This window comes from Rhodoblastus acidophilus, assembly GCF_900187365.1.
Classification (GTDB): domain Bacteria; phylum Pseudomonadota; class Alphaproteobacteria; order Rhizobiales; family Beijerinckiaceae; genus Rhodoblastus; species Rhodoblastus acidophilus.
The window spans coordinates 57,311-112,390 of record NZ_FYDG01000010.1; the positions used below are offsets into that span (position 1 = coordinate 57,311).

Below are 55,080 nucleotides of genomic sequence, written 5' to 3' on the forward strand. Positions count from 1 at the left end.
GATAGGGCGTCGAAACATCGACCGGCTTCATGCCAAGTTCGCGCGCCAGGAAGCGCGCCAGCGGCACTTCGAGCTGCGAGTCCGGGAAGAAGAAGATTTTCTTTCCGGCGAGCTGCTCCCGATGCCGCGCCAGCGACATCTCCGCCCTGGCGCGCCCCGGCGCCGTGGCGGCGTCAAGCGTCGCCGCCTGAACGTTGAAGGCGTCAGCGACGGCCTTGAGCCAAAGCGACGTGCCTTCCGAACCAAGCGGAAAGACTGCCGGAATCCGCTTGGCTCCACGCAACTCGAGCGCCCGCGCCGTTTCGGCGAGGAAGGGCTGCGCCAGAATAAACTTCGTATTCGGCCCGACCGCCGGCATCGAATCAGCCCGACGCGCCGGCAAGAAGCGAGCCTCGACTCCAATTTCACGGAAAGTCGTCGCGAACTGGTCCTCGACAACATCAGCCAGCGCGCCGACGACCAGAAGCGAAGGCGCCGACGCAGCGTCCAGAGGCAGATCGGGAACAAGCGCCGCCAGACAGGCGTCCTCACCCTCTGTAAACGTCTTTTCGATGCCGCTGCCCGAATAGCTCACGACTTTCGCACGCGGCGAATGGATGCGGTTGAGACGCTGCGCCGCGCGGACGAGGTCGATCTTGATGACCTCGGAAGGGCAGGACCCTACCAGGAACAGCATCTTGATGTCGGGACGGCGCTCCAGCAGGCGCGCCACCACATTGTCGAGCTCGTCATTGACGTCGGCAAGGCCGGCAAGATCGCGTTCTTCAAGAATCGCGGTGGCGAAGCGCGGCTCGGCGAAAATCATCACACCCGCCGCCGACTGCAGCAGATGCGCGCAGGTGCGCGAACCAACGACCAGGAAGAAGGCGTCCTGAATCTTGCGATGCAGCCAGACGATCCCGGCAAGACCACAAAAGACCGAGCGCTGACCGCGCTCGTGATGAACAACCGGCGCATCAGGCGCAGGCGAGCGGAGCGTCTCGTTCATGGCGCGACTTCCGGAACAGCGGCGACATTCACGCCCTGCAGGCGCGCCATACGCAATTTCCACAAGAACTGGCCGGCGTTGATCACATAAGTCGCATAAGCGGCCAGCGCGATCATCATCTGAGCGCGCGTATCGACGACATGCGTCAGGAGCGCGACGATATAGGCCGTATGCAACGCGATGACCAACATGCTGAACACGTCTTCCCAGAAGAAAGGCTCGGCGAAAAGATAAACGCCAAACACGACCTTTTCCCAGATCGCGCCCGTGACCATGATGGTGTAAAGCGTAATGGCCTTGACGACAATCGACGCCGTCGCGACATCTTGTCCCTGGCCCGTCAGCAAATAGCGGACGACGAGCACAAGGGAGATGAGAAAGACAAGAAACTGAAAGGGCGCCAGCACCCCCTGGACAAGCGTCCAGACGGTCGCATCACGGCGCGCCCTCTGCTCGGGACTATAGAGCGCCTTCGGTGCAGCGCCGGTCGTCCTTTCAACCATCATACTGTTTTCCCTGTGCAAACAGGCGTTACTCAAGCAGCGTAGAGGTCATCGCTGGAGGGCAATGGTACGGCCCAGCTGCAAAAAATGTCAAGATAAATTGACGTAAAGCAAAAAATACATTTAAGTAGGCCATGGCGCGTGGACGTCGCGCGCTGGGCTGGCGATTACGCCGGCCGCCTGTTGCACGACGCTGGCGCGGTCTCGGAGATTGGGGGCGGCATGTACCAGTCGGGCGCGTTCCCGCGGCGGCTTACAAAAGACGGATCCGCCTCGAAAAAGGCAGGCGCCCTCCAGGCCCTGCGGACGCTGGCGAAACGGGACGCGGAGCGCCCCGGCGCGACGCGCAACGACATCCCGCCGAACGCGGCGCGGGTCTCGCGCGCGCAATGCGTCCAGCTTGCGCGCTGGCTCATCGCGGGCGATGACGCCTTTCGCTACGAGATAGAGGCGCGCCTCGCCTCCAGCGCCTCGCCGGTTGGCGTGATGGTCGACGTGCTCGCGCCAGTGGCCCGCGAGTTGGGCCGCCTGTGGGATCGCGACGAATGCGATTTGATCGACGTGCAGCGCGCATGCGGCGCCCTGCAACGCGTCATGGGACGGATCGCGCCGGAAGGCCCCGCGCGCATGCCGTTGAAACAGCCCTCCATTCTCCTTCAAGTCGCGCCTGGCGAACGGCATACGCTCGGCGCCGACGTGGCCGAGGCCATTTTTCGCGACATCGGTTGGCGCGTCACGCGCGGCGAGGGCCGCGGCCTTCGCGCCGACCTGTCACGGGAATGGCGGGATTTCGTTGGTTTTTCACTGAGTTGCGATCGAAATGTTGAATCGTTGTCGCAGGCGGTGGCCGAGGCGCGCGCCGCCTCACGCAACCCAAACCTGCTTGTTGTCGTCGGAGGCGCAATCTTCGCCAGACGCCCGGATATTGCTCGGAAAATTGGGGCGGATTTCTGTGTGTGCGCCGCCAAACTTCCTGTTAAACATCAGAAGGCTTTGGTAAACGGGTCCGCCATGTCACACGTATTTCACACGCGCGGCTGAGATCGCGTTCGGTCATCTTGAACAGGAACGCATACGTGAGCGAAGGCTCGTCGGCATCCCCAGCCAAGGGGCGATTCTCCGACGCGAAGGAGCATCTCGGCGCCATCGACGCAGCGACGGCAGGCGTGCTTGTCGCCGCCTCCGCCGACGTCTCTCTTGTCATGGACAAGGAGGGCGCGATTCTCGACGTCGCCTTTTCGAACGTGGACCTCGCCAAGGAGTTGGGCGGCCGCTGGCTCGGACGGCGCTGGGCCGATCTGGTGACCAGCGAGACGCGGCCGAAAGTGGACGACCTGCTCCGAGAGGCCAATCCTCGGCAGCCGACGCGCTGGCGACAGGTCAATCATCCCTCGGCGTCGGGCGGCTCCGACGTCCCCGTGCGCTATTGCGCCGTGCGGCTTGAGACCGAATCGCGCGTGGTGGCGGTGGGACGCGATTTGCGCGCGCTGGCGGCGCTGCAACAGCGCCTCGCCGACGCGCAGCAGGATATGGAGCGCGAATATGCGCGCATCCGGGACGCTGAAAAGCGCTATCGCCTGCTTTTTCAGCTTTCGAACGAACCGGTCGCCATCGTGGACGCCAGCACGCAACGCATCGTTGAAGTGAATCCCGCGGCGGCCACATTGTTCGGCGTCGACCCCAGACGCATTCCCGGCGCCTCGTTCAACGATCTTTTCGATGCGCGCAGCCGGCAGGCCATTCAGTCGTTTGTCGCCGCCGCGCGGCTCGCCCCGCGCGTCGACAACGTCATGGTCGAGATCGCTTCGAACGGCGTGCGGGTGCTGATCTCGGGCTCGCTGTTCCGGCAGGACAGCGCCGCGCATCTGCTGGTGCTGTTTTCGCGGGTCGAGGGCGGCGCCGGCCCCCGCACCGAGCAGGACGCCAATGTGCTCCAGATGGTGGTCGCCATGCCGGAGGCCTTCGTGGTCGTCAGCTCCGACCTCCGCGTGATCGGCGCCAACGCCGCTTTTCTCGATCTCGCCCAGGTCGGCGTCGAGGCGCAGGCCCGGAACGAAAAGATCGAACGCTGGCTTGGCCGCCCGTCGATCGACGTCGGCATTCTCTTCGCCAATCTGCGCGCTCACGGCGCCGTCCGGCATTTTTCGACCATTGTGCGTGGAGAACTCGGCTCCACCGAGGATGTCGAGGTGGCCGGCGTGCTGCTGCCGGGCGCAGGCGACCCTTGCTATGGGCTGACCATCCGCGCGGTGGGCTGGCGTCCCGGCAGCGAGCGGCTGGGCGGCCGCGAATTGCCCCGCACCGTCGAGCATTTCATCGACCTCGTCGGGCGCGTTCCGTTGAAAAACCTTGTGCGCGAGACGACCGACCTGATCGAACGCCTGTGCATCGAAGCCGCGCTGGAGCTCACCCACGACAATCGCGCGGCCGCGGCGGAAATGCTCGGCCTCAGCCGGCAAGGGTTTTACGCCAAATTACGGCGCTACGGTCTCGGCGACCTGGGCGAGGACGAACCCAACCTGGATGACGATGGGGCGTGACCCAACCGTAAATCCCACTTGACACTTTGGGCTGTCAAGTTTAGCGTTTTTACATGCAAAAGCCTCAATTGTTCGCCGTCCTTGAACTACTTAAGCCCATCACCTGGTTCGCGCCGATGTGGGCCTATATGTGCGGCGTGGTGTCGAGCGGCGTCCCGATCAAGTGGGGCGCGGCGCTTCTGGGCGCGGTGCTCGCCGGGCCGCTGGTCTGCGCCACCAGCCAGGCGGTCAACGATTGGTATGATCGCGAGGTTGACGCCATCAACCAACCGGAACGCCCGATCCCATCAGGCCGCATTCCGGGAAACTGGGGCTTTTACATTGGCTGCGTCTGGAGCGTGCTGTCGCTGATCGTGGCCGCGACCCTGGGTTCCGCGGTGCTGGCGGCGGCCGTGCTTGGCCTGGCGCTCGCCTGGGCCTACAGCGCCCCTCCCTATCGCCTGAAGCTGAACGGCTGGTACGGCAATTCGGCTGTCGCGCTTTGCTATGAGGGTTTGCCCTGGTTTACCGGCGCGGCGGCGATGACCGGCGCCTTTCCGAGCGGCGCTGTGGTGCTGTTCGCTTTCCTTTACAGCTTTGGCGCCCACGGCATCATGACCCTGAACGATTTCAAAGCGATCGAAGGCGACAAGGTCATGGGCGTGCGCTCGCTGCCGGTGCAGCTCGGCGTGGACAAGGCCGTGCGTCTGGCTTGCGTCGTCATGGCGGCGCCGCAAGTGGTGGCGATCTTCCTGCTCGCCAAATGGGGGCATCCTTTCTACGCCGTGCTCGTCGTCGGTCTGTTTGTCGGCCAACTCGTGCTGATGGCGCGACTGCTGCGCGACCCTCGTGGGCAGGCGGCTTATTACAATGCGACCGGCACGACGCTTTATGTGTTGGGCATGCTGGTCAGCGCCTTCGCGCTGCGTGCGGGGTGAGGCCGTCATGAGCGTCGCCTCCGAGCCCTCTTTGGATCCCGGGATGCGCGACGCTTCGTCGTTGCTGACCTGGACGGGAATTATCCGCCTTGGTCTGGTGCAGGCTTCGCTTGGCGCGATCGTCGTGTTGATGACGGCGACGATCAACCGGGTGATGGTGGTCGAGCTTGCCTTCCCCGCTGTCATTCCCGGCCTGCTCGTGGCCCTGTTTCACGGCGTACAGGTGATGCGTCCCGCCTGGGGCCATCAATCCGACGTCAACGGCCGCCGCACGCCCTGGATCATCGGCGGCATGGCCGCGCTGGCGGTCGGCGGCGTGCTCGCGGCTGCAGGCGCAGCCCTCGCCAACGCGTCGAAACTGGAAGGCCTCGCCGTCGCCGCATTGGGCTTTTTGCTGGTCGGCTGCGGCGCGGGCGCGGCGGGCACCAATGTGCTGGCGACTTTGGCTGCGCGTGTGGCGCCGCAACGTCGCGCCGCCGCCGCCACGCTTGTTTGGGTCATGATGATCGTCGGTTTCGCGGTGACGGCGCCGCTCGCCGGACATTACCTTGACCCCTATTCCGGCTCGCGATTGATCGAAGTGACTGGCGTCGTCTGTCTGGCGGCCTTTGCCGTGGCGTCGCTGGCGGTGATCGGCGTTGAAACACATTCGCGGCCGCGCGCGGCGGCCCAACGCCGGACCAATTCGTTCCGCGAGGCCTTTCACGAGGTTTGGTCGGAACCCGCGGCGCGGCGCTTTACGGTTTTCATCTTTGTCTCCATGCTCGCCTACAGCGCCCAGGAATTGCTGGTGGAGCCGTTCGCCGGGCTCGCCTTCGGGCTGACGCCGGGGGTTACGACAAAGCTCGCCGGTCTGCAGCATGGCGGCGTTCTGCTCGGCATGATCACGGTGGCGATCGGCGCCTCCGCCATCGGCGGGCGGCGGCTGGGCGACCTGAAATTGTGGATCGTCGGGGGTTGTCTCGCCGCTTCCGCGGCGCTGGTCGCGGTCGCCGCCACGGGTCTGGTCGCCGCCGATCCCGGCCCGCTGCGTATCGCAGTCTTCGCATTGGGCGTGGGCAATGGGATCTACGCCGCCTCGGCGATTGGCGCGATGATGGGGCTAGCCGGCCATGGCGCGGAAGCGCGCGAGGGCGTGCGCATGGGCCTCTGGGGCGCCGCGCAAGCCTTGGCGCTCGGCGCCGGCGGCTTGATCGGCGCCGGCCTTGTCGATATCGCGCGTTGGGCGCTGGGTTCGGCGTTGGGCGCTTACGGCGCCGTCTTCGTCATAGAGGCCGTCGCCTTCGTGGCCGCGGCGATGCTCGCGGTCCGCATCGGTCGCGAGGCGCCCCGGGCCGAAGCCGGGGCCGTGGAATTCGAGAGCGCGCCGACCGGCGCGTGAGGACAGTTTCAACAGTCAGTGTGAAAAGGAGAACTCCATGCCGGATCAGGATCGCTTCGACGCGGTTGTGGTCGGTGGCGGACCGGCCGGCGCGACCGCCGCGCATGATCTGGCCCGGGCCGGACGCAAGGTTGCGCTGCTCGACAAGGCTGGCCGCATCAAGCCTTGCGGCGGCGCCATTCCGCCGCGCGCCATTCGCGACTTCGACATCCCGCAGCATTTGTTGAAATGCCGCGTCAGCATGGCGACGATGATCTCGCCAACCGACGTGCGCGTCGACATGCCCATCGAGGGCGGCTATGTCGGCATGGTCGACCGGCTCGAATTCGATGAGTTCCTGCGTGTCCGCGCCGCGGAATCCGGCGCCACGCGGCTGACCGGGACCTATGTGAAGCTGACGCGTGAAAATGGCGATGTGCTCGTGCACTATCGACCCAAAGACTCCGTCACCGAAGAAATTCTGCGCGCCAAATATGTCATCGGCGCCGATGGCGCTTTGAGCCAGGTCGGACGTCAGGAAATTCCCGGGGCCGAACGCATTCCGATGGTGTTCGCCTACCACGAGATCGTCGAAACGCCTGCCGAGCGCCCTGACCGCTGTGAAATCTACTATCGCGGCAACCTCTCGCCGGATTTTTACGCCTGGGTGTTTCCACACGGCCCGACCATGAGCGTCGGCGTCGGCTCGGCGCATAAGGGATTCTCTCTGCGTGGCGCGGTGGCCGCGCTGCGCGGCGAAACCGATCTCGGTCCGCTCAAGACGATTCGCGGCGAGGGCGCGCCCATTCCGCTGAAGCCGCTGAAGCGTTGGGACAATGGCCGCGACGTGCTGCTGGCCGGCGACGCCGCCGGTACGGTCGCGCCGGCTTCGGGCGAGGGCATCTATTACGCGCTGCTCGGCGGCCGGCTCGCCGCCGAGGCGGTCGGCGAGTGCTTGGAAACCGGCAACGCGCGCGCGCTGGCCAATGCGCGCAAACGCTTCATGAAGGATCATGGCCGCGTGTTCTGGGTGCTCGGCTTGCTGCAGCGTTTCTTCTATTCGACGGATCGCGGTCGCGAAAGCTTCGTCAAGATCTGCCGAGATCCCGATGTGCAGCGCCTGACTTGGGAATCCTATATGAACAAGGAATACCCCAAGCGGAACTTTTTGGCGCAGGCGCGCATTTTCTTCAAGGATGTCGCGCATCTGCTGAGACTTGCCTGATCATGATCGAGACGTTCTGGTCCCATCTTGTCGAAATCGCCGTCGCAACCAGCGCAGTGCTGGTTGTCGCGGTTTTCGGTGGCGTGACCACGGACACCGGCCCTTGGTATAAGGCATTGCGTTTCCCGGCGCTCAAACCGCCAGATTGGGCCTTCGGGCCGGGCTGGTCGATCATTTTCGCGTTGATCGCCACTGCGGGCGTTGTGGCGTGGAACGATGCGCCGGACTCGGTCACGCGTTGGCGTTTGATTGCGCTTTTCGTCGTGAACGCCCTGCTGAATCTTGCTTGGACCCCTTTGTATTTCAAGCTTCGGCGTCCCGATTGGGCCTTGATCGAACTCGTGCCCTTCTGGATTTCAATCCTTGCGCTGATTCTGTTCTGCATCAGTTTTTCGCCGCGTTCGGCCGCTCTGCTTGCTCCCTATCTCGCGTGGGTCACGTTCGCTGGCTGGCTCAATTGGCAGGTGGTGCGACTGAACGCCCCGTTTTCGACGCGTGACGAGGCGGCGGAATAAAGATAGTCGCCGCCGGCGCTGCGCCTCCGAAAGGCACCCGGATGGCGCACGTGATCTGCGCTTGTAAACTGCTTGCGCATGCTGCTGATCTTGTGGGCTGTTTAACGTCGTCGAGTGGCGTCGACACCGATGAATCAAGTGTCGGCTTGAGGCGTAATGTCGCAGCGTCACTCCGTCCGTCACGCCGCGGCACCGAAAACGCCGCGAAATAAAATGATTTATGTCAAGGATCTAAAATTGGGCCGTCCCTAGATTGCCGCTCGGCAATCCGTAGGGAAGGCGCTCGAAGGCGTCGGCGGGGCTTTACTCGGGAGGGTATTTTGGGTTTTATACGCCCGCTGGCCCTCAACGACTGGCTCGACGGAATTTCCCATCGGTGCTTTTGACCGGGAGGGGTTGATGGGTTTTGTTGGCTTTGCCTTTGATGCTCGCGACCATCATGCGGGTATTTTGCAACTTCAAGAAGCAAGCAAATTTTCCTTGGGGCGCGCGCCGCAAGGCGGTGAGAGTGAGAGACTGGAGAGGGTCGTCCATGAGCATGTTGGACCCAAACTCGCCAGCCTGCATCGCCAACTGAGAGTTCCGGCTTTTCCTTTTGAAGCCGATAGGGAAATTGTGACCGAGTTCGCCCGACTGGTGAGACAACCAGACGGCGCAGATGCGGAGAAGTTTTTCTTTCGTATGCGCGACGCCGGCATGGGCATGGCTGCGCTGTTCGAGACGCTGCTGGCGCCGACCGCCCGCGAATTGGGCGAATCCTGGTTCCAGGATGACTGCGATTTCGTCGATGTGACCCTCGGCGTAACCAGGCTTCGCGCGCTTCTCGAAACCTGCGTGCGGGTTTCGGGCGGCCCCGGGGCGCCCGGCCGCAATGCGCTGCTGATATCCGCTCCCAAGGAACGGCACCTTTTCGGCGTAGAAATCGTTTCGGCTTTTCTGGTGTCTTCGGGTTGGGATACGACCATGTCGCTTGGCGCTTCGGCGGCCGAAAATGCTCGGCTTGCGGAATCGCAATGGTTTTCCGTTCTCGGCGTCACCGTCAGCGACGAGGCGCATCTGGACAGCGCCGCACGCACGATTGAGGCCATTCGGCGTCGTTCCGCGAACCGTTCGATTTCCGTTATGGTAGGCGGTTGCGCTTTGCGCGGTCGGCCGGAACTTGCGGCGCGGATCGGCGGAGACGCCATGGCGGAAGACGGAGCGGGCGCTCTGCTTCTGGCCAATCGCTTCTATTTCGATCAGGCGGCCGCCGCCTGATCGCACACACCGACCTGCATCCCCGCAATTGCGCGAATCGGATGGATAGGGATGTTGTCGGTCGACCTGGACACCCCGGGGACGCACGTTCAGAGCGCCTTCCCGCCCAACGATCTGAAAAGAATAGCGTTGAGTTAGGTTAGGGACAGGCGACGCCTTGGAAAATCTCGTCCGGGTGATGTTCCAGATAGTGCCGGAACCAGTAGGTGTAGGCCTGAGGTCGCATCGCGACGTCAGTCTCCAACTCGGCGCGAGAAAGCCACGCGTAATCCATGACTTCGGCTGGATCGGGACGGGGCTCGCCGTCGAAACGGGCGTGGAAGATATGAACGACCTCGTCTTCGACGAAGCCTCCGCCGACGTCGGCGCGGTAGTGCGTGACACGCAGAAAGCGCAGATCACAGGCAACGCCGAGTTCTTCGTTAAGCCGACGCGCCGCAGCGTCCGCGACATCCTCGCCGACCCGCGGGTGGGTGCAGCAGGTATTGGTCCATAGACCGCCCGAATGATATTTGGAGAGGGCGCGGCGTTGCAGCAGCATTTCGCCACGCTCATTGGTGACGCAGACCGAGATGGCGCGGTGCCGCAATCCCAAACGATGGGCCTCAATCTTCCCAAGCGCGCCAACCTGCCTGTCCTCGTCGTCGACGAGAATGACAGTCTCGAGATCGTCGATCATTTTGCATCCCATTTCGCCTTTACGGGCTAAACGATTTTTAGTTCCAACGCAATTGAAAGCGGCAGCAATCATCGCCGTTGGCGCAACAGGTCGTTTCAGTCGCGCGCGTTTTCGGCGACACCAGCGCCTGGAACAGCCCCTCGAAGACAGCGGCGTGCCAGACGCAGGCGGGCGCGTCGGCTTGCAGACCTTCGCACAGCGGATTGTCGCGAATGCGAGCCTCCACGCCGGCGCCCAGCGCGTAACTGAACCCCGCAGATCCCGCGAAAGTCCAGGCGTTGGCGGAAATTGCGCGCATCAGCACGCGGGCCGCGAGCGGCGCCGGCAGGATTTTCAGGATGAATTGCGCGGGACGCGGGATGCGGTTCGCCAGCAGGTAATCCGCCGTCAAGCGCCCGGCCAGCGCGAGGGCGGCTTCCGCACGTTCCTTGGGAAGAACGCCGCGCAACCCGATATGCAGCCTAGCGGCTTCATCGGCGGGAATCATTGCGCTGGGAGGGGATTCAATCCAGGCGAGGCGATCGGCCTCGGTGAAGAGGCGGGTCATGGCCTCGGTTTCACCGAGCGCCTTCAAAGCCGCGATCAACTGGATGACAGCGTTCGGGCCAATATGGCCCGAACGCTCGGTTTCAGTCGGATGCGCCATCACACGTGCATGCGATGGCTCTGGTCGGCGCCCAACGCGGCCTGCTCGGCGGCGCGCGCCGCCTTGACGGTCTCGTCAATGCCTTCCATGTCCTCTTCGCTCATCTGCTCGTCGCCGCCGCCGCAATTCTTGATGTCGGCGGGATTCATCTGCGCCTGCATCTTGCGCGAACGCTCGGCGGCGGCCTTCCAGTCGCCGGTGGTGGCGGCGTCCATCTTGCGCGACTCGTCGAAGTGGAAGTCGACCTTGTTCTTCGACTGCGGACCCCAATAGCCGACCTTGCCGAGATCGTAGAACTTGCGCTGGAAGCCGGCCTTGAGGAAGGCCTTGAGGCAGCCGAGCAAGTACCGGCGACGCATGCCCGAACCCGCCCAGGGGTAGGAGAACAGCGCCTTCTTGAAGTAGAAGCGGCGATAGTTGTTCATCACGCGGTCGAGCAGTTCGCCACGATCCATGGCGGCGGGCTTCATGATCGGCGTGACGAAATTGTACTTTTCGAAGTCGAAAACTTCGACCTTGTCCTTCAATTCCTCGAACAGAGGCGTGAAGGGCCAGGGGGTGTACATCGACCAGTTCGCGAGATCGGGCTTCCAATCCTGCGTCATCTTGTAGGTTTCTTCCAGCGTCTCGGCCGTCTCGTTCTCGAGACCGACGATGAACTGTGCTTCCACCACAATGCCGTTCTTGCGCAGCAGTTCGATCGCGCGCTTGTTGTCGTTGACCTTGGTCTCCTTGTTGAAGAGATCAAGTTTCAACTGCGCGGCGGCTTCGGTGCCGAGCGAGACGTGGAGCAAGCCGGCCTTGCGATAGAGCGGCAGCAACTCTTCGTCGCGGAGAATGTCGGTCACGCGGGTGTTGATGCCCCACTGAACGTTATCTGGCAGGCCGCGCGCGATCAATTCCTCGCAGAAGGCGACGAATTTCTTGCGGTTGATGGTCGGCTCCTCGTCCGCGAGGATGAAGAAGCGCACATCGTGCTTTTTGTAGAGATTTTCGATTTCATCGACGACCTTCTTGGGGTCGCGGATGCGGTAGTCGCGCCAGAACTTCCACTGCGAGCAGAACGAACAGGTGAACGGGCAACCGCGCGCCATGTTCGGGATCGCGACTTTGCAGTCGAGCGGAATGTACTGATACTTGTTCCACTCAAGGATGTCCCAGTCGGGATCGATCGCGTCGAGGTCCTTGACGGTGGGCGCCGCTTCGGTGGCGACGATCTGCGTGGCGCCGTCGACCGTTTCGAGAAAAGCCAGACCCTTGACGGTCTTGCGGGCCTCGAGCCAGTTGCCGGACTCATAGGCGCGGATCAGCTCGACGATGATCTCCTCGCCCTCGCCGCGCACGATGGCGTCGACCCACGGCGCTTCGGTCAGCACCTGCTTGAACATGAAGGTGGCGTGGACGCCGCCGAGAATGGTCAGCACGCCAGGGCATTGCTCCTTGGCGATCTGCAGCGTGCGCTCGGCCTTGTAGATCGAGGGCGTGATCGACGTCGTGCCGACGATGTCGGGTTTGAACTCGCGAATGCGGCGGGCGAGCTCGTCGTCGTCGATGTGATCGGTCATCGCGTCGATGAAGGAGACGTCTTCATAACCGGCTTTGCGGATGGCGCCAGCCAGATAGGCGGCCCAGGCCGGCGGCCAGTTGCCGGCGATTTCGGCGCCGCCGGAGTGGTAGGCGGGGTGAATCAGCAGGAGGCGCATAGGACACCCCATCTTTGTGTGTACGGGATTGTTGACACTTGGATTGTAAAGCCCAATTTACATTTGTCAATCGACCCGTAGCGTTTTCCGATGTCGCGACAGCGCTATCGTCAATTCGGCGCGGCGCTCGGGTTCGGGCGCCGCCGGGGCTGACGGTACATAGAAAACGCGTTCCAGACCGCTTGATCAGACTGCATGAGGTTACGCCGGGCAGGAATAGCGCAGCTGTTGCGCCGCGCCAAGCGTCATTGCGTCGCGGATTTGATTTCAGGCCGTTTCAGGCGCGCGCGGCGCGCGGCCGGCGGCGGGTCCTCCCCTTCGGCGAGCGGTCCGAGATTCAACAGGGCTTCCGGCGGTTGCGGGCGCCCGAGCAGATAGCCTTGCGCGAGATCGGCCCCGATCTCGCGCAGCAGGGCCAGCTGCTCCGGGGTCTCCACCCCTTCGGCGACGGTGCGCATGCCGAGGGAATGGGCGAGTTCGACCACCGTCCGCACCACGGCGCGGTCCTTGCGGCTGTCGGGCATGCCCGCGACAAAGCGCTGGTCGATCTTGAGTTCCGCCGCCGGCAGATCGCGCACATAGGCGAGCGAGGAGAAGCCGACGCCGAAATCGTCGATGGCGATGAACACGCCGGCCTCGCTCAGACGCTTCAGCGCGGCGAGCGACAAATCCGGCGCCTCCATCACCTGGGTCTCGGTGATCTCAAGGCACAGGCGCGCCGGCTCGACGCCAAGTTCGACCAGATCCGCCAGCACCTCCTCCGCGAACCCTTCCGCGACGAGTTGACGCACGGAGACATTGACGGACATGGACAGCCGGCGATTGCGCCAGCCGCGCAGGTGACGCATGGCCTGCCGAAAGATCGAGCGGCCGAGGGCGCCGATCAGGCCATCCGCTTCCGCGCGCTCGATGAATTGCGACGGAGGGATCAGCGCGCCATCGGCCCGCCGCCAGCGCGCCAGGGCCTCATAGCCGTGCAGGACGGGCGCGCCCTCCCGGCCGATTTCCCAGACCGGCTGATAGAAGGGCGTGATCTCCTCGGCGTCGATCGCCTGGCGCAATTCCTCGGTCGCGAGCCTTCGGGTGTCGACCGACGTTCGGGCCGGGCTGTCATAGTGCGCCACCTGGTCGCGCCCGGACCGCTTGGCGTGATACATGGCGGCGTCGGACCGCCGCAGCGCCTCGCTCGGCGACATGTCCGGCGACATGCTGGCGGAGCCGATGCTGGCGGTCACTTCGGCGCGCGTATGGTTTTGCAGGATGAACGGCGCGCGGAAAACGTCATGGACGCGATGCGCGATGGCCTTGGCGTCCTGCTCGCTGGAGTTGGCGACCACGGCGACGAATTCGTCGCCGCCGATCCGCGCCACGAAATCCTGCGAGCGCAACACCCCGGAGATGCGCCGCGCCACCTGTCTCAGCAGCTCATCGCCGACGTCGTGGCCATGGGTGTCGTTGACGGTCTTGAAATTGTCGAGGTCGATGAAAAGAAGACTGAGTTCGGGCCGCCGCGCGCCGGTTTTGCCGGGATCGAGCGCGACATTGAGCCGGTCGAGCAGATAAATGCGATTGGGCAGGCCGGTCAGCGGATCGTGCAGGGCGAGCCGGGCCAGACGATTCTGCGACCTGTGCATGAGCACTTCCGGCATGGCCTGGGCGAGCTCCGTCGCCGCCGCCGCCTCCTCCGGGCGCCAGGGCAGGCTGCGCCCGCGCACCTGCTGCAGCCATTCGGCGAAGGAGGCGCGCGGCTGCAACGGTTCGAGCGACGCGTCCTTGGCCTGATCGACCCGTCCGGCCCAGCGGACGGTTTGCGCGCGCTCGCCGCGGAACCACAACACGAAATTACGCCCGCGGCCCGGCAAAGGCAGATACATCGCCCCGGCCGCCGTCTCGGGCCATGCGTCGGGAAAATTCGGCAATCGGGCTGCGGCCAGTTCATCGGTGAACCATGGCTCCGGCCCCGCCCCCGCCCGCTCCGCCAGCGCGGGAAGCACCGCCTCCAGGCTCTCGGTCGGAGGCGTCGCGCCGACGGCGACGCGCTCGCCCTCGATTTCCAGAACCACGCCGTCGGCGTCGACCATGGCGAGCAGCGGCTCGCGCGCGCTGGCCGCGCCCTGCGCGGTGTGGTCGGCGGAGGCCATGGCGGTGACGACCTGCGCCGAAATGCGCGCCAGGCGGTGCGCGCGGCTCTGCGCGCCAGCCAGCTCCGCCGCCCGCAACCGCACCGCCAACTGCTGTCCGAGCGCCTCATAGGCGAGCCGTTGCAGATGGCTGACGCTCCGGGGCGAAGAATGATGGCAGGCGATCAGCCCCCAGAGCTGGTTGTCGATGACGAGCGAGATCGTCAGCGTCGCCTTCACCCCCATGTTCTTGAGATATTGCACGTGATAGGGCGAGACGCTGCGCAGCACCGACATGCTCAGGTCGATCCGGTCGGCGCCGCCGGTCTCGGGGATCGCCAGCAGCGGGACCGCCGCGTAATCGACATCCGGGATCACCCGAATCCAGTTGCGCAAATAGAGCGCCCGCGCCTGGCGCGGGATGTCGGAGGCGGGATAGCGCAGGCCGAGAAACGGTTCCGCCCCCTCGCCGCAGGCCTCGGCGACGACGCAGCCATGGGCGTCGGCGTCGAAACGGTAGATCATGACGCGATCGAACCCGCTGAGCCGCCGGATCTCCCGAACCGCCACCTCGCACAGGCGCTCGACGCTGTCGGCGTCGTACAGCGCCTTGGCGACGGCGTATTGATTCAACAGAAATTCGGCCTGCGCGCCGCCGCCGGTCGATGGCTCGAATTCGACAATGTGATAGGCGCCGCGGCGGTGCGAGAGCGCGTCATAATCCGCCGCGCCGGCCGGTCCCGCCGGCAGCGGAACCGTCTGAGGCAGCGTCGCATAGGGCGAGATCGAATCGTTGAGGCCCCGCAGGACTTCGACAACGCCGGCTTCGAACGCCCGATCGAGCGGCGCGCCGAGCAGGCCCGGCCCCCAATGCGGCTGCCGCACCATATTGGCGCTGGCGGCGGCGATGCGCGCGGTGGCGGCGTCGACGACGATCAGCAGGCCATGCGGCTGGATGGTGCCCGACAGATGGATCGGTTCGCGGTCGCAGGCCGTCAGCCCGCCCAGATCCGTCAGCCTGCCAAGTTCCGGCAGCCCCTCGGCCGACAGTTCCGCGTGGCGGGGAATCGACGGACTCACCATGATCTCTATCCTTCATCGGCGCCGCGGCCGGCCCGCCAAAACCCTGGATTGCATCGACAACGCCGCGCGCCGGCGTCAGCCGGACTTGCCCGAACCCTCGCGCAAGCTGGAGCCGCCAGACCTTGAATGTCTCATCGCTATCTCGGCAGGATCTCGGTTAAAATCACCTTTAAGATTCCGGCCCAGGCGCATTCCCATAACTTTTTGACAAATAAGCGTTAATAGCGCGTCGATCCGGCTCCGGCCAAGACTTTCCCTAAGGATAGGACCTTGACGCAAATGCTTTGGGGAGCTTGATTTCGCCTTGTATAACCGCCTGTTCGTCAATGGTGCCTTCTTCGACCGCAGCGCCGCGCAGTCTCAACGATTGGTTGTTGTTTCTGTGCGAGGCCATGCACAGGATCTCACAATGGACAAAATATATGACTAGGAGCCCGCCCCCAGCCCTCCATTCCGGGCGCCCGGATGGACGGACGCGGTTGCGTGAGGCCACGCGCGCGGATCATGAGCGGCTGCACCGGCAACCCGCCTTCGCCGCGCTCGCCGACGCCACCCTCGACCTGCCGGCCTACCGGGCGCTGCTGGCGCGGCTTTATGGCTTTCACGCGACGCTGGAGCGGCTGCTGGGCGAACGGATCGACGCGGACCGGGCGGACTGGGCCGACCTCCGGGCGCCGCGCGCGATATGGCTGTGGCGGGATCTGCGCGATCTCGACGTCAGCGAGGACGAACTGGCGCGCCTGCCGCTGGCCGAGCCGGGCCAGCTGCCCGATCTTGTCGACGAGGGGCGGCTGGTGGGCTGCCTCTATGTGCGGGCGGGATCGACGCTCGGCGGGCGCCTGATGGCGAAGGGCCTCGATCCGCTGCTCGGCCCCGGCGGCGAGAACGGCCGGCGCTTTCTTTCGGGCTGCGGCGGCGCCGACGCGCAATGGCGGCAATGTTGCGCCGCCATCGAGCGGGCGACCGACGCCGGGCGCTGGGACGCCATGCGCGAGGGCGCCGCCGTCACATTCACGGCCCTGGAGAGCTGGATGAACGGCGGCGCCTGAGGCTCAGAACGACGCCGCCAGTTCGAGCCGCGAGGTCTCCGTGCGCATCACTTCGCCGGCGATCGCGCCGCCGAACACGAAATCGGCGGCGCGGCGCGCCAGCGAGGGCGCCAGCAGGAAGCCGTGCCGGAACAGACCATTGATGAAAATGGTCCGGCCCTCGACGATGATGCGCGGCAGGTTGTCGTGGAACGCCGGCCGGAGATCCGCGCCCATTTCCGTGATTTCGGCTTCCGCCAGCGCCGGGTGAATGGCGTGGGCGGCGTTGACCAGATCGACGAGGGACCGGGCGGTGACGCGGGCCCGCTCCTCGTTCTCGATCTGGGTGGCGCCGATCATGTAGCGTTGATCCTGCCGCGGCACGACATAGACGGGATGGCGCGGGTGCAGCAGGCGGATCGGGCGCGACAGCGCGATGTCGCCGGTGTTCAGCACCATCATTTCGCCCTTGACGCCGCGCAGGCCGGCAAGCTTGTCGCGGGCGGAATAGCCGCGGCAATCGATGGTCCAGTCGGCCTCGCCCTCGACGTCGTTGGCGTCGACGCCGAAGCGGAAGCGGACGTTGGACATGGCCGCGAGGCGCCGGGAGACGGTTTCGAGCGCGACGCGCGGATCGAGATGCGCCTCCTTGGGGAAGAACAGGGCGCGGGCGAAACGGCCGGCGAGATCGGGTTCGAGCTCGGCCAGGCGATTGCCGCCGACTTCCTCGAATTCCGAGGTGCGGCGGGCGAACATGCGCAGCTCCATCTGGTCGCGCGGGGTGGCCACCACCAGGCTGCCGCGCGTTTCCGCCACCGGCACTGTGGTCGTCCAGTAAACCAGAGCCTCCATGCCGAGGCGCGCGACCAGCGGCTCCGCCGAATCCAGCTCGCACCAGGGCGCGACCATGCCGCCGGCGTACCAGGAGCAGCCGCGTCCCGGCCCCTCCTCGCGCTCGACGATTTCGACCTCGGCGCCGCGCCGCGCCAATTCATAGGCCGCCGTCAAACCCGCGACGCCCGCTCCAATCACCCTAATGCGCATCCGCGCCTCCATCATCGCCCCGGGCGGGGACGGCGGACGGATTCCGGGCGCAGAATAGAGATGCGACCGCCATCCCTCCGCCGGCATGACCCGGATCAGGTTGTGGGGATCGCCGCGCCGCGCGAATGCGGACATTCGCGCCAGCGGCCTCTCAGCTTCTTGCCGAAGCTCTCCCTGGCGATTCCAGACTTCCGCCGCGCGGCCCGCCGCGTCAAGCGCGCGGCGCGTCGGAGGCCGCGACAAAAAGCCGCGATCAGCCGCAGGGCGCATCCTTGCGGCAGTTCGCGCAATCGGACGATTCGATCACGGGAATGCGCAGGCCGCCCGACGGGCTTTTCCGCGCGGTCGCGCAGGAGGCGTCGTCCTCGAAGCTGCAGATCTGTCCGCGTCCGAGCGTTTTGGCGCGATAGAGGGCGATATCCGCGTAGCAGACGATCTTTTCGATATGATCCTGCTCGGTGGGAACGAGCGTCGCCGCGCCGATGGCCGCCACCACCGAGGCCTGCGCGGCGAGGCGGCTGGCGTCGGCTTCGAGCTGGCCCGCCAGCCGCGCGGCCAGGCGCATGGCGTCGCCGTCGTCGGTTTTCGGCGCGGCCAGCGCGAAGATATCGTCGTCGTAATGCACCATGAAGCGGCCGTGGCGGTCGGCCTCGCGGGCGATATTGTCGCCGACGGCGGCGAGCAGGCCGCGATCGTTGGGATTGGACCGGGTCTGGCCGACGTCGATCAGCAACAGGGAAATCGGCGCGCCGTCGCTTTGCGCCTTGCGCCAGGACCGCACCAGGCCATCGTTGAATTTCTGGCGCTTGCCCATCGAGGCGAACCGGCTGAGGATCGGGCGCCGATCGTGCGGCTTGTCGCCGGCGGCCCCGTCGACGAACCGGGCGAGACGCTCGATATCGGCGATCGTCACCCGGTCGTTGGCGATCTCGACGCCCTGCTCCGCCAAGGGCGCGAGCGCGCGCGAAAAACTCTCCAGCTTCGCGCCGACGAAGCGGGCGATCAGCGTCTTGCTGAACGGCAGCGTGAAGGCGGAGGCGTCGCCGGCGCGCTCCGCCTGCCCCAGCAGGAACGCGCCGATGCGTTGCGGCACGGAGCGGGTTTTCAGCTGCTCGATCTGCTCGACCAGCCGCTGGTTGGCGAGCGAGGACAGCCGCATCAGTTCAAAGGCCAAGCCCGGCCGTTCGACGATGGCCGCGCGTAAAACCGCCGCGTCGAGCCGGATGACGCGCGCGGTGGACACCGCTTCCGCGATCACGTGATGGCGCCCGCGGCTGAACATCGAGGATTCAAAATAGATCTGACCGGGGGTGAGGACGCCGATGACCTCGTGCTCATGGCCGCCGGTCTCGCGGCACAGCTTGATGCAGCCCGAAACCACGGCCAGCAGCGACTCCGCGGGCTCGCCCTGCCAGAACACCATCTCGCCGCGCCGGTAGTCGCGGGCGTCGCCGCGTTCGGCCAGCAGGTCGTTCAGGCCGGCCCCGACCATTTGAAACATCGGAGAGCGCAATAAGGCGCCCGTCTCTTTCTGGCCCATTTTAACGCCATTCCCTATATATCTTGATGGAAATTATCACGTTTCAGCCGGTATTCTATTTGACTATGGTCAAATAAGGGCGTAGGCGCCGAAATCCCGGCCGACGCGAACGCGCATGGGGCGTTTCCAGCCTCGCACAAGCCAGAACCGCGACAGTTCGAGCGCCGATTCAGGCCTGCCGGGGGATCCCATGGCGCTCGCCAAAAAATTCGTTAATTCGTCCATCGGTGATCACGACGACGCCGAAGCGGGCGGCCGCAACAACCGTCTGACCGCCGACGCGCAGAAGCGTAAGGCGCGAACCTTCGCCCGCCAGCAGATGGCCGCCGAGCGCATCGCCGCCGCCACGACCGAATTGTCCTCGGGCATAACCGAGGCGACCTCCGCCGTCGAAGAATTGCGGGCGGCCGCCGAAGAGATCGCTGTCGGCGCGGAGCAGGCCGCCGCCGCCGCCCAGCGTTCGCTGAAGGCGGTGACCCACGGCGCCGGCCTGATCGCAAAGGCCAAGGAAAGCGCCGACCGCGCCATCGCCCGCACCGAAACGCTCGCGACCACCATCGTCGACGTCTCCGGCCAGATCACCTTGTCGATCGACGCCATCGGCCGCGCCTCGGAACGCCAGGACGCCTCCGTCCAGATCGTGCAGGAGCTGGATCGCCAGGCCGCCGCCATCGGCGAAGTGGTCAAGGCCGTCGCCCGGATCGCCGACCAGACCAATCTGCTGGCGTTGAACGCGGCCATCGAGGCCGCCCGCGCCGGCCAGCACGGCAAAGGCTTCGCCGTGGTCGCCGACGAGGTGCGCACGCTGGCCGAGACCAGCGAAAAATCGGCGCGCGACATCCAGGATCTGATCGCCCAGATCCAGAAAGACGTCGCCTCCATCGCCAACGGCATCGGCAGTTCCGCCGCCGCCGTGCGCGAGGAAGGGCGCAAGGGCAAGGACGTGATCGAAGGGCTGGAAAAGATCCGCGTTGACGCCATGGCCGTGGTCGCCTCCTGCCGCGACATCGCCCGCGCCAACGAGGAATCCAATCTCGCCGCCGTCGAGGCGCAGAAGGGCTCGGAAGTGATCGCCGCCGCCGCCGAGGAACAGGGCGCGGCCTGCGAGGAAGCGACCAAGACCATCGTGCAGCAGAGCCAGGCGCTCAACCAGAGCGAACAGGCCGCCTCCGAACTGGCGGAACTGTCCGAGGAGCTGAAGAACAGCACCAATATCGGCAAGAGCGCCGAGGAGGTCGCCTCCGCCGCCGAGGAGCTGTCGAGCGCCGTGGAGGAGATCAACCGCGCTTCGTCGCAGATCATGACCGCGCTGGAGCAGATCAGCCGCGGCGCCGCCCAGCAGGCCGCGGCCTCGCAGGAATCGGCCGCCGCCATGGCGCAGATCGAGAAGGGCGTGCTGATCGCCCAGAACAATGCGCAGAATTCGGTCGAACGCAGCCGCGCCATCGCCGATCTGCTGGCGTCCAACAAGGCCGCCGTGGACGCGCTGATCGAGGGCGTGCGCGCTTCGGTCGAGTCCGCCCGCGCCAGCCGCGACCAGATCGCCGCGCTGGAGCAGGTCAGCCGCCGCATCGACAAGATCGTCGACGCCATCACCACCGTCTCGATCCAGACCAGCATGCTCGCGGTCAACGGCTCGGTGGAAGCGGCGCGCGCCGGCGAATTCGGCAAGGGATTCGCGGTGGTCTCCACCGACATCCGCAACCTCGCCCGCGACTCCGCCGAAAACGCCGACCGCATCAAGGATACGGTCAAGGCCATTCAGGACACGATCGCAGCCGTGCGCCTTGATCTCGGCGAGATCACCGAGACCGCCGGGATCGAAATGGAGAAGAACCGCCGCATCTCCGTCGCTCTCGATGGCATCGCCCGCGACATGAAGGAAGTGCTGGGCGACAACGAGGAAATCCTGAAGGGCTCGGGCGATATCGCCCAGATGGTCAAGCAGGTGCAGTCCGGCGTCGAGGAAATCGCCGCCGCCGCCCAACAGGCCACCAAGGCCACGGGCGAAGCCTCCACCGCCGCGCACCAGCAAAGCAAGGGCGCCGAACAGCTCGCCGCCGCCATCGAGGAAATCGCTTCGCTCGCCGATGAGTTGCAATCGGCCTGACCCGTCCGCTCCCCGCCTTTTCGTCCAGGAGGAGAATGGACATGTCCACAGTCGCCCAGGCGCTCGAAACGCTCAGAGCCGAATTCGGCGGCGAGGAAACCGCCGCCGAGGACGCTCGCCAGTTCGTCATCTTCCACATCGGGGGCGAGCGTTTCGCCGTCGGACTGTCGGAAGTGCAGGAGATCATCCGAGCGCCGCAGGTGGTGCGGATGCCGCTGTGTCCGGCCTCGCTCGAAGGGCTGGCCAATCTGCGCGGCGTGGTGCTGCCCGTCGTCAGCCTGCGCCGCGCCTTCAATTTCCCCGATCACCCGGCCGATGACGCCACACGCGTCGTCGTGCTCGATTACGGCCGCCCGGTGGGCCTGGTGGTCGATCGCATGGCCAATGTGGTCACCATCGAGCAGGAGCGCATCGAGCCGGCCTCGTCCATCCGCTCCGCGCTCGACGCCGAGGTTCTGGAGGGGCTGATCCGCGACGCCGACGGGCGCTCGGTGGTGATGATCCTCGATTGCCAGCGTATTTTCCGCCGCGAATTCGGCGGCGACGGCCAGTTTAAAGAAGCCGGCAAGACCGCAGAGCGCCTCGCCGGCGCCGAAACCGCGCAGGAGAAAGCCGCCGAAGCTGGCGACGAGACCCAGCTGGTCAGTTTCGAGGTCGCCGGCCAGGAATACGCCTTCCCGATCGAACGGGTGCAGGAAATCGTCCAGCTGCCCAGCGCCATCACCGAAGTGCCCAACGCCCCGCCCCATGTGCTCGGCGTCATCACCCTGCGCCAGCGCCTGCTGCCGCTGGTGTCGCTGCGCCTGCTGTTCGGCATGCCCGCGACCGAACTGACCGAAAGCAACAAGGTCGTGGTGGTGTCGCTTGGCGAAGGGTCGGGCGTCGGCGTGGTGATGGACAGCGCCAAGGAAGTCCTGCGCGTCGCCCGCGCCAGCCTCGAGCCGGTGCCGGATCTGCTGCGTGCGGGAGATCGCGGCGAGATTTCCGCGATTTGCCGTCTCAACGAGGGGCGGCGCCTGGTGTCGATCCTCGCGGCGGAGGCGATGTTCGACGAAAACGAATTGCGGCGGATCGCCGGGCGGAACGAGGCGCATATGGCTGAGGCGGAACGCGACGACCGGGCGGCGACGCTCGACGACGACGAACAGTTTGTGCTGTTCCGGCTGATGGGCGAGGAATATGGCGTCCCCATCGACGCGGTGCAGGAAATCGTCCGCGTGCCCTCGGAGCTGACGCGCATTCCCAACACGCCTGACTTCATTGAAGGCGTGATCAACCTGCGCGGCGCCGTGCTGCCGGTGGTCGACCAGCGCAAGCGCTTCCGGCTGGAGGCGCTCGAGCGCAACGACCGCCAGCGCATCATGGTTTTCACCATCCGGGGCGCGCGCACCGGCTTCATCGTCGATCACGTCTCGGAAGTGCGCCGCATCCCCGTCGGCGCCATCGGCCCCGCGCCGGATCTCTCCGGCGAGCAGAAGGCCATCATCCGCCGCGTCGCCAATCTCGACGCGGAAAAGCGGCTGATCCTGCTGCTCGACGTGCTGCAATTGCTCAAGGCGGAGGAGAGCCGCGACATCCGGCAAGCAGTGGAAGGCGGCGGCGAGACCGCCGCGGCTTGAACCGAGGGGCGCGCATGATCCGGGTGTTGATCGTCGATGATTCCGCGCTGATGCGGCGGCATCTGACCAGTCTGCTGTCGCAGGAGCGCGGCTTTGAAACCGCGACGGCGCGCAATGGCGTCGAGGCGCTCGACATGATCGAGCGCGAGTCGTTCGACGTGGTGACGCTCGACGTCAACATGCCGGAAATGGACGGCCTGACCTGCCTGTCGCGGATCATGGCCCACAAGCCCATGCCGGTCGTCATGGTCTCCTCGATCACCGCGGAGGGCGCCGAGGCGACGTTCGAGGCGCTGGCGCTCGGCGCCGTCGATTTCGTGCGCAAGCCGAGCGGCACGATTTCGCTGACCATTTCCCAGATCGAGGAAACGCTGATCGCCAAGGTGAAGGCGGCGGCCAAGGCCAAATTGCGCCGCAGCGTCAACCTGCGCCAGCGCCTGACCGAACAGCGCCGGCGCGCGCAGGAGGCTCCGCCGCCCATCCCGCGCAGCCTGGGGCCGTTCGGCATGGTGCTGATCGGCGTCTCCACCGGCGGCCCGACCACGCTGGAGCACATCCTGCCGTACTTGCCGCGAAACCTGCCGTGGCCGGTGGTGGTCGCCCAGCATATGCCCGGCAATTTCACCGGCGTGTTCGCCCGCCGGCTCAACGGCGCCTGCGAACTCGAAGTGATCGAGGTCTGTCAGCAGACTCCCGTCGAGGCCGGGCGCATCTATATCGCGCGCGGCGACGGCGATCTCGTCTTCACCCGGCGCGGCGGCAAGCTGCTGGCCATGCCCATGCCGGCGGGGGCGGATTATCTGTGGCATCCCAGCGTCGCGCGCATGGTGGAGAGCGCGTTGTCGCAACTCCCGGCGCAGCAATTGATCGGCGTCCTGCTCACCGGCATGGGCAATGACGGCGCCGAGGCCATGGCCAAGCTGCGCGAGCGCGGCGGCCACACCATCGCTCAGGATGAGGAGACGTCCGTGGTGTTCGGCATGCCCGCCGACCTGATCGCGCGCAAGGGCGCGGAAGTCGTCCTGTCCGACGAGGATGTGGCCGAGCAATTGTGCATCTGGCTGCGCGTCCATGGCGCGTTCAAGCAGGGAGGACGGAATGCTGGTTAAGCGCGCCGCCTCGGCCGAACCGGCTGCGGCGGATTTCGACGAGCCGCAGGCGATTCGCGATCTCGACGCCGCCGACCCCGCCCTGCGCCGTCACGCCGCGCAGACGTTGCGCGGTCGCCCCGACGCGGTGGACGCCCTGTGCCGCCGCTTGGCGGTCGAGACGGAACGCGATGTGCGCGCCGCTCTGTTGAGCAATCTCATCGGCCAGAAATCCACCCATATCGCGGATCTGCTGACCTCGATCTTCGACAAGGGCGGCGCCGCCCTGCGCAACGAGGTGATGGAGGCGCTCTGGGCCATGCCGGCGGAATCCATCGAAAAAATGCAGACCATGCTCGCCTCGCCCAATGCAAAGGCGCGGCTGCTCGCCGTCAACGTGTTGAGCGAAATTCCGCATTCCCACGCGGTGGACCTGCTGGAACAGGTGCTGCTGAAGGAAAGCGACGTGAACATCTGCCTCGCGGCGGTGGACGGCCTCACCCACTCCGACGATTTCCGCAGTGTGGGCCGGCTGACGCAATTCGCCGCCCGCTTCCCCCATGTGGAACAGGCGCAGTTCGTGGTGCGATCCTTGTTGCGGGGTTTCGGAGACACGAGATGATCCCCGCCGAGCGGCCGGGCGCGCCCGTTTCCCACGACCTCACGACGGACGAATACGCGCGCTTTTGCGACTTTTTCTATCAAAAGACGGGAATCAGCTTCAACGAGAAGAAGGCTTATTTCGTCAAGCGCCGCCTGCAGGAGCGGATGGGCGCGCGCGCCGCGACCTCGTTCCGAGATTACTTCTCGATGCTGCGCTTCGACCTCAACGGCGTCGAGCTGCAGCAGCTCGTCAACCTGCTCACCGTCAACGAAACCTATTTCCTGCGCGAGGACTACCAGTTCGATGCGCTGGTCGACGGCATACTGCCGGAGATCGCCAGAGATCGCCGGCCGGGGAGCACGATCCGCATCTGGTCCATGCCCTGCTCGACCGGCGAGGAGCCGTACTCGATCGCCATCCATATCCTGGAGAAATGGCGGCAGTCCGACGACTACGCCATCGAAATCAGCGGCTCCGATATCGACTCCGCCGTACTCGCCCAGGCGCGCAAGGGACGCTATTCCGAACGCTCGCTGCATCGCGTCTCGCCACAATTGCGGCGCAAATATTTTCGCCCGCTCGGCGCCGACTTCCAGATCTGCGACGAATTGCGCGAGTCCATCGACTTTTTCAGCATCAACATCGTCGACCGCGTCGCCATGAGCGGGATGCGCGCGGTCGATGTGGCGTTCTGCCGCAATCTGCTGATTTATTTCGACGACACCTCGCGGCGCGAGGCGGTGGAGCTGCTTTACGAGAGCATGGCCCCCGGCGGTTTCATCTGTCTCGGCCATTCCGAGAGCATGAGCCGCATGTCGTCGCTGTTCCTGCCGCGCAAGATCGCCGGGACCATCGTTCACCAAAAACCCTTGAGACCATGAGGGGCCGCAGATGAAACGGGTTCTTGTCGTCGAAGACAGCGTCACCACCCGCGCCTATTACCGCTCCGTGCTCGAAGGGGCGGGCTTCGGCGTGGACGAGGCGGTCAACGGACTGGAGGGTCTGGAGCGCGCCATGAGCGGAGCTTTCGACCTCGCCATCGTCGACGTCAACATGCCGAAGATGGACGGCTACGCCATGATCGAAACGCTGCGGCGCGATCCCGAACTCGCGACCCTGCCGATCCTGACCATCAGCGCCGAACCGCCCAACCCCGCCTCGGGACCGCGCGGCTCGGACTATCACATTTACAAGCCCGCCGCCTCGGACGATCTCGCCACCCTGGCCCGGCTGCTGACCGGAGCGGCGCTATGACCAATCCCCTGCTCGCCCGCTTCATTCCCGAAGCGCGCGATCTGCTGGAATCCTCGTCGTCCGGCCTGCTGGCGCTGGAGAAGGCGCCGGACGACGCCAGGACCGTCAATGAAGTCTTTCGCGCCGTTCATACGCTGAAAGGCTCGTCGGGCCTGTTCGACGCGCCGGCGCTGACCAAGCTGATTCATGTCGCAGAGGATCTGCTCGGCGCCGTGCGGGCGGACAAGCTCGCGCTCAATCCCGACATCGTCGACGACCTGTTCGCCGCCTTCGACCAGGTCGGCGCCTGGATCGGCTATATGGAGGAGACCGAGGTCCTGCCGCCCGACGCCGACAAGGTTTCGGGCACATTGTCGCGGCTGTTGCGCGGGCATCTCGCCGTGGAGAACAGCGGCGACGCCGCCCCGCAAACCCCGGCGGCGACCGCGGTCGATCCTTCCGCCCGCGCCAAATGGCTGGCGCTGTTCGAGGCCGAGGCGCTGGCGGATGCGCGCGCGGCGCTGGAAAAAGGCCGGCCCGTCACCCTGATCCGTTACGCGCCGGCGGCCAACGCCTTTTTCTGCGGCTCCGATCCGCTCAACCTCGTCCTCAACACGCCGCGCCTGATCGCGGTGGAGCAGCAGCCGGCGCAACCGCGCAAGCCGCTCGCCGAGTTCGAACCCTATCAATGCGACATGGTGTTCACCGCGCTGGCCGGCGAAAGCGAGGACGAGGTCGCGGCGCATCTGCGTTACGAAATGGAGTTGGTGACGCTGTGCGCCCTGCGCCCCGAGCATCTGGCCGCAGAGACGGCGGAGGCCGGGCCGGCGGCGGAAGCCGGGCCGGCTGCGACCGCGCCGCGCCATGTCGCGCTGGCGCGGACCATCGTCGCCAACCAGATCCGCGCCCTGTCCGGCGCCGACTATGCGGCCGAGGGCGTTTCCGCCGCCGCCAGCGCCGTCGCCCGGCTCGCCGCCTCCTTGCGCCGGCTCGACTGGGCCGGCGCGGCGATCGCGGCGGCCAACGAAGCCAATGCGCAGGCCTCGACGGCGCCCGCCCTCGCCCTGCTCCGACAGATCGACGCGGATCTCGCAACCTTCGACCAGACCGCCCAGCCCGCCGCCGCGCCGGCTGCGCCCGCCCCGGCGCCCGCCGCGCCGAACGCGCCGCGTCACGAACCGCCGCCGCAAACCGCCGCCGGGGCGGCGCCGGCGGACAAGCGCGAGACCGCGAAACACGAACCGAAAAAGACCCTGCGCGTCGACCAGGGCAAGATCGACCTGCTGATGAATCTCATCGGCGAGATGATCGTGTCCAAGAACAGCCTGCCCTTCCTCGCCAAGCGCGCGGAGGACGTGTACGGCTCGCGCGAGATGTCGCGCGAGATCAAGGACCAGTACGCGATCATCGACCGTCTCGCGCAGGAGATGCAGGCCGCGATCATGGCCGTGCGGATGCTGCCGGTGAGCGACGTGTTCGACCGCTTTCCCCGGCTGGTGCGCGATGTGGCGCGCCGGCTCGGCAAGGAGGTTGAACTCGCCGTGGAAGGGGAAGACACCGCCGCCGACAAGACCATTATCGAGGCGCTCGGCGATCCCCTGCTGCATATCGTGCGCAATTCGCTCGATCACGGCGTCGAATCCGCCGAGGAGCGCCGCGCCGCGCAAAAGCCGGCGGTCGCCGCGCTGGCGCTGCGCGCCTATCAGGAGGCTGACAGCGTTATTATCGAAGTCGAGGATGACGGGCGCGGCGTCGATCCCGCCCGCATCCGCGCCGCGGCGATCGAAAAGGGCGTGATCACGCCGGAGCGGGCGGCGCAGCTGAGCGACGCCGATTCGGTCAACCTGATCTTCGCGCCAGGCTTTTCCACCGCGCAGCAGGTGTCCGACCTGTCCGGGCGCGGCGTCGGCATGGATGTGGTGCGCACGACCATCGAGGGGTTCGGCGGGCGCGTTCACGTCGCCTCGACGCCCGGCAAGGGGACGTTGACGCGCCTGATCCTGCCGTTGAGCATGGCGGTGACGCGGATCATGATCATCGACGGCGCCGGCGGCGAATATGGCGTGCCGATGGACATGATCGTCGAGACCGTGCGGATCGACCGGGCGCGCATCCACAGGGTCAAGCAAAGCGAGGCCTTCATCTTGCGCGACCAGCTGATTCCGCTGGCCCGCCTCGCCGATCTGCTGGGGCAGCCGGCGCGGGCCAAGGCCGAGGACGAGCCGGAAGCCGTGCTGGTGTGCCGGGTGAAAGGGCGGATGCTGGGCATGGTGATCGACGATTTCCGCATTGGCATGGACGTCGTGCTCAAGCCGATGGAGGGCATTGTGGCGGGCGCGCGGGGCTTCTCCGGCACCACCCTGCTCGGCGACGGCCGCGTGCTGCTGGTGCTCGACCTCAAGGAGTTGCTGTGATGCCGATCCGGTATGAAGACGGGATCGTCCGCTTCGTCGATCATTGCGCGATCGAGGAGGCCGTGGAATTGGCCGAGCGGCTCGCCGTCGAGCCGATGCCCGAGCTGGATCTGAGCGAGTGCGGCGTGATGCATTCGGCGCTGTTTCAACTGATCGCGGCGGCGCGCCCCAAAATTTCCGGCTGGCCGCAGGAGGCTCATCTCACGCATTTGCTGCGCAAGGCGACCGGCGGCGTCACGGATTGAACGCGCGCCGCGCCAGCGTCGATCTCGCCAAAGACCTGGGCGCGCGTTCGATGGAAGCGGCGCCGGTCAGAACAACGCGATTCAGAACAACTCTATGGCCAATTCGCCGCGCTCGGCCCCCCCGCGACCGGTCGGCCCCTCGGACTCGACGGCTTGCCGCAGTTTTAGCGAGGGAGGAATTGTCGGGGCGCCGGAGCTTTTCAAGGCGTCGGCGAGACCATGGAGCGAGCCGCGCGCCTCGTCGAAAATCTTGTCCAAATGGGTGAGCCGCTGCTTGGCGACATCCTGGAATTGCACGGCGCCGATCAGATCGACGAGATTGTCGGAAATGCGCGCATTCTCGCTCGCGACCCGCGCCAACCGCCCCTGTTGCGTGGCGACGATGGCGCGCATGTCCTCTGTGAGGTTGCAGACGTCGTCGCCGATCTTGACCAGATCGACGCGTTCGGCCTCGGCGCGCTGGCCGACCAGGCTCTCCATGCTCTGGCGAATGGCGCCGCGCAATTCCTCGATGTTTTGACCGACCTGCATGGCCATCCGGTCCGATCCCTCGGCGAGACGCTTGACCTCGGCCGCGACGACGGAAAAGCCGGCGCCGGCGGCGCCGGCGCGCGCGGCCTCGATCGAAGCGTTGAGCGCGAGCAGATTGGTTTGCCGCGCGATGTCGCGCAGGCCGGAAATGCTGCCCTGAAGATGCTGGCTGATCGCTTCGATTTCGGCCAGCCGGTCGAAGCCCCGCTGGATCTCGGCGTCCCGCTTCTCGATCACCTGCGCGATCATCTTGACATTATTGACGATGCTTGCGCGGGCGTGTTGCGCCAGCGCCTCGATCTCGTTGCCATGCCCTTGGGCGTCGCCGGCGAGCGCCTGCAACAGGGTGGAGATCGCGCCGTCGATGTCGCCGAGTCGGGAAATGATGATGCCCGCGGCCTTTTCGGTCTCGTCGATCACCGCGAGATTGTCGGCGGTCGCGCGCAGCAACATTTGGTCATAGGTTTCGAGATGCGCGACCAGTTCGTGGCAGTGGCCCCCGATCAGTTCGGGGCAGGGTCCGGTGTGCGGCGGCCTGGTCGCGCATTTATCCGCGACGACGCACATGATCTCCCCGCAGGGCGGGGCGGGAGGCCGTTCGGGCTCGGGCGCCGGCGCGGCCGAAGGATTGGCGGCATGCGCCGGCGCGCCGCGCGCGCAGAAAAAGGCGGCGAGCGCCATGCCCCCGAGAACCTCCAACGCGGTCAGCGCGATGGCGCCCGGCGAACCGCCAAGAGCCGCCGCGCTGACCGCGCTGAGAACAGGCGCGGCGACAAAGGCGAGCGGTTTGAGCCAGGCGGGGCCTGGCTCGACAAGTCTTGGCTCAACAAGTCTTGGCTCGATGGCGCCCAACGCGATGGGCGCTGTTTCTGTGGAAAGCGGCATGATCACCGGCCCGGCACGAACTGATCGACCAGCTTCAACAGACTGGCGGGATTGACCGGCTTGACCAGCCATCCCGTGGCGCCGGCGGATTTGGCCTCCTGGCGCTTCGCGTGTTCGGATTCGGTGGTCAGCATGAGGATGGGCGTGAACATCATGCCGGGCGTCTTGCGCGCCTCGCGTATCAGTTCGATGCCGTTCATCTGGCCCATGTTGAGATCGGTGATCATCAGGCGCGGCTTGAGGCCCGCGCGCAGCTTGCCTAGCGCCTCCTCCCCGCTGCTCGCCTGCTCCACCGTGAGGCCGGCCTTGCTCAACATGCCGCCAATGCTCATCAGCATGGTCGGGGAATCGTCAACAATCAAAGCGGTTGCGGACATAGGGAGATCCATGACTCTTGAGGCGCTGTCTCAGGGGGCCGCCGATGGTCTTCCGGTCGCGATCGCCGGACAGCGAAGCTCCGTGATGGCGCCAAGGAATTCAACAATCAAGAGTTGTACAGGCGTGCGGTGAATAAGTTCTGAACATGACTCGCGCAGGTCGATCTTCATGAAAAATATCATGAAACCGCTGATGCGCCTTAACGCTGCGCGCGCTTTTCGGCGCGGAAGCCGCCGCAACGCAATCCCTGATGGTAGATTACGCAAGTTCTGACTATGTATCGGAACGCGTTCGACGAGCCGCGCGAAAGACATCGACCATCGGCCGACGCCGGAATACCGGGTCGCGGCCCTGGCGCGCCGCGCGGACGTCAACGCCCGCGCCCTCCGCATTTGGCAAGACCGCCGCGCGCGGCCAATGGCCGCAGGCGTTGCTTCGTTTCGCATCTGGCGCAACTCAGCGTCAAGACTCTCGTGGCGCTGGCGCGATCGCATTGTCCGGGCGATGACCGCGACGCCGCATTGGCGGAGGCGTGAAATCTTGCTAGGAGGACCCCACCTGCCGGAGCCCGCGCAAGCGGGAGAATCGGGAACGCGGTGAGAGGCCGCGACGCGCCCAGCGCTGTAAGGGGGACTGACGGAACATCGCGCCACTGGCCAAGGCCGCGCGGACAAGCGCGCCGGCGGGCTGGGAAGGCGTTTCGTCGGGACGATCCCGAGTCAGAAGACCGGCCGGCGGGAGATGTTTCGGCGCGCGTGGACGGCGCGGCGAGGCGCCATCAAGGGGAATGACGATGGATCAGTCTAAAGTGCCCGCCCTGCCGCTGCCGGACGCCGAACGCGCCGGCGTCTATCGCGCCATCATGACCCGGCGCGACACCCGCGGCGAATTCCTGCCCGACCCGGTTTCCGACGAGACGCTCGGCCGCCTGCTGGTCGCGGCGCATCACGCGCCGTCGGTCGGCTTCATGCAGCCCTGGAGTTTCCTCGTCATCCGCGACCGGGCGGTCAAGACGCAGGTGCATGACGCCTTCGTCAAGGCCCATGCCGAGGCCGCGCTGATGTTTCCCGAGGAAAAGCGCGAGACCTATCGGTCGCTCAAGCTCGAAGGGATCCTGGAGGCGCCGGTCAACATCTGCATCACTTGCGACCGCGACCGCGCCGGCCCCGTGGTGATCGGGCGCACCCACATCCCCGCCATGGACCTGTTCAGCTCGGTCTGCGCCGTGCAGAATTTTTGGCTGGCGGCGCGGGCGGAAGGCCTGGGCGTCGGCTGGGTCAGCATTTTCGACAATACGGTGGTGCAGCGCGCGCTGAACATTCCCGACAAGATCGTGCCCGTCGCCTATCTCTGCGTCGGCAAGGTGAAGTTTTATCATCCCCGGCCCGAGTTGCAGTCCGCCGGCTGGCGCGAGCGCCTGCCGCTGGAATCCCTGGTGCATTTCGACGCCTGGGGCCGGCAGGGCGCCGAGCCCGAGCTTCTGGGCGCCCTGCGCGATCTCGAAGCCAAGGCGGCGGCGGGCGGCGAGATCGTCTAGCCTCGCCCCTCCGGCCAAAGCACAGCTTGCCGGAACCGTCGTCCCGGTTTATGCACGAAGCGATGGTTCCGGCGGGCGACCCCGCCGGTGAAAAGGGAACGCGGCGAAAATCCGCGGCTGTCCCCGCAACTGTAAGCGGCGAGAAATCGGTTCTGGATCGTTCCGCGATCCGCCACTGGCGCCCGCCCCCCGCCTCCGGGGTCCTGCGCCGGGAAGGTTTGCCGAGATTGGACCCGCGAGCCAGGAGACCTGCCGTCGCAACAGCGCAGATCACCCGGACGGGGCGCTCCGGGGCGCAGTCTTGGAGGCGGTCATGCATATTATGGAAGGTTTTCTTCCCGTCGGCCACGCGGCCGGCTGGTTCGCGGCTTCGGCGCCCTTTGTCGTCGCGGGCGGCGTTTCCCTGCGCCGGATTTTGCGCGAGCGGCCGGAGGCCCGGCTCAACCTCGCCGCGTCCGGCGCCTTCGCCTTTGTGCTGTCGGCGCTAAAAATGCCCAGCGTCACCGGCTCGTGTTCGCATCCGACCGGCGTGGGCCTGGGCGCCGTGGTGTTCGGTCCCGCCGTCATGGCCGTGCTCGGGACCATCGTCCTGCTGTTCCAGGCGCTGCTGCTGGCCCATGGCGGCCTGACCACGCTCGGCGCCAATGTGTTTTCCATGGCCATCGTCGGCCCCTGGGCGAGCTACGCGGTGTGGAAAGCCTTGCGCGGCCTGGGCGCGCCCATCGCGCTCGCGGTCTTCTTCGCCGCCGCGCTGGGCGACCTGTCCACCTACGCCACCACCGCCGTGCAGCTGGCGCTGGCCTATCCCGACGCGGAGACCGGCTATGCCGGCGCCCTCGTCAAGTTCGGCGGCATTTTCGCGGTGACGCAGCTGCCGCTGGCCATTGCCGAGGGCTTGCTGACCGTGGTGGTGATGAACGCCCTGTCCGGCCGCGCCGGTCACGCCGACGAAATCGCTGTTCTGGCCGGGGAGGCGCGCTGATGTTGCGCTCCCGCTCCTTCTGGCTGGTCGCCGCCGCCTTGGCCATCGTCGCCGCGCCGTTCTTCCTTCCCGGCGGAACCAGCGAATTCAAGGGCGCCGACGATCGCGGCGCCGAAGCGATTGCGGAAGCGCGCCCCGGCTACGAGCCCTGGTTCAAGCCGCTGTGGAAGCCGCCGTCCGACGAAGTCACGACCGGCCTGTTCGCCTTGCAGGCGGCGCTGGGCGGCGGCCTGCTCGGCTATGTGATCGGCCGTCGCTCGGCGAAACATGTCGCCGATCGATAGGGAAGCGCATCTCAACCGCTGGCGCGGCAAACCGCTCGCCGAAAAATTGACGCTCACGCTGGGCATGTTGCTGCTGACCATGGTGTTGAAGCCATGGCCGGGGGCCGCGCTGGTCGCCGTCGTCATGACGGCGGCGGCGCTGTTTGGCGCGCGCGTATCACCAAAACTTTGGCTGGCTTGCGCCGCCGCGCCGCTGGGCTTTCTCGCGGTCGGCGCCGTCTCCGTGGCGTTTCGCGTCGATTTGCACGGCGTCGGGCTGGCGCCGGGCGGGCTCGCCGCCGCCGGCGCCTTGGCGGCGCGCTCGGGCGCCGGCGTCGCCTGCCTGCTGTTTCTCGCCCTGACCACGCCGGCCAGCGACATGCTGGCGGGCGCGCGAAAAATCGGCGTTCCCACGGAAATCACCGAACTGGCTTTGTTGATGTATCGCTTTCTGTTCATTCTCGCCGATGCGGCGCTGGCGATGGACGCCGCCCAGGCGGCGCGGCTCGGTCACGCCACCAAGGCGCGGCGGCTGCGGTCGCTCGGCCTGCTCGCCGCCAATCTGCTGCCGCGCGCGCTCGACCGGGCGCGGCGGCTGGAACTGGGCCTCGCCGCGCGCGGCTGGCATGGCGACATGCGCGTTCTGTCCGACCGTCTCGGGCCGACGGCGCGAGGGATGGCGCTGGTGGCGTCGGTTCTCGGCGCGACGGCGCTGTTCGGAGTTCTGGCGTGAGCGCGCTGCTGGAGGCGCGCGGCCTCGTTTACCGCTATCCCGGCGGCGTGCCCGCCCTGGCGGGGCTGGATTTGTCGGTGGCGCGCGGCCGCAAGCTGGCGATCCTCGGCCCCAACGGCGCAGGCAAGACCACGCTGCTGCTGCATCTCAACGGCACGTTGCGGCCGTCCTCCGGCCAATTGCGGCTGGACGGGACGCCGGTCGGCTATGGCCGCGACGCCCTGATCGCCTGGCGGCGCCGCGTCGGCCTGGTGCTGCAGGACGCCGACGACCAGCTGTTCGCGGCCAGCGTGGCGGAGGACGTGTCGTTCGGGCCGCTGAATCTGGGATTGCGCGAAGACGAGGCGCGCGCGCGGGTGGCCGAGGCGCTGGCGACGATGGACATCGCCGATCTGGCGGAGCGTCCGACCCACATGCTGTCGTTCGGCCAGAAGAAGCGCGCCGCCATCGCCGGGGCGCTGGCGATGCGGCCGGAAATCCTGCTGCTCGACGAGCCGACGGCGGGCCTCGACGGGCAAGGCGCCGCGCTGCTGCTCGACGCGCTGAAGCGGCTGTCGCAGGCGGGCGCCACGCTGGTTTTCACCACCCATGACGTCGATCTCGCCTGGACTTTCGCCGACGAAGCCGCGATTTTCTGCGACGGCCGCGTGATCGCGCAGGGCGAGGCGGCGGCGACGCTCTCGAACGCCGCCCTGTTGGCGCGGGCGCAATTGCAGCCGCCGCTGCTGGCGCGTCTGGCGCTGGCGCTGCGCGACAAGGGCGCGCTCCCCCGCGACGCCGTTTTGCCGCGCGATGAAAAGGACCTGCTGGCCTTGCTGGCGCGATCCTAGAGGGGGATGGCGCGAAATCCGGTGCGCGCCAAAAGGCCGCCGTCGCGGTCGAACACAATCAGATCCAGCTCGCAGGTTTGCGTGCGCAAAACTTGCGCGGCGACGCGCCAGGCCGCTTCGGCGACCGGCCCCGCCAGATCGACCCCGGCCTGTTCCGCGATCTCGAACGCGTGTTTGGCGGAATTGGCGTTGCGAATCTCCGGCGCGGCGGCGCCGGCGAAGCCCGCGAGAAAATCCAGATCGACCTGACCGCGCTTGGAATGAAGATCGAGCAGGCCTTGCGCCAGCTTGGTCATTTTGGCCATGCCACCGGCCACGGCCACGCGCGCGACCGGGTTCTTGTGCAGATATTTCAACATGCCGCCGACGAAATCGCCCATGTCGATCAGGGCTTCCTCCGGCAGTCCCAGCAATTTCCGCACGGCGGCCTCGCTGGTGGAACCGGTCGAACCCGCGACGGTCGTCAGGCCCATGGCGCGGGCGACGTCGACGCCGCGATGGATGCTGGCGATCCAGGCGGAGCAGGAAAACGGCGTGACGACGCCGGTGGTGCCGAGGATCGACAGCCCGCCCACAATGCCGAGACGGCCGTTGAGCGTGCGTTCCGCGATTTTTTCGCCGTTGGGAATGGAAATTTCGACGGTGACGTCGGCGGCGCGGCCGTGCGAAACCGCTTCCGCCTCCAGATTGGTTCGGATCATCTGGCGCGGCATGGGATTGATGGCGGGCTCGCCCGGCGGCAGCGGCAGGCCGGGCCGCGTCACCGTGCCTACCCCCGCGCCCGCCGCGAAAGAAACGCCGGCGCCGGGCGGATTCCAGCGCAAGGTGGCGATGATCGTGGCGCCATGGGTGACGTCGGGATCGTCGCCGGCGTCCTTGACCACGCCGACGCGGACGAAGTCCTCGCCGCGCTCGGTAAGGGCCAGTGCGAAGGCCGGGGTTTGGCCGCCCGGCAAGAGAATCGTCACCGGATCGGGAAAATCGGCGCCGCACAGGCCCGCGAAAGCGGCGCGGGCGGCGGCGGTCGCGCAGGCGCCCGTCGTCCAGCCTTTTCGCAAAGTCGCGCCTTCGTCCATGCCTGTCGCTCCTCCGCGCGCCGCCGTCAGCCGCGCTCGGCTGCGATCACGTGGAAAAAAGATCCCGTCACGCGGCCGCGCCGCGAGCCGACCGGCTTGGGCGCGGCGCCATACGCGTCGCCGGCCAGCGCGAATTCCGGGTCGCCGCCGGGAGAGACCACGGTCGCATAATGGAATTCGTGGCCCAGCAGAATGTCGCCGCGCGCCCCCAGCGCACAAGCCTCCGCCAGAACGGCGCGGCGATAGCCCAGCGTCATCTTGCGTTTCGCAAAATTGGTGGAGACCGAGAGCAAACCGGACATGGCGTGGCCAACGCCCGCGGCGTCAACCAGGGTTTCGCCCAAAACCATATAGCCGCCGCACTCGCCATGCACGGGCTTGTCGGCCGCGAATTTGTTCAGGCCGTCGAGGAAATTGCGCGCTTCGGCGAGGCGGCCGGCGTGCAGTTCGGGATAGCCGCCCGGCAGCCAGCAGAAATCGGCGTCCTCGGGCGGCGCCTCGTCCTGCAACGGGGAGAAAAAGCTGATGTCCGCGCCGGCGCGGCGCCAGCCCTGCAGCAGATGCGGATAGATGAAGGAAAAGGCGGCGTCGCGCGCCAGCGCGATTCTTTGACCCGGCGAGCGCAGCGCGTCGGTTCGCGCCGGCGCGGCCCCAAACTCTCGCGCCGCGGCTTGCACAGCATCGAGATCGACATGGGCCGCAATAAATGCGGCGAGCGCGTCAAGCCTTGCGTCGAGATCGGCCGTGTCCGCCGCCTGCACGAGGCCGAGATGGCGTTCGGGCAGCGTCACCTTAGGGTCGCGCGGCAGCGCGCCGAACACGGGCAAGCCGATGTCTTCAATGGCCGATTTGGTCAGGCGGATATGACGGTCGCTGCCGACCTTGTTGAGGATCACGCCGGCGATTTTCACGCGCGCGTCGTAATCGACAAACCCCTTGGCGAGCGCGGCGACCGTCTGCGCCTGGCCGGAAACGTCGAGAACCAGCACGACCGGCAGGCCAAGCTGGCGGGCGAGCGCCGCCGAGGAGCCGTTGCGGTCTTTGTCGCCGGGGGCGCCGTCGAACAGGCCCATGGAGGCTTCGGCGATGAGCAGATCGGCGTCTTCTGCGGCCGTGGCGGCGAGACCGGCGACCAGCGGCTTGTCCATCGCCCAGGTGTCGAGGTTGAGGCTGGCGCGGCCGGTGGCGGCGGAGTGAAACGCGCTGTCGATATAGTCGGGGCCGGACTTGACCGCGCCGACGCGCAGGCCTTTTTCCCGCAGCGCCCGCATCAGGCCGAGCGCGACGGTGGTCTTGCCGCCGCCCGAGCGCGGCGCCGCGATGAGCAGCCCGCGCGGGCTCATGCGCGCGCCCCGGCGTTGATGAGGAAATCTTGCAGCTGTTCGCGCAGGTTCACGATGGTTCCGATCGCGACGATGGCCGGCGCCGCGCAACCGTGAGCCTTGGCGTCCTCACGGCATGCGCCGAGCGTCGTCACCAGCGTGCGCTGGCGCGGGCTGGTGGCTTCCTCGACAATGGCGACGGGGGTTTTCGGGTCGGCGCCGTCGTTCAGCATGGTCTCGACAATGATGTCGAGGCGTTTCATCGCCATATACAGGATGATCGGCAGTCCCGTTTGCGCGAGGCGCGCCCAGTCGAGGCTTTCCTCGTCGTTGGCGCAGGGGTGGCCCGTCGCCAGGATCACGCCGCGATTGGCGCCGCGCGTGGTGGCGGGAATGCCGGCATAGGCGAGGCCAGCTAGACCCGAAGTCACGCCGGGAACGATGCGGAAGAAGACGCCGGCTTCGGCCAGCCGCGCCGCTTCCTCGCCGCCGCGCCCGAACACGAAGGGGTCGCCGCCCTTCAGCCGGACCACCCGAAGATTTTGCCGGGCGAGTTCGATCAGGCTTTCGGTGATGTCGTCCTGATGCGCGGAGGGATGGCCGCCGCGCTTGCCGACGAACGCGCGCCGCGCCTGCGGACGGGCGAGGGCCAGGATTTCGTCGCTGACGAGGGCGTCATGCACGATGACGTCGGCGTTTTGCAGGGCGTGCAGCGCCAGCAGGGTGAGCAGGCCGGGGTCGCCGGCGCCGGCGCCGACCAGCCAGACCTGTCCCGGCTCGAAGGAGGGCAGATGCGGCGCCAGGGGCAGGAAGGCGGGCGCGTTCATTCGGCCCCGCCGCGCTGGGGCCGGTAACGGCGAAGGTAATCGGGATTGTAGAGCGCGCTCTCGCGGAAATCCTGCACGCCCAGCGCCTTGCCGACCAGCACCAGCGCCGTGCGCTCCACCGGGCCTTCGGCGAAGCGGGTTTGGATGTCGGCGAGCGATCCCCTGATGACTTTCTCGTCGGGCCAGGAGGCGCGGAACACGATGGCGGCCGGGCAATCGGCGCCGAGGATGGGCGTCAGTTCCGCCACCAGTTTGTCGAGAACGTGGATGGACAGATGGATGGCCAGCGTCGCGCCGGTGCGGGCGAAGGCGGCCAAAGACTCGCTTTCCGGCATGGCCGAGGCGCGGCCGCTGGTGCGGGTGAGCACCAGGGATTGCGCCACTTCGGGCACGGTGAGTTCGCGCCGCAGCAAGGCCGCGCTGGCGGCGAAAGCGGGCACGCCCGGCGTCACGTCATAGGGAATGCCGAGCTGGTCGAGGCGGCGGGTCTGCTCCGCCAGCGCGCTCCAGATCGAGAGATCGCCGGAATGCAGGCGGGCCACATCCTCGCCAGCCTCGTGGGCGCGCAAGAATTCGGCCTCGATCTGGTCGAGGCTCATCGGCGCGGTGTCGATGATGCGGGCGTTCTCGGGGCAATGCGACAGCAGCGCCTTGGGCACCAGCGATCCCGCATAAAGGCAGACCGGCGAACGCGCGATCAGATCGCGGCCGCGCAGCGTGATGAGGTCGGCGGCGCCGGGGCCGGCGCCGATGAAATGCACGGTCATCAAGACTCCGAAACAATGGCGACGGCGCAGGACACGCCGTCGCGGCTGAATTTTGTGACGATGAGGCGGGATCCCTCGCCCGCGCCGGCCAGCGCCGCGGCTTCGGCGAGGCTGCCGACCCCCGCCAGCGCCGCGATGCGCGGCGAGTGCGAGGCCACATCGCCGCCGCGCCGCCGCAGGTCGGCCTCGTCATGGAAGACCAGCGGCAGGACCAACGCGCGGGCAGCCTCCGCAAGAGTTTGGCTGTCGCGCTTGCGGGCGCTGGCGTGCAGGCTCGCTGCGGGCGCGTGGGCGCGCGCGAGCGCGAGGCGCACGGCAGACGCGATGCCCTCCGCCGTCGCGGTCGAACTGAAGCCGACGCCCACCGCCGCGCTCATGGCTTGGTCACGCTCCATTGCACGCTCGGCATGGCCGGGCGGAAGCCCCGGAAGCGGCCGATCTTGTCGGCATGGGCGAACTGGGTTTGCACGAGGTCGCCGCCCAAGCGGCTGTGCGCGGCATAGAGGTCGGCCTGGCTTTCCAGCGTGACGGCGTTGACGACGAGACGCCCGCGCGGTTTGAGCGCCGACCAGCACAGGTCGATCAGGCCGGGCGCGGTGAAACCGCCGCCGATGAAAATAGCGTTGGGCTGTTCGAGGCCTGTCAGGGCTTTTGGCGCCTCGCCCTCGAGGAGTTGGAGATGGGGAACGCCAAGGTTCGCCGCGTTGCGCTTGATGCGGGCGCAGCGCTCCGGGTTTTTCTCGATGGCGATCGCGCGCGTCGACGGGTCCGTGAGCAGCCATTCGATCGAGATCGAACCGGAGCCGGCGCCCACGTCCCACAACAGGTCGCGCGGACGCGGCGCCAGTTGCGCCAGCGTGAGGGCGCGCATGTCTCGCTTGGTGATCTGACCGTCGTGCTCGAACCAGTCGTCGGGCAGGCCCGGCGTTTTCGGTGGAATGCGGGCGCCCTCGCCAAAAATTTCGAGCGCGACGGTGTTGAGCGGATCGACGCCCTCGATGTTAAACTCTTGCGCCGACGTCGTGCGCAAAAGTTCACGGGGGCCGCCCATGGCTTCGCAGATGGTGAGGCGCGAGGCGCTCAGGCCCCGGTCCCGCAACAGCGCCGCGAGTTTCGCCGGCGTGTCGCCATCCCAGGACAGGGCGAGAATGCGGGCGCCGGGCTGCAAATGCGGGATGATCTTTTCCAGCGCGCGGCCGTGCAGCGTCACCAGCGCGCAATCCTGCAACGGCCAGCCGAGCCGGCTGGCGGCGAGGCTGAAAGCGGAGGGTTGCGGCAGGCAAAGGATTTCCAGGGGCGGGACGATTTGCGCCAGCAACGAGCCGACGCCATAGAAGAAGGGATCGCCGGAGGCCAGCACGACGACGTTTTCGCCGCGCCGCGCCAGGATTTTGGGAAACGCCTCCTGCAGCGGCGAGGGCCAGGCGAGCTGTTCGCCCGGCGTTGCGCCGATCAGTTGGAGATGGCGGGCGCCGCCGACGACAAGACGCGCTTGCGCGATCCGCTCGCGGGCGGTTAGGGAAAGCCCTTCGAGCCCGTCCTCGCCGAGTCCCACGATGGTGAGCCAGGGGAAGGCGCTCATGACCAGAACCTCAGGGACGTGCGATGGGCATTCTTCTTCTTGGCGGCTCCAGCGAAGCGAGCCTGCTCGCGCGCGAGCTTTCGGGGCGCGGCGACGTCGCAGCGACCCTGTCGCTGGCGGGACGCACCAAAAACCCGGCCGCCCTGCCCCTGCCGACGCGGATCGGCGGTTTTGGCGGCGTTGAAGGCCTGATCGCCTATCTGAAGGCCGAGGACGTCGGCGCCGTGATCGACGCCACCCATCCCTTCGCCGCGCAGATGAAGCGCCATGCTTTCGAGGCCTGCGCCGCGACGAACACGCCCTTGTGCGCCTTCACCCGCGCGCCCTGGATCGCGGCCGAGGGCGACAACTGGATCGAGGTGGACGATGCGGCGGCGGCGGCGCGCGCTCTGGGCGACGAACCGAAGCGGGTGTTTCTCACCACGGGCCGATTGCAGGCGGGGGCGTTCGCCGGTCCCAGCCCGCATCATTTCGTGCTGCGCTCCATCGACGCGCCGGAGCCGGATCATCTGCCCGCTTCGCTCGATCTGGTGCTGGCGCGCGGGCCATTCTCCATCGCCGACGAGATCGCGCTGATGCGAGACAAGCGCATCGACATTGTCGTGAGCAAGAACGCCGGCGGCGAGGCCACGCGCGCGAAGATTGACGCCGCGCGCGAACTCGGGCTGCCGGTGGTGATGATCCGCCGCCCGAAAACGCCGGAGCGTCCGGTGTTCGTGCGTGTCGAGGACGCGCTCGGCTGGATCGAGGCTCACCGGTTCGCCTCGTAACTGCGGGGGGTCAGCACGAACGGCCGGCCCTCAGGCCGTTCGATCAGATGCGTGGTGGTGGCGCCGATCATGACCAGCGTGCTCATGTCGGCGACGCCGGGATCGGCCTCGCCCAAAGTGGTCAGGACGATGCGCTCGTCGGGGCGTCCCACCGCGCGGGCGAAGGCCACGGGGGTTTGCGCCGGGCGCAACTTGCGCAGCAGGGCGAAGGCGTCGAAAATCTGTTTCGGACGGGCTTTTGAGGCGGGATTGTAGAGGGCGAGGACGAAATCGCCGTCCGAGGCCGCCTGGAGCCGACGCTCGATCAGGCTCCAAGGCTTTAAGTTGTCTGACAGGGATATGGCGCAGAAATCGCCGCCGAGCGGGGCGCCGAGACGCGCCGCCGCCGCCTGCATCGCGCTGATTCCGGGCAGCACTTCAATGTCGAGCGCGCGCCATTCTTGCGGGCCGTGCTCCAAAGCTTCCAGCACCGCCGCCGCCATGGCGAACACGCCGGGATCGCCGCCGGAGACCACGCCGACGATTTTTCCCTCGCAGGCCAGTTGCAGCGCGTGGCGGGAGCGGTCGAGTTCGACGCGGTTGTCGCTGCCGTGGATGGTCAGGCCGTCGCGCGGCGGGATGCGATCGACATAGGTGAAATAGCCGATGAGGTCGGTGACCTTTTCCAGCGCCGCGCTGGCCTCCGGCGTCAGCCAGCCGGCCGGGCCAGGACCAAGGCCAATGATATAAATCTTGCCGGTCATGGGCGGCGTCCCTGTCCGGGCATGAGGATCATCGAAAAATAGGGGGCGTCGTCGCCGTCTTTCTCCGCGAGCGCGATCACCTTTTGCTCGGGCATGGCGCCGCGCTCGACATAGATGGCGCGCTCCAGCTTGCCGGTTTCCGCAAAGGCGCGGCGCACCTTTTCAAAATTCTTGCCGAGCTTCATCACCACGGCGGCGTCGGCCTGCTGGAGATGCTCGACCAGCGCTTCGTAAGGCAGGGTGCCCGGCAGCACGCGCAAAATGTCGTCGCCCCAGGTCAGCGGCGCATGGGCCGCCGCCGCGCAGCCCGCCATGCCCGTCACGCCCGGCACGATTTCGGTTTCAAACTCGTCCTTCAGGCGGATGAACAGGTGCATGAACGAGCCGTAGAACAGCGGGTCGCCCTCGGCGATCAACGCGACGTCCTGGCCGCGCCGCAGACGCTCCGCCAGTTGCTCGCGCGCGTCCTCATAAAAAGCGGCGAGCGTGTTAACGTAATCCGGGTGGTCGAACGGGATTTCCGTGGTCAGGGGATAGCCGAGCGGCAATTCCTCGCAGGTTTCGGGAATCCAGCGGTCGGCGATGACGCGGGCGTTGCCGCGCCGGCCCGACTTGCAGAAATAAGCCACGACCGGGCAGCTTTTCAGCAGCCGCACCGCCTTGACCGTGAGCAGTTCAGGATCGCCCGGACCCAGACCTATGCCATAGAGACGTCCGGCCATGTCTATTCCTTCGCGCTGGCGAGCGCATTGATGGCCGCCGCCGCCATGGCGCTGCCGCCGCGCCGTCCGCGCACCACGAGATGCGGGGTGTTGGGATATTGGATCAGCGCGTCCTTGGATTCGGCGGCGCCGACAAAGCCAACGGGCATGCCGATGATGCAGGCCGGCATGGGCGCGCCTTCGTCGAGCATTTCCAGCAGGCGGAACAGCGTGGTCGGCGCATTGCCGATGGCGACCACGGAGCCGCCCAGTTTTGCGCGCCACAAATCGGCGGCGACGGCGGACCGCGTGAGGCCGCGCGCCTTCGCCTGCGCCGGAACTGAGGGGTCTGACAGGGTGCAGATGACTTCGTTATTGGCGGGCAACCGGGCGCGGGTGACGCCATGGGCGACCATTTGCGCGTCGCAGAAAATCGGCGCGCCCGCCGCCAGCGCCGCCGCGCCGGCTTCCGCGGCGCCCGGCGCAAAAGCCAGATCCGCCGCGACGTCGGTCATGCCGCAGGCGTGGATGATGCGGACCGCGAGGCGCTCCTCCACGCTAGGGGCGAAGCGTTTCAAATCCGCTTCCGAGCGGATGATGGCGAAGGAGCGATTGTAGATCGCATCGCCTTCGCGGATGTAGTCATAGCTCATTGGATTCACTTTTATTCAGGCGGGCCGCCGAAAGGGCCTGCATTTCACTCAGTCCGGCCGCCACGCTGTTGCGGCGCGTTCGCCAGAATTTTCGCGCCAGCGCGCTGGCAAAACGCTCGGCTATGGCTTGGGCTGCCTGCGGGTTGGATTCGATCAGGAAATCCCGGACCTTGTCGTCGCCGCAGGTGGCGTCGAACAGCAGGTCGAAGTGGCGGTCGGCCACGGCGTTGGTGGTGGCGGCGAAGGCGAACAGATTGTCGACGCTCTCGGCGATTTCCGCCGCGCCGCGAAAACCGTGGCGCATCTGGCCTTCCAGCCAGCGCGGATTGGCGGCGCGGCCGCGCAGGGTGCGCGCCAGTTCTTCCGCCAGCGTGCGCGCCTTCGGCGCCTGCGGATTGGTGGCGTCGAGATGATAGAGGGTCGCCTTGGCCCCGGCGGTTTCGGCGGCGGCGGCGAACCCGCCTTCGTGGTCGGCGAAAACGTCGGCGTCCAACACGTCCTGCCCCGGCAGGTCCTGCACGTGGACGAAGGCGTTGGAGGTTTGCACGCGCTGGCGGAATTCCCCGGTTTTCCGGGCGGCGGCGCCTTCATAGGCGTAGCCGGTGGCCTCGAGATAGGCGGCGCCGAGGTCTTGGCGGCTGGACTCTTCAAACAGAGCGCGGCGGGCGACGCTGGTCCCGTAGACGCCGGGGGCGGCGCCAAACACGCGCGCATGGGAGCTTTCGCGCTTCGCCGCCTGCGCCAGCGGGTTGTCGTCGCCTTCGTCGTCACGCGCGGCGATGGCTTTGGCGGCGGAATCGTAGAGCGCGATCTGCTCGGGGAAAATGTCGCGGAACAGGCCGGAAATGCGCAGGGTGACATCGACGCGCGGGCGTCCCAGCGCGGCGATTTCCACAATCTCGAAACCGGAGACGCGGTTGGAGACGTGGTCCCAGACCGGCTTGGCGCCCATCAAGGCGAGGGCCTGGGCCAGGTCTTCGCCGCCGGTGCGCACGGCGGCGCTTCCCCACAGGTCGAACACCACGCTTTTGGGCCAGTCGCCGTGATCCTGGACGTAACGGGCCAAAAATTCCTGCCCGGCGCGCTGGCCCAATTCCCAGGCGGTGCGGGTCGGCACAGAGCGGGGATCGACCGCGTAGAGGTTGCGTCCCGTGGGCAGCACGTCGATGCGGCCGCGCGCCGGGGCGCCGCCGGGACCGGCTTCGATGCGGCGGCCGGCGAGCGCGGCGACCAGAGCATCCATTTCGGCGCCGGGGCTTTGTCGCAAGCGTTCCAGCGCCTCTGCGGAATCGCCGGAGAGCGTGGCGAGCAGCGCGAGCTTGTCCGTGTCCGCGGCGGCGCCGAAAATATGCAGGCCGTCGCCGACGCGCATTTCCTTCACGTCGCACAGCCAGGCGTCGAGGCGCGTCAGGGCGTCCTCCTCGCTCATGGCCCGGTCGAGGCCGGCTTCTTCCGCCAGCCCCGTGTCATGGGCGCGTTGCAGGATCAGTTCCGCGAGGCGGCGGGCGCGGCGGGCGTCGAGCGACTGCGCCTCGGAATATTCGTCCATCAGCCCTTCAATGTCCTGCGCCGCGCCATGGGCGCCGGCCGTCACCAGCGGCGGCGTGAGATGGCTGAGGACGAGGGCGGCGGTGCGGCGCTTGGCTTGCGCGGCCTCGCCGGGGTTGTTGACGATGAACGGATAGATGACAGGGAGGGCGCCCAGCGCGGCGCGCGGCGCGCAGCTTTCCGACAGCGCGACCGCCTTGCCCGGCAGCCATTCCAGCGTGCCATGGGCGCCGACATGGACCAGCGCGTGGACGCCCAGAAATTCGCGCAGCCAGACATAGAAGGCGACATAGGCGTGGCGCGGCGGCCGCGCGACATCGTGATAATCGTCCTTGCGGGAATCGCGCCGGCCCCGGTCGGGCTGCAGCGCGACCACGCTGTCGCCAAGTCTGAGCGCGGCGAAGCCGAAACGCCCGTCTTGCACGGCGGGGTCTTGCTCGGGCGCGCCCCATTGGGCCGTGATGGAAGCGACAAATTTTTCGGGCGCGTTCGCCAAAAACGCCTTGTAGCGGGCGAGATCGAAAAATTCGGCAGCCGGGCCGGTCAAGCGTTGTGCGAGATCCGCGCCAGTGGGAATATCGCCCAGATGGAACCCTTCGGCGGCGAGGCGCTCCGCGATATTTTGCACGGAGGCGAACGTGTCGAGGCCGACAGCATAGCCGGCGCGGCCGCCCTTGCCGGGATAATCCGACAGCACAAACGCCAGCTTTTTCTGCTGCGCCGGCGTCGCGCGCAGCCGCGCCCAGGCGGCGGCGAGGCGGGCGGCGTAACCAATGTTTTCGGCGTTGGGGCGGCTCAGACGCGGGGCGTATTCGAGGCCGCCGATTTGCGGTTCCGGCGCCTTGAACGACACCGCGCCAGCGAACAGGCGGCCGTCCACTTCCGGCAGCGCGACATTCATCGCCAGATCCGAGGGGGCGAGGCCGCGCGCGGACTCGCGCCATTGCGCCTCGTTGGCGAGGCTGACCGCCACCTGAAACACCGGCGCGTCGCAGGCGTCGAACACGCTGGAGCCATCGTCGAGGCGGGCGGAAAAGGCGGTGGCGTTGAGGATCACGTCGGGCGGATCGGCGGCCAGACGGCGGCGGAGCTGTTCGACGACTTCGGGGTCTTTCAGGCTGGTCGCGAACAGGGCTTCGACGCGAAAATTTTCCGCACGCAGAGCGTCGGCCAAGGCTTCATACGGCTCGACATCGCCTGACATGAACGCCGAGCGATAGAACAGAATGAGCGCATGCGGCGCGTCCGCCGACGCTGGACGGCTGGCGCGCGCGAAAACGCCGAGGCGGGTTTCCGCGCGAGGCTCGGCCACGGCGCAGGGATGGCCGAGGTCGTTGAGGGCGTAACGCAGGACTTGCGCGGCGTTGTCCACGCCGCCGGCCTGGAACCAGTCATAGACCCGGCGCAGATCGGTTGCGCTCGCGGTCGAAACCTCGTCGAGCCGCACATCTTCGCGGGCGTCGCCGGGGACGACGATGAGGCGGGCGCCGTTGGCCCGGACGAGACGCGAAAGCTCCTCGACGCCATAGCGCCAATAATCCAGGCCGCCGAGCAGGCGCACGATCACGAAACGGGCGTGGGCCAAAACTTTTTCGGCGTAGAGATCGACCGAATAGGGGTGGCGCAAATCCGCGAGGCTGGCGAGTCTGAGCGAGAGATTCTGCGTGGCGGCGGCGGTTTCGGGCTGCGCCGCGAGGGTTTCCCACGCCTTGGCCAGCACGTTCAAATCGCTGTCGGTGAAGGACAAGGCGACAATATCCGCGCGCGACTGGTCGAGATCGACGGCTTGCGCCGTCTCATCGAGAGATCGCAGTTCAGCGCGCAGGATGTGCATGAATCAGCCGAGCGCCGCTTGGATGGCGGCGCGATCGACGCCCTTCTGGCCGATCACCACCAGCCGGCCTTTTCGCGGCTCGTCCTTGGTCCAGGCGCGGTCGTAATGCTGGCGGAAACGCGCGCCCACGCCCTGCACCAGCAGGCGCATCGGCTTGCCGGCGACATCGAGAAATCCCTTCATGCGCAGCACGTCATGGCGTCCGGCGACCTCCTCCAGGCGGCGAACGAACAAGTCCGCGTCGGTCAGCGGCGGGACATCGACGATAAACGTGTCGAAATCGTCGTGGTCGTGGCCTTCTTCGGCATCGTGATGCGAGGGACGCGACGCCAGATCGTTCTCGGCGCCGGCTTCGAGGCCCAGCGCGATATCGGGATCGACCCGGCCCTCGGAGGTCGCGATGATTTTCACGCGGGCGTTGGTGGATTCGATGATCCCGGTCACGCGCGCGACTTCGTCGGACGGCAGCAGATCGGTCTTGTTGAGGATGACCAGATCGGCGCAGAGGAGTTGGTCCTCGTAAACTTCTTCGAGCGGATTGTCGTGCTCGACCGACGGATCGGCGGCGCGTTCGGCCGCGACCGCCTCGGCGTCATCGACAAAGCGGCCGTCCGCCACCGCCGCCGCATCCACCACCGCGACCACCCCGTCCACCGTGATGCGGGCGCGCACCTGCGGCCAGTCGAACGCTTTTAATAGCGGCTTGGGCAGGGCGAGGCCCGACGTCTCGATGATAATATGATCAAGCTCCGGCGCGCGCTTGAGCAAAGCTTCGATGGCGGGCAGGAAATCGTCGGCCACGGTGCAGCACAGGCAGCCGTTGGCGAGTTCGACGATGTCCTCCTCGCGGCAGCTTTCGACGCCGCAGGATTTTAAAATCTCGCCGTCCACCCCGACATCGCCGAATTCGTTGATGACCAGGGCGATGCGGCGCTTGCCGGCATGGGCGATGAGGTTGCGGATCAGCGTCGTCTTGCCGGCGCCGAGAAAGCCCGTGATGATGGTGACCGGAATTTTCTGGAACACGCTCGACCTCGCCGTCGGGACGTGGAAGGCGCACGGAGACCGTTCGCCCCGAACGAGACGCCCCGCCCGTTCAGGTGGTATTTCAGGACGGCAGGTCTCCTGGCTCTCGGGTTCATTCGCGCCCACGCCGCCTTCCCGGATCGCTCCAGTGGCTTTCGGCGGGGACTTCCCGATCACAGTTGCGGGGGCAGCTACGGCTTGACCGTATTCCCTTTTAGCCTCGCTTGCGCGAGGACCGTCGTTCCAGCTAGTAGGCTGAGACCTCTCCTTTTGTCAATGTGGCGGAGTTTCATGCAGTCTGAGGCGGAGAAAGCCCGGCATCGGGACAAGATGATCAAGCGCAAGGCGGTTCAGGACGCCGAAGTCGCGTCCAAGACGGTGACTGACAGGGCGCTGCTCATGGTCAACACCGGACCGGGCAAGGGCAAGTCCACCGCCGCCTTCGGCCTCGCGCTGCGCGCGCTGGGACAGGGCTGGAAAATCGGGGTGGTGCAGTTCATCAAGGCGCGGGAGACCGGCGAGCGCCGCATTTTCGAGGGGTTTGGCGACCGCGTGGTCTGGCGCACCATGGGCGAGGGTTTTACCTGGGAGACGCAGGACCGCGACCGCGACGTCGCGGCGGCCCAGGCGGCTTGGGCGGCGGCGCGCGAGATGATGGACGACCCCGACATTCGCCTGCTGGTGCTCGACGAGCTGAATGTCGCCCTGCGCTACGACTATTTGCCAGTGCGGCAGATCGTGGACGAGTTGCAAGCGCGGCGGCCGGACCTGCATGTCGTGATCACCGGGCGCAACGCCAAGCCCGAACTGATCGAGGCCGCCGATCTTGTAACGGAGATGGGCGCGGTGAAGCACCATTTCGCCGCAGGCGTCAAAGCTCAGCCGGGGATCGAGTTTTAGGCTTTTCGTTCCGCGCCGCGCGCAAAAGCGCGGCGGCGCGGAACGGGGCGTGAATGGCCTTGCTCGCCGGCAGGCCGACGAAAAAGCCGACCACCAGACTGAGATGGGCCAGCAGCAGCGGCCCCATCGCCGGGGTGTCGCGCAGCGCCAGCAAGGCGAGGCCGCTCAGGGCGACGAGTTCGAGCGCAATCAGGAAGCTGACATTGAGCTGGCTTTCGCCGGCGTCCGAGGGGGCGCGGTCCATGCGCGCCTCGCCGACCAGCAGGCCGGCGGCGCCGACGACGATCCCGGCGCCGCCGAACAGACCCAGCAGCACCGGCCAACTCGCCAGCGGAAACGGCGGTTGCGCCCCGAAAAAATGCTCGAAACCGGCTGCGACCAGCGTGGCCGCGAAAGCCAGCATCACGCCGCCCGCCATCGCCTGATGAAACCATTTGCGGCGGCGCGAAAACGGCTGAGATTCGTGACAGCCGGGGCCGCCGCCGTCGAGATGGCGCAGGGTGACGATATCGCTTAGCGCGCGCCGCAAGGCCGCGCTCAGCGGAACGGGTTTTGGCCCGGCGGCGATGGCGCGCCAGTAGCGCAAGGTCGAGACGACGAGGCTCAGCCCCGCCCAGACCAGCGCGCCCGTCGCCAGACCGGCCATCCAGCCCCAGGGGATCACGGCGTAGAAAGCGCCCGATCCCGGCGCGAGCGGCGCCCCGGCGACGACCAGAACAACAAAGGTCAACAGAGTCGCCGCGAGCATCGCCCCCGCCCCCAGCCAAGGCTGGACGAAGCCATGGCGCAGGATGCGCGGCCAGACATGATCGGCATAGGTTTGGCGGCGCGCCCGCGACAACGCGGCGGGAGCGTTGACCGCGAAGGGATGCGGCGGGGCGTATTGGCAGGCGTACCAGCAGGCGCGGCAATTGTGGCAGAGATTGGCGAGATGGGCGATGTCGTCGTCGCGGCCGGTCAGCGCCGGAAACACTGGGCACAGGCCGTCGCAATACATGCAGGCGGCGCAAATGTTCAGGATGCGCTCGGTCTCGCTTGGGTCAGACAAGGGCACGGGCCGCCGCCTCCCCCGCGCGCCGTCCGGTGACGGCGGACAGCGTCAGGCCCAGACCGGCCAGATAGGAGCGCGTGAAAAAATTCGGCGCCGTGATCATGCCGGCGGCGAACAGATTCGGCGCGAGGCGCATGTCGGCGTCCACGGCCAGCCCGAAATGCACGAAGGTCAGCCCGGCGCGCATGGGAAAGGCCGCAAAGGGCGCCCGGACGATCGGGCGCGGGGCGTCGAAATTGAAAGCCTCGACGGCGCCCGCCAGCGCGGCGGCGTCGATCTCGAGCGCGGCGGCGAGCGCTTCAAGGCTGGGGCGACGGATCGGCGGCAGGGCGCTGGGCAAGGATCGCGCGACGCCTTCGGCGTCGAGGATCAGGCTGGCCTCGCCTTGCGGGCATTGAGCGATCCTTTGTCCCCATTGGGCGTAATGCGCCTTGCCCGGCGCGGCGCCGATGATCTCCACGCGGCCGCCGTGGCGGTCCACCACCAACCCGTGTGGGATGGCGGTGATCCGGGTGACGATGCCGCCATCGACCTCCGGGCCGCGCCCGTCCACGGCCACCATGTGGCATGAGGCGGGATCGCCGGCCGCGCCGGCGCCGCTTTCGATCAGTTTTTGCATCAGCCGACCGTTAGAATGCGCGCCGCCGCGGATCAACACGCGATCGGCGTTCGGCCCGAAATGGGCGCGGAGCCAGGCAGGATCAGCGCCGGGTCCGCCCGAAGCGACGACGACCGCGCGCGCCGTCACGCGGCACCGCGCAGCCCCGGCCGCGATCTCGACCGCCCACCCGCCCTCCGGCGCCGGGGCGAGGGCGACGATGTCGCTGTCATAGAGCACGCCGACGCCGAGCCGTTCGGCGGTTGCGTAAAGCGCGTTGATCATCGCCTTGCCGCCGCCGAGCAAAAAGGCGGTGCGGCGGGAAAAGGGCAGGACGCCAACGTCCGGCGCCTGCAAGCGGACGCCGCAGCCTTCCAGCCACGCGGCGATCCCGGCGGACTCCGCGATCAGGACGCGGCGCAGGACCGCGTCGCCGCCATCTGAAATGCGCGCCAGATCGGCCTCGAATTCGGCGGGGGGATAGGCGCCGGGCGTATGCCAGAGCGGCGCCTCATGGGCGATGCGGAAATTGCGGGCGTGGCGCGCATGGCCGCCGCGCAGCGCGGGCGGCGCGCTTTCGGCCAGCAGCACGGCGGCGCCGCGCCGGCGCGCTTCAATGGCGGCGCAAAGGCCGGCGAATCCTCCGCCGATCACCAGAACGCCCTCCATGCGCACGTTGTTGGCGATGTCTTCAGGCGCGCTCAACGGCCTTCCCCATCTTCTTCAGACACAGACCTGAAGCTTTGCCACTCCAGATTGTATTCGCATCGCGAAACGGGCAGAGTGCGCGCCGAAAACATTTCCGATTCGTGCGTTTACGAGGCGGCGCCATGGCCGACAACCATACGATCTTCACCCAGCAGGTCACGCGCATTATCGCCGCGCTGCACAAGGCCCATCCCGCGACCGCGCCGATCAAAATTTCGGTGGCGCATGGCGGCGTGCTCGAAGGCGAACCGGAACAGATCGAAATAACGGCCTCCCTGTGCGCCGGCACGATTCGCTGGCTTTACCAGAATGGGATCATCGACGGAGCGATCAACGCCAACGGCTATATGCCCGACGCGCAATTGAGCGCGCGCGGCTACGGCGTCGCCCGCCAACAGGACCGCACCACCGGAACCTATCTCGGCGCGGCGGCCGAGCGCGCCGCGGAAACCAATGACGCCCGCGAACTCGGGATCGTCGGCGAGCGCATCCTCGCGGCGATCCTTTGACTTCGCGTTAGGCGCGGCGCCGGTCAGACATATTTCGACCACCCTCCTTCGGCCCAGGCCTTTGCGAAATAGGCCTTGTGCCGCTCGACGTCCTCCGGCGTGACCAGATGGATCTCCTCCTTGCGCACGGCGACCGGCGCGGCGCGCTGGACCCGTTCCCTGACAGCGGCGACCACTTGCAGGCTGAACGAGCTTTGCTTGCCGCCTTTTAGCTCGAAATACAGCTCGGCGAGGATTTCCGAGTCGATCAGAGCGCCGTGCTTGGTGCGCTTGCTGAGATCGACGCCATAGCGTTTGCACAGGGCGTCGAGCGAATTGGCGGCGCCGGGATGGCGGCTGCGGGCCATGGCCAGCGTATCGACCATGCGGGCGGGATCGAGCGGCGGCTTGCCGAGACGCTTCAGCTCCGAATTGAGAAAGCGGAAGTCGAATTCGGCGTTATGCGCCACCAGCGGCGCGTCGCCGATGAATTCGAGAAAGCCGTCGACCACTTCGGCGAATTTCGGCTTGTCGGCGATGAATTCATTGGTGATGCCGTGCACGTCGATGGCGCCGGCGGGAATCTCGCGCTCGGGATTGATATAGACGTGAAAAAACCGCTCGGTGAGGTGGAAGTCCTCGATCTCGACGGCGGCGATTTCAATGACGCGGTCGCCGTTTTCCGGGCTCAGGCCGGTGGTTTCCGTATCGAAAACAATCTCTTTCATCGTCCAATCGCCCTCGCCCCGCCGCTTCAGCCGAGCCGCCCCGGCCGGTCAATAATCCACGCCGATCAGATACAGCCCCGCCGCCGGCGCCACCTGCCCGCAGCGCGCGCGGTCGCAGGATTTCAACGCGGCGTCGAGGTCGCGCGCCCGCCATTTGCCGGAGCCGACATGCTCCAGCGAGCCGACCATGGAGCGCACCTGCCGGTGCAGGAAGGCGCGGGCCGAGGCATAGACGTGAATCTCGTCGCCCACGCGCGAGACATCGAGCCGGTCCAACGTGCGCACCGGGCTTTCGGCCTGGCAATCGGAGTCGCGGAAGGTGGAGAAATCGTGCCGCCCGACCAAAAACTGCGCCGCGTCGTGCATGGCGTCGGCGTCGAGCCGGCGCTTGACCAGCCAGGCGCGGCCGAAATCATAGGTGAGCGGCGCGCGACGGTTGACGATTCTATACAGGTAATGCCGCCGCGTGGCCGAGAAGCGCGCGTCAAAATCCTCCGCCACCGGCTCGGCCTGCAGAATGGCGACGCGTTCCGGCCGCATCTGCGCGTTCAGCGCCTCGCGCAGCTTGTCGCCGCGCCAATCCTTGACGAGATCGACATGGCCGACCTGGGCGCTGGCGTGAACGCCGGCGTCGGTGCGCCCGGCGCCGCGCAGACCGCCAGGGCCGGGGTCGATCTTTTTCAGGCCGGTCTCGATCACTTCCTGCACGGACATGCCGTTGGACTGGCGCTGCCAGCCCACGTAATCGGTTCCGTCATATTCGATGGTGAGCTTGTAGCGCGGCATCAGGCGAGGCGCGCGCCCGGCGCCAATTTCGCCCCGCGCGCGAACTCCACGCCGCTGACGACGCCCCGGCCGGCGCGCTGCGCCTCGACCAGTTTTAGCGCGCCCGATCCGCAGGCGATGGTCGGCGCCGCGTCGAGAATTTCACCCGGCGCGCCCGACCCTTCCGCCAGCGCAGCGCGCAAGATTTTCACACGCTCCGGTCCCTTGCCGAAATCCGCCTCGAAAAAGGCGCCCGGAAAAGGCGAAAGGCCGCGAATGAGATTGTGCAACTCCGCCGCGGGACGCGAAAAATCGATGCGCGCTTCCGCCTTGTCGATCTTTTTGGCGTAGAGCAAGCCGTCTTCCGCCTGCGCCGCAAAACTCAGGCGGCCCTGCTCCAGCGCCTCCAGCGCCCGGCCGATCAGATCGCCGGCGATCTCCGACAGACGGTCATGCGCCTCGCCCGCCGTCATGTCCGGCGTCAGCGCCAGCTTGCCGGTCATGCCGACGGGGCCGGTGTCGAGGCCCTCCTCCATCCGCATGACCTCGACGCCGGTTTCGGCGTCGCCCGCCATGACCGCGCGCTGGATCGGCGCGGCGCCGCGCCAGCGCGGCAGCAGCGAGGCGTGCAGATTGAGACAGCCGAGCCGGGGCGCCTCCAGCACCGCCTTGGGCAGGATCAGACCATAGGCCACCACCACGGCCACATCGGCGTTGAGGGCGCGGAACGCCTCCACCGTCTCCGGCTCGCGGAAATTTTTCGGCGTGCGCACCTCTATACCGAGCTTCTCGGCGGCGGCGTGAACCGGCGAGGGCGTGAGTTCGAGGCCGCGCCGCCCCGCAGGTTTTGGCGCGCGCGTGTAAACGGCGGCGATCTCGTGACCCCGCCGATGGATTTCCGCCAGCGGCGCCAGAGAAAACTCCGGCGTCCCCATGAAGACGACGCGCATGGCGCCGTCAGACCTTTTCGCGGATTTCCGGCCCGCGCGGGGCGGCCGGTTCGCCCAGCTTGGCGGCCTTGGCGAATTTCTTGACGGCGCGGTCGCGCTTCAGCCGCGACAAATGGTCGATGAACAATTTGCCGTCGAGATGGTCGATCTCGTGCTGCAGGCAGGTGGCGAGCAGGCCGGTCGCCTCGATTTCCTGGCGCACATTGTTGCGGTCGAGGAAACGGACGCGGACTTTGGCCGGGCGCTGCACGTCTTCGTAATAATCGGGCAGCGACAGGCAGCCTTCCTCATAGGTCGAAAGCTCATCCGAACTTTCGACGATTTCCGGATCGGCGACGAACAGCGGCGTCGGCAGCTCGCCCTTCTTGGCGAGATCGATCACCAGAACCCGCTTGGGCACGCCGATCTGAATCGCGGCGAGGCCGATGCCGGGCGCCGCATACATCGTGTCCAGCATGTCGTCCATCAGCGCCCGCACCTCGTCGTCGACAACGCCGACGTTCTGGCTGGTCGCGCGCAGGCGGGGGTCGGGCAGACAGAGAATCGGACGGAGCGCCATGGTCAACCTTTCAAGCTTGCTTCTCAGATAAGAGAGGCGACGCAAGCCGTCAAATGCGTTTACAAGCCTGAGAATTTATGTTCTATCTTTGTTCGGCTTTCAAGCCAATGTTTTGTCCGAGTTGCCGATTCATCCATGAGCGATCCGCCTGTTTTCATGGTCTCGACCTTCCCGGTCACGCCGGTGGAGCTGGCGGCCGCCGCCGCCGGAGTGCTGCTGTTCGTTCTGCTGGCGCTGCTCGCGCGGAGCGGACGCGGCGACCGCGACGCGCAAATGGCGGCGCTGGCGCATTCCCACGCGGAAATGGCCGGGCGCATGCAGACGCTGGCCGAGATTCTGGGCGGCCGGCAACTCGATTTCGCCCGCGTGGTCAGCGAAAAGCTCGACCGTTCGACCCATCGGGTCAACGAGCGGCTGGAGCTTTCCGCCCGCGCCACGCTGGGCAATCTCAGCGCGCTGAACGAGCGCCTCGCCCTGATCGACGCGGCGCAGGCGCGCATGACCCATCTGACCGAGGAGATCGCCGGCTTTCGCGAGGTGCTGTCCAACAAGCAATTGCGCGGCGCCTTCGGGCAGGGCCGGATGGAGGCGATCATCCGCGACGCCCTGCCGCCGAACGCCTACGCCTTTCAATATACGCTCTCCACCGGAGTCCGGCCGGATTGCGCCTTAAAACTGCCCGGCGACGACAAGATTCTGGCGGTGGACGCCAAATTTCCGCTGGAGGCTTTTACTGCGTTGAAGGAGGCGCGCGACGAACCGGCCCGCAAGGCGGCGATGGCGCGAGCGCGCGCCGATGTCTTGAAACACGTCAAGGACATTTCCGACCGCTATTTGCTGCCGGGCGAGACCCAGGACGTCGCCCTGCTGTTCGTGCCCTCGGA

Annotated in this window: 53 protein-coding genes and 4 riboswitches (2 of these 57 only partly in view); of the genes, 25 read left to right on the forward strand and 28 right to left on the reverse strand. The window is 66.8% G+C overall.

Translation table 11 applies throughout. From position 1 onward, the window contains the following. Together CFB24_RS16345 and bchF are read right to left on the reverse strand one after the other, a co-directional pair. Positions 1-988, reverse strand: the 5' portion of a protein-coding gene (locus CFB24_RS16345) for a ferredoxin:protochlorophyllide reductase (ATP-dependent) subunit N (protein ID WP_088521709.1). The gene continues 281 nt to the left of window position 1, outside the view; 988 of the gene's 1,269 nt are visible here — the first part of the coding sequence; its start codon is at positions 986-988; its stop codon lies beyond the left edge, outside the window. Then, positions 985-1,494 (reverse strand): 2-vinyl bacteriochlorophyllide hydratase, encoded by a 510-nt coding sequence (bchF, locus tag CFB24_RS16350; RefSeq protein ID WP_206605465.1) that lies wholly within the window; start codon positions 1,492-1,494, stop codon positions 985-987. The genes CFB24_RS16345 and bchF overlap by 4 nt, the downstream gene beginning before the upstream one ends. Positions 1,495-1,713: 219 nt before the next feature. Here bchF and CFB24_RS23410 point away from each other — a divergent pair, with 219 nt between their 5' ends. From CFB24_RS23410 to CFB24_RS16385, 7 genes are all read left to right on the forward strand, one after another. Beyond that, positions 1,714-2,532: a cobalamin B12-binding domain-containing protein gene (locus CFB24_RS23410; RefSeq protein ID WP_275936877.1), complete on the forward strand. Its 819-nt coding sequence runs from the start codon at positions 1,714-1,716 to the stop codon at positions 2,530-2,532. A gap of 35 nt (positions 2,533-2,567) precedes the next feature. After that, positions 2,568-4,031, forward strand: a complete 1,464-nt coding sequence (gene ppsR / locus CFB24_RS16360) for a transcriptional regulator PpsR (RefSeq protein WP_244593210.1) — start codon at positions 2,568-2,570, stop codon at positions 4,029-4,031. 53 nt (positions 4,032-4,084) lie between these two features. After that, a complete protein-coding gene (gene chlG, locus CFB24_RS16365) occupies positions 4,085-4,948 on the forward strand; it encodes a chlorophyll synthase ChlG (RefSeq protein ID WP_088521711.1) in 864 nt (287 codons plus the stop codon). Positions 4,949-4,991: 43 nt separating this feature from the next. Beyond that, on the forward strand, positions 4,992-6,329 hold the full coding sequence (locus tag CFB24_RS16370; RefSeq protein WP_088521770.1) for a BCD family MFS transporter: 1,338 nt from the start codon (positions 4,992-4,994) through the stop codon (positions 6,327-6,329). Between the two features lie 37 nt (positions 6,330-6,366). Then, positions 6,367-7,533 carry a geranylgeranyl diphosphate reductase gene (locus tag CFB24_RS16375; RefSeq protein ID WP_088521712.1) on the forward strand — a complete coding sequence of 389 codons (1,167 nt, stop codon included), beginning with the start codon at positions 6,367-6,369 and terminating at the stop codon, positions 7,531-7,533. 2 nt (positions 7,534-7,535) lie between these two features. Continuing rightward, positions 7,536-8,048 carry a TspO/MBR family protein gene (locus CFB24_RS16380; RefSeq protein WP_088521713.1) on the forward strand — a complete coding sequence of 171 codons (513 nt, stop codon included), beginning with the start codon at positions 7,536-7,538 and terminating at the stop codon, positions 8,046-8,048. A gap of 399 nt (positions 8,049-8,447) precedes the next feature. Next, positions 8,448-9,305 carry a cobalamin B12-binding domain-containing protein gene (locus CFB24_RS16385; RefSeq protein ID WP_088521714.1) on the forward strand — a complete coding sequence of 286 codons (858 nt, stop codon included), beginning with the start codon at positions 8,448-8,450 and terminating at the stop codon, positions 9,303-9,305. A gap of 139 nt (positions 9,306-9,444) precedes the next feature. Here CFB24_RS16385 and idi read toward each other — a convergent pair whose 3' ends face one another. The 4 genes from idi to CFB24_RS16405 all read right to left on the reverse strand — a co-directional run bounded on the left by idi (position 9,445) and on the right by CFB24_RS16405 (position 15,536). Then, positions 9,445-9,984, reverse strand: a complete 540-nt coding sequence (gene idi / locus CFB24_RS16390; RefSeq protein ID WP_244593209.1) for an isopentenyl-diphosphate Delta-isomerase — start codon at positions 9,982-9,984, stop codon at positions 9,445-9,447. A 37-nt stretch (positions 9,985-10,021) separates the two neighbouring features. Next, complete coding sequence (bchJ, locus tag CFB24_RS16395) at positions 10,022-10,630, reverse strand: bacteriochlorophyll 4-vinyl reductase (protein ID WP_088521716.1); 609 nt, start codon at positions 10,628-10,630, stop codon at positions 10,022-10,024. After that, a complete protein-coding gene (gene bchE, locus CFB24_RS16400; RefSeq protein ID WP_088521717.1) occupies positions 10,630-12,333 on the reverse strand; it encodes a magnesium-protoporphyrin IX monomethyl ester anaerobic oxidative cyclase in 1,704 nt (567 codons plus the stop codon). The genes bchJ and bchE overlap by 1 nt, the downstream gene beginning before the upstream one ends. A 245-nt stretch (positions 12,334-12,578) precedes the next feature. Further along, entirely contained in the window at positions 12,579-15,536 is a 2,958-nt protein-coding gene (locus tag CFB24_RS16405; RefSeq protein ID WP_088521718.1) for a bifunctional diguanylate cyclase/phosphodiesterase, read from the reverse strand. A gap of 479 nt (positions 15,537-16,015) precedes the next feature. Between CFB24_RS16405 and CFB24_RS16410 the strand changes: the two genes are divergently transcribed. Then, complete coding sequence (locus CFB24_RS16410) at positions 16,016-16,585, forward strand: biliverdin-producing heme oxygenase (protein WP_158255228.1); 570 nt, start codon at positions 16,016-16,018, stop codon at positions 16,583-16,585. Positions 16,586-16,588: 3 nt separating this feature from the next. On the opposite strand, the gene CFB24_RS16415 is transcribed toward CFB24_RS16410, so the two are convergent. Together CFB24_RS16415 and CFB24_RS16420 are read right to left on the reverse strand one after the other, a co-directional pair. Continuing rightward, positions 16,589-17,608, reverse strand: a complete 1,020-nt coding sequence (locus CFB24_RS16415; protein WP_088521771.1) for an FAD-dependent oxidoreductase — start codon at positions 17,606-17,608, stop codon at positions 16,589-16,591. A gap of 55 nt (positions 17,609-17,663) precedes the next feature. Beyond that, positions 17,664-17,793: riboswitch (TPP riboswitch) on the reverse strand. A gap of 68 nt (positions 17,794-17,861) precedes the next feature. Beyond that, on the reverse strand, positions 17,862-19,109 hold the full coding sequence (locus CFB24_RS16420) for a cyclic nucleotide-binding domain-containing protein (RefSeq protein ID WP_206605464.1): 1,248 nt from the start codon (positions 19,107-19,109) through the stop codon (positions 17,862-17,864). 229 nt (positions 19,110-19,338) lie between these two features. On the opposite strand from CFB24_RS16420, the gene CFB24_RS16425 reads away from it, so the two are divergent. From CFB24_RS16425 to CFB24_RS16460, 8 genes are read left to right on the forward strand one after another with little or no spacing between them, the layout of a single operon-like run. Continuing rightward, complete coding sequence (locus CFB24_RS16425; RefSeq protein ID WP_088521721.1) at positions 19,339-21,258, forward strand: methyl-accepting chemotaxis protein; 1,920 nt, start codon at positions 19,339-19,341, stop codon at positions 21,256-21,258. A 41-nt stretch (positions 21,259-21,299) separates the two neighbouring features. Next, positions 21,300-22,877, forward strand: coding sequence for a chemotaxis protein CheW (locus tag CFB24_RS16430; protein ID WP_088521772.1), 1,578 nt, complete (start codon positions 21,300-21,302; stop codon positions 22,875-22,877). Between the two features lie 14 nt (positions 22,878-22,891). Further along, the gene (cheB, locus tag CFB24_RS16435; RefSeq protein WP_088521722.1) at positions 22,892-23,986 is read left to right on the forward strand and encodes a chemotaxis-specific protein-glutamate methyltransferase CheB; all 1,095 of its coding nucleotides are present in this window, start codon (positions 22,892-22,894) and stop codon (positions 23,984-23,986) included. Further along, entirely contained in the window at positions 23,976-24,587 is a 612-nt protein-coding gene (locus CFB24_RS16440) for a HEAT repeat domain-containing protein (protein ID WP_088521723.1), read from the forward strand. The genes cheB and CFB24_RS16440 overlap by 11 nt, the downstream gene beginning before the upstream one ends. Next, complete coding sequence (locus tag CFB24_RS16445) at positions 24,584-25,450, forward strand: CheR family methyltransferase (RefSeq protein WP_088521724.1); 867 nt, start codon at positions 24,584-24,586, stop codon at positions 25,448-25,450. Before CFB24_RS16440 ends, CFB24_RS16445 begins: the two co-directional genes overlap by 4 nt. Before the next feature lie 10 nt (positions 25,451-25,460). Further along, on the forward strand, positions 25,461-25,823 hold the full coding sequence (locus tag CFB24_RS16450) for a response regulator (protein ID WP_088521725.1): 363 nt from the start codon (positions 25,461-25,463) through the stop codon (positions 25,821-25,823). Next, entirely contained in the window at positions 25,820-28,216 is a 2,397-nt protein-coding gene (locus CFB24_RS16455; RefSeq protein WP_088521726.1) for a chemotaxis protein CheA, read from the forward strand. The genes CFB24_RS16450 and CFB24_RS16455 overlap by 4 nt, the downstream gene beginning before the upstream one ends. After that, a complete protein-coding gene (locus CFB24_RS16460; RefSeq protein ID WP_088521727.1) occupies positions 28,216-28,461 on the forward strand; it encodes a hypothetical protein in 246 nt (81 codons plus the stop codon). Before CFB24_RS16455 ends, CFB24_RS16460 begins: the two co-directional genes overlap by 1 nt. Before the next feature lie 81 nt (positions 28,462-28,542). On the opposite strand, the gene CFB24_RS16465 is transcribed toward CFB24_RS16460, so the two are convergent. From CFB24_RS16465 to CFB24_RS23145, 3 genes are read right to left on the reverse strand one after another with little or no spacing between them, the layout of a single operon-like run. Next, the gene (locus CFB24_RS16465) at positions 28,543-29,877 is read right to left on the reverse strand and encodes a methyl-accepting chemotaxis protein (protein WP_210190743.1); all 1,335 of its coding nucleotides are present in this window, start codon (positions 29,875-29,877) and stop codon (positions 28,543-28,545) included. A gap of 2 nt (positions 29,878-29,879) precedes the next feature. Beyond that, positions 29,880-30,254: a response regulator gene (locus CFB24_RS16470; protein WP_088521728.1), complete on the reverse strand. Its 375-nt coding sequence runs from the start codon at positions 30,252-30,254 to the stop codon at positions 29,880-29,882. Positions 30,255-30,284: 30 nt separating this feature from the next. After that, positions 30,285-30,425: a hypothetical protein gene (locus tag CFB24_RS23145; RefSeq protein WP_158255226.1), complete on the reverse strand. Its 141-nt coding sequence runs from the start codon at positions 30,423-30,425 to the stop codon at positions 30,285-30,287. A gap of 375 nt (positions 30,426-30,800) precedes the next feature. After that, positions 30,801-31,005: riboswitch (cobalamin riboswitch) on the forward strand. Between the two features lie 43 nt (positions 31,006-31,048). On the opposite strand from CFB24_RS23145, the gene bluB reads away from it, so the two are divergent. From bluB to CFB24_RS16495, 5 genes are all read left to right on the forward strand, one after another. Further along, a complete protein-coding gene (gene bluB / locus CFB24_RS16475; RefSeq protein ID WP_088521729.1) occupies positions 31,049-31,792 on the forward strand; it encodes a 5,6-dimethylbenzimidazole synthase in 744 nt (247 codons plus the stop codon). Positions 31,793-31,838: 46 nt separating this feature from the next. Continuing rightward, a riboswitch (cobalamin riboswitch) is annotated at positions 31,839-32,063 on the forward strand. Between the two features lie 42 nt (positions 32,064-32,105). After that, positions 32,106-32,774, forward strand: a complete 669-nt coding sequence (locus tag CFB24_RS16480; protein ID WP_088521774.1) for an energy-coupling factor ABC transporter permease — start codon at positions 32,106-32,108, stop codon at positions 32,772-32,774. After that, complete coding sequence (locus CFB24_RS16485; RefSeq protein WP_088521730.1) at positions 32,774-33,058, forward strand: energy-coupling factor ABC transporter substrate-binding protein; 285 nt, start codon at positions 32,774-32,776, stop codon at positions 33,056-33,058. Before CFB24_RS16480 ends, CFB24_RS16485 begins: the two co-directional genes overlap by 1 nt. Continuing rightward, the gene (gene cbiQ, locus CFB24_RS16490; protein WP_088521731.1) at positions 33,042-33,770 is read left to right on the forward strand and encodes a cobalt ECF transporter T component CbiQ; all 729 of its coding nucleotides are present in this window, start codon (positions 33,042-33,044) and stop codon (positions 33,768-33,770) included. The genes CFB24_RS16485 and cbiQ overlap by 17 nt, the downstream gene beginning before the upstream one ends. Then, a complete protein-coding gene (locus tag CFB24_RS16495; RefSeq protein WP_088521732.1) occupies positions 33,767-34,600 on the forward strand; it encodes an energy-coupling factor ABC transporter ATP-binding protein in 834 nt (277 codons plus the stop codon). Before cbiQ ends, CFB24_RS16495 begins: the two co-directional genes overlap by 4 nt. On the opposite strand, the gene CFB24_RS16500 is transcribed toward CFB24_RS16495, so the two are convergent. The 6 genes from CFB24_RS16500 to cbiE are packed head-to-tail and all read right to left on the reverse strand — an operon-like array spanning position 34,597 to position 40,174. Further along, complete coding sequence (locus CFB24_RS16500) at positions 34,597-35,676, reverse strand: cobalt-precorrin-5B (C(1))-methyltransferase (RefSeq protein ID WP_088521733.1); 1,080 nt, start codon at positions 35,674-35,676, stop codon at positions 34,597-34,599. The genes CFB24_RS16495 and CFB24_RS16500 overlap by 4 nt on opposite strands. A gap of 26 nt (positions 35,677-35,702) precedes the next feature. After that, positions 35,703-37,019 carry a cobyrinic acid a,c-diamide synthase CobB gene (locus CFB24_RS16505; protein ID WP_088521734.1) on the reverse strand — a complete coding sequence of 439 codons (1,317 nt, stop codon included), beginning with the start codon at positions 37,017-37,019 and terminating at the stop codon, positions 35,703-35,705. Further along, positions 37,016-37,825 carry a uroporphyrinogen-III C-methyltransferase gene (gene cobA, locus CFB24_RS16510; protein WP_088521735.1) on the reverse strand — a complete coding sequence of 270 codons (810 nt, stop codon included), beginning with the start codon at positions 37,823-37,825 and terminating at the stop codon, positions 37,016-37,018. The genes CFB24_RS16505 and cobA overlap by 4 nt, the downstream gene beginning before the upstream one ends. Next, on the reverse strand, positions 37,822-38,592 hold the full coding sequence (gene cobM / locus CFB24_RS16515) for a precorrin-4 C(11)-methyltransferase (protein WP_088521736.1): 771 nt from the start codon (positions 38,590-38,592) through the stop codon (positions 37,822-37,824). Before cobM ends, cobA begins: the two co-directional genes overlap by 4 nt. Next, a complete protein-coding gene (locus CFB24_RS16520) occupies positions 38,592-38,987 on the reverse strand; it encodes a cobalamin biosynthesis protein (protein WP_088521737.1) in 396 nt (131 codons plus the stop codon). The genes cobM and CFB24_RS16520 overlap by 1 nt, the downstream gene beginning before the upstream one ends. After that, a complete protein-coding gene (gene cbiE, locus CFB24_RS16525) occupies positions 38,966-40,174 on the reverse strand; it encodes a precorrin-6y C5,15-methyltransferase (decarboxylating) subunit CbiE (protein ID WP_088521738.1) in 1,209 nt (402 codons plus the stop codon). Before cbiE ends, CFB24_RS16520 begins: the two co-directional genes overlap by 22 nt. Positions 40,175-40,197: 23 nt before the next feature. Between cbiE and CFB24_RS16530 the strand changes: the two genes are divergently transcribed. Next, on the forward strand, positions 40,198-40,944 hold the full coding sequence (locus CFB24_RS16530) for a cobalt-precorrin-6A reductase (protein ID WP_088521739.1): 747 nt from the start codon (positions 40,198-40,200) through the stop codon (positions 40,942-40,944). On the opposite strand, the gene cobJ is transcribed toward CFB24_RS16530, so the two are convergent. Genes cobJ through cobW form a run of 5 tightly spaced genes read right to left on the reverse strand, consistent with a single transcriptional unit; the run spans position 40,926 to position 47,449 of the window. Further along, positions 40,926-41,687, reverse strand: coding sequence for a precorrin-3B C(17)-methyltransferase (cobJ, locus tag CFB24_RS16535; RefSeq protein ID WP_088521740.1), 762 nt, complete (start codon positions 41,685-41,687; stop codon positions 40,926-40,928). The genes CFB24_RS16530 and cobJ overlap by 19 nt on opposite strands. After that, positions 41,684-42,409 (reverse strand): precorrin-2 C(20)-methyltransferase, encoded by a 726-nt coding sequence (locus CFB24_RS16540; RefSeq protein WP_088521741.1) that lies wholly within the window; start codon positions 42,407-42,409, stop codon positions 41,684-41,686. Before CFB24_RS16540 ends, cobJ begins: the two co-directional genes overlap by 4 nt. 2 nt (positions 42,410-42,411) lie before the next feature. After that, a complete protein-coding gene (locus CFB24_RS16545; protein ID WP_088521742.1) occupies positions 42,412-43,041 on the reverse strand; it encodes a precorrin-8X methylmutase in 630 nt (209 codons plus the stop codon). Beyond that, positions 43,031-46,423, reverse strand: coding sequence for a cobaltochelatase subunit CobN (gene cobN, locus CFB24_RS16550; protein ID WP_088521743.1), 3,393 nt, complete (start codon positions 46,421-46,423; stop codon positions 43,031-43,033). Before cobN ends, CFB24_RS16545 begins: the two co-directional genes overlap by 11 nt. 3 nt (positions 46,424-46,426) lie before the next feature. After that, a complete protein-coding gene (gene cobW, locus CFB24_RS16555) occupies positions 46,427-47,449 on the reverse strand; it encodes a cobalamin biosynthesis protein CobW (protein ID WP_088521744.1) in 1,023 nt (340 codons plus the stop codon). A gap of 72 nt (positions 47,450-47,521) precedes the next feature. Next, positions 47,522-47,704, reverse strand: a riboswitch (cobalamin riboswitch). A 36-nt stretch (positions 47,705-47,740) separates the two neighbouring features. On the opposite strand from cobW, the gene cobO reads away from it, so the two are divergent. Continuing rightward, complete coding sequence (cobO, locus tag CFB24_RS16560; RefSeq protein ID WP_088521745.1) at positions 47,741-48,349, forward strand: cob(I)yrinic acid a,c-diamide adenosyltransferase; 609 nt, start codon at positions 47,741-47,743, stop codon at positions 48,347-48,349. Here the strand turns inward: cobO and tcuB are convergent. Together tcuB and tcuA are read right to left on the reverse strand one after the other, a co-directional pair. Beyond that, a complete protein-coding gene (gene tcuB / locus CFB24_RS16565) occupies positions 48,321-49,403 on the reverse strand; it encodes a tricarballylate utilization 4Fe-4S protein TcuB (protein WP_088521746.1) in 1,083 nt (360 codons plus the stop codon). The genes cobO and tcuB overlap by 29 nt on opposite strands. Further along, a complete protein-coding gene (gene tcuA, locus CFB24_RS16570) occupies positions 49,390-50,703 on the reverse strand; it encodes an FAD-dependent tricarballylate dehydrogenase TcuA (protein WP_244593208.1) in 1,314 nt (437 codons plus the stop codon). Before tcuA ends, tcuB begins: the two co-directional genes overlap by 14 nt. A 125-nt stretch (positions 50,704-50,828) precedes the next feature. Between tcuA and CFB24_RS16575 the strand changes: the two genes are divergently transcribed. Then, on the forward strand, positions 50,829-51,215 hold the full coding sequence (locus tag CFB24_RS16575; protein ID WP_088521747.1) for a hypothetical protein: 387 nt from the start codon (positions 50,829-50,831) through the stop codon (positions 51,213-51,215). A 23-nt stretch (positions 51,216-51,238) separates the two neighbouring features. Here CFB24_RS16575 and dnaQ read toward each other — a convergent pair whose 3' ends face one another. Genes dnaQ through def form a run of 4 tightly spaced genes read right to left on the reverse strand, consistent with a single transcriptional unit; the run spans position 51,239 to position 54,196 of the window. Continuing rightward, the gene (gene dnaQ / locus CFB24_RS16580) at positions 51,239-51,922 is read right to left on the reverse strand and encodes a DNA polymerase III subunit epsilon (RefSeq protein WP_088521748.1); all 684 of its coding nucleotides are present in this window, start codon (positions 51,920-51,922) and stop codon (positions 51,239-51,241) included. Between the two features lie 48 nt (positions 51,923-51,970). After that, positions 51,971-52,708 (reverse strand): tRNA pseudouridine(38-40) synthase TruA, encoded by a 738-nt coding sequence (gene truA, locus CFB24_RS16585; protein ID WP_088521749.1) that lies wholly within the window; start codon positions 52,706-52,708, stop codon positions 51,971-51,973. Then, positions 52,708-53,637, reverse strand: a complete 930-nt coding sequence (fmt, locus tag CFB24_RS16590) for a methionyl-tRNA formyltransferase (protein ID WP_088521750.1) — start codon at positions 53,635-53,637, stop codon at positions 52,708-52,710. Before fmt ends, truA begins: the two co-directional genes overlap by 1 nt. Before the next feature lie 7 nt (positions 53,638-53,644). Continuing rightward, positions 53,645-54,196, reverse strand: coding sequence for a peptide deformylase (gene def / locus CFB24_RS16595; RefSeq protein ID WP_088521751.1), 552 nt, complete (start codon positions 54,194-54,196; stop codon positions 53,645-53,647). Between the two features lie 135 nt (positions 54,197-54,331). Between def and CFB24_RS16600 the strand changes: the two genes are divergently transcribed. Further along, positions 54,332-55,080, forward strand: partial view of a DNA recombination protein RmuC gene (locus CFB24_RS16600; RefSeq protein WP_088521752.1) — the 5' portion only. 355 nt of this gene lie beyond the right edge of the window; only the first 749 of its 1,104 coding nucleotides appear in the window; its start codon is at positions 54,332-54,334; the stop codon falls past the right edge of the window.

Bases quoted from the DNA above. Each gene is read 5' to 3' on its own strand.
- bchF (WP_206605465.1), bottom strand. From the start codon at position 1,494: ATGATGGTTGAAAGGACGACCGGCGCTGCACCGAAGGCGCTCTATAGT.
- CFB24_RS23410 (WP_275936877.1), top strand. From the start codon at position 1,714: ATGTACCAGTCGGGCGCGTTCCCGCGGCGGCTTACAAAAGACGGATCC.
- chlG (WP_088521711.1), top strand. From the start codon at position 4,085: ATGCAAAAGCCTCAATTGTTCGCCGTCCTTGAACTACTTAAGCCCATC.
- CFB24_RS16370 (WP_088521770.1), top strand. From the start codon at position 4,992: ATGCGCGACGCTTCGTCGTTGCTGACCTGGACGGGAATTATCCGCCTT.
- CFB24_RS16375 (WP_088521712.1), top strand. From the start codon at position 6,367: ATGCCGGATCAGGATCGCTTCGACGCGGTTGTGGTCGGTGGCGGACCG.
- CFB24_RS16380 (WP_088521713.1), top strand. From the start codon at position 7,536: ATGATCGAGACGTTCTGGTCCCATCTTGTCGAAATCGCCGTCGCAACC.
- CFB24_RS16385 (WP_088521714.1), top strand. From the start codon at position 8,448: ATGGGTTTTGTTGGCTTTGCCTTTGATGCTCGCGACCATCATGCGGGT.
- idi (WP_244593209.1), bottom strand. From the start codon at position 9,984: ATGATCGACGATCTCGAGACTGTCATTCTCGTCGACGACGAGGACAGG.
- bchJ (WP_088521716.1), bottom strand. From the start codon at position 10,630: ATGGCGCATCCGACTGAAACCGAGCGTTCGGGCCATATTGGCCCGAAC.
- bchE (WP_088521717.1), bottom strand. From the start codon at position 12,333: ATGCGCCTCCTGCTGATTCACCCCGCCTACCACTCCGGCGGCGCCGAA.
- CFB24_RS16405 (WP_088521718.1), bottom strand. From the start codon at position 15,536: ATGGTGAGTCCGTCGATTCCCCGCCACGCGGAACTGTCGGCCGAGGGG.
- CFB24_RS16415 (WP_088521771.1), bottom strand. From the start codon at position 17,608: ATGCGCATTAGGGTGATTGGAGCGGGCGTCGCGGGTTTGACGGCGGCC.
- CFB24_RS16420 (WP_206605464.1), bottom strand. From the start codon at position 19,109: ATGTTTCAAATGGTCGGGGCCGGCCTGAACGACCTGCTGGCCGAACGC.
- CFB24_RS16425 (WP_088521721.1), top strand. From the start codon at position 19,339: ATGGCGCTCGCCAAAAAATTCGTTAATTCGTCCATCGGTGATCACGAC.
- CFB24_RS16430 (WP_088521772.1), top strand. From the start codon at position 21,300: ATGTCCACAGTCGCCCAGGCGCTCGAAACGCTCAGAGCCGAATTCGGC.
- cheB (WP_088521722.1), top strand. From the start codon at position 22,892: ATGATCCGGGTGTTGATCGTCGATGATTCCGCGCTGATGCGGCGGCAT.
- CFB24_RS16440 (WP_088521723.1), top strand. From the start codon at position 23,976: ATGCTGGTTAAGCGCGCCGCCTCGGCCGAACCGGCTGCGGCGGATTTC.
- CFB24_RS16445 (WP_088521724.1), top strand. From the start codon at position 24,584: ATGATCCCCGCCGAGCGGCCGGGCGCGCCCGTTTCCCACGACCTCACG.
- CFB24_RS16450 (WP_088521725.1), top strand. From the start codon at position 25,461: ATGAAACGGGTTCTTGTCGTCGAAGACAGCGTCACCACCCGCGCCTAT.
- CFB24_RS16455 (WP_088521726.1), top strand. From the start codon at position 25,820: ATGACCAATCCCCTGCTCGCCCGCTTCATTCCCGAAGCGCGCGATCTG.
- CFB24_RS16460 (WP_088521727.1), top strand. From the start codon at position 28,216: ATGCCGATCCGGTATGAAGACGGGATCGTCCGCTTCGTCGATCATTGC.
- CFB24_RS16465 (WP_210190743.1), bottom strand. From the start codon at position 29,877: ATGCCGCTTTCCACAGAAACAGCGCCCATCGCGTTGGGCGCCATCGAG.
- CFB24_RS16470 (WP_088521728.1), bottom strand. From the start codon at position 30,254: ATGTCCGCAACCGCTTTGATTGTTGACGATTCCCCGACCATGCTGATG.
- CFB24_RS23145 (WP_158255226.1), bottom strand. From the start codon at position 30,425: ATGAAGATCGACCTGCGCGAGTCATGTTCAGAACTTATTCACCGCACG.
- bluB (WP_088521729.1), top strand. From the start codon at position 31,049: ATGGATCAGTCTAAAGTGCCCGCCCTGCCGCTGCCGGACGCCGAACGC.
- CFB24_RS16480 (WP_088521774.1), top strand. From the start codon at position 32,106: ATGCATATTATGGAAGGTTTTCTTCCCGTCGGCCACGCGGCCGGCTGG.
- CFB24_RS16485 (WP_088521730.1), top strand. From the start codon at position 32,774: ATGTTGCGCTCCCGCTCCTTCTGGCTGGTCGCCGCCGCCTTGGCCATC.
- cbiQ (WP_088521731.1), top strand. From the start codon at position 33,042: ATGTCGCCGATCGATAGGGAAGCGCATCTCAACCGCTGGCGCGGCAAA.
- CFB24_RS16500 (WP_088521733.1), bottom strand. From the start codon at position 35,676: ATGGACGAAGGCGCGACTTTGCGAAAAGGCTGGACGACGGGCGCCTGC.
- CFB24_RS16505 (WP_088521734.1), bottom strand. From the start codon at position 37,019: ATGAGCCCGCGCGGGCTGCTCATCGCGGCGCCGCGCTCGGGCGGCGGC.
- cobA (WP_088521735.1), bottom strand. From the start codon at position 37,825: ATGAACGCGCCCGCCTTCCTGCCCCTGGCGCCGCATCTGCCCTCCTTC.
- cobM (WP_088521736.1), bottom strand. From the start codon at position 38,592: ATGACCGTGCATTTCATCGGCGCCGGCCCCGGCGCCGCCGACCTCATC.
- CFB24_RS16520 (WP_088521737.1), bottom strand. From the start codon at position 38,987: ATGGAGCGTGACCAAGCCATGAGCGCGGCGGTGGGCGTCGGCTTCAGT.
- cbiE (WP_088521738.1), bottom strand. From the start codon at position 40,174: ATGAGCGCCTTCCCCTGGCTCACCATCGTGGGACTCGGCGAGGACGGG.
- CFB24_RS16530 (WP_088521739.1), top strand. From the start codon at position 40,198: ATGGGCATTCTTCTTCTTGGCGGCTCCAGCGAAGCGAGCCTGCTCGCG.
- cobJ (WP_088521740.1), bottom strand. From the start codon at position 41,687: ATGACCGGCAAGATTTATATCATTGGCCTTGGTCCTGGCCCGGCCGGC.
- CFB24_RS16540 (WP_088521741.1), bottom strand. From the start codon at position 42,409: ATGGCCGGACGTCTCTATGGCATAGGTCTGGGTCCGGGCGATCCTGAA.
- CFB24_RS16545 (WP_088521742.1), bottom strand. From the start codon at position 43,041: ATGAGCTATGACTACATCCGCGAAGGCGATGCGATCTACAATCGCTCC.
- cobN (WP_088521743.1), bottom strand. From the start codon at position 46,423: ATGCACATCCTGCGCGCTGAACTGCGATCTCTCGATGAGACGGCGCAA.
- cobO (WP_088521745.1), top strand. From the start codon at position 47,741: ATGCAGTCTGAGGCGGAGAAAGCCCGGCATCGGGACAAGATGATCAAG.
- CFB24_RS16575 (WP_088521747.1), top strand. From the start codon at position 50,829: ATGGCCGACAACCATACGATCTTCACCCAGCAGGTCACGCGCATTATC.
- dnaQ (WP_088521748.1), bottom strand. From the start codon at position 51,922: ATGAAAGAGATTGTTTTCGATACGGAAACCACCGGCCTGAGCCCGGAA.
- truA (WP_088521749.1), bottom strand. From the start codon at position 52,708: ATGCCGCGCTACAAGCTCACCATCGAATATGACGGAACCGATTACGTG.
- fmt (WP_088521750.1), bottom strand. From the start codon at position 53,637: ATGCGCGTCGTCTTCATGGGGACGCCGGAGTTTTCTCTGGCGCCGCTG.
- def (WP_088521751.1), bottom strand. From the start codon at position 54,196: ATGGCGCTCCGTCCGATTCTCTGTCTGCCCGACCCCCGCCTGCGCGCG.